Genomic DNA, 57,671 nt, shown 5'->3' on the forward strand with positions numbered 1-57,671 from the left:
GCGTTTGAGGCGCGGGGTCTGGGGCGGAGCCCCAGGGGGTCCGGGCGCAGCCCGGGGAACGGGGGAAGGGCGGGTCGGGGACAGCCCCGCAGGGCCCCGGGCCCCCAGGGGTCGGACCCGCTATCCGGCCCGCTTCGGCACGGGGACCCGTACGAGGTCGGCGGCGATCGTCAGCTCGCCCTCGAAGCCCGCCGCGCGGGCCTGGCGTTCGAATTCGTACGGGTCGGTGTAGCGCTGCGAGAAGTGCGTCAGCACGAGGTGCCGCACGCCGCCGTCCCGGGCCACCCGGGCGGCCTGCCCGGCGGTGAGGTGCCCGTGGTCGGTGGCCAGCTGGACGTCCTCGTCGAGGAAGGTCGACTCGATCACGAGCATGTCGGCGCCCGCCGCGAGCGCCTCGACGCCCTCGCAGAGCCGGGTGTCCATGACGAAGGCGAACCGCTGTCCGGCGCGCGCTTCGCTGACCTCGTCGAGGGTGACCCCGCCGAGGCTGCCCTCGCGCTGGATCCGGCCCACGTCCGGCCCCTTGATCCCGTGGAGCGCGAGGAGTTCGGGCCGTATCCGGCGGCCGTCGGGCTCCGTGACCCGGTAGCCGAAGGACTCCACCGGGTGCGAGAGCCGTACGGCGTCCAGGGTGTAGGCGTCCGCGCGCGCCAGGATCCCGTCCTCGGCCACCGGCTCCTCGGCGAGCCGTACGGTCTCGCGGTAGGCCGTGGCGTACCGCAGCCGGTCGAAGAACTTCTGCCCGGAGGCCGGGTAGTGGGCGGTGACGGGGTGCGGGACCCGGTCGAGGTTGATCCGCTGGATGACCCCGGCGAGTCCGAGGCTGTGGTCCCCGTGGAAGTGGGTGACGCAGATCCGGTTGATGTCGTGCGCGGCCACCCCGGCGCGGAGCATCTGGCGCTGGGTGCCCTCGCCTGGATCGAAGAGGATGCCCTCGCCGTCCCAGCGCAGCAGGTAGCCGTTGTGGTTGCGGTGGCGGGTGGGCACCTGGCTGGCGGTGCCGAGCACCACGAGTTCTCGTACGGACACGGTTTATCCCGGGGGCCATTCGAAGCCGCGGCCGCCGAGGACGTGCGCGTGGGCGTGGAAGACGACCTGGCCGGCGCCCGCGCCGGTGTTGAAGACGAGCCGGTAGCCGCGGTCGGCGAGCCCCTCGTCGGCCGCGACGCGGCCGGCCTCGCTCAGGACGTCGGCGGCGAGCCCGGGTTCCGCGGCCGCGAGGGAGGCGGCGTCGGGGTAGTGCGCCTTCGGGATGACGAGGACGTGGGTGGGCGCCTGCGGGTTGATGTCGCGGAAGGCGACGGTCGTGTCCGTCTCCCGGACGACCGTCGCGGGAATGTTCCCCGCGACGATCTTGCAGAACAGGCAGTCGGCCTGCGGTTCCCCGGCCATGTGCTGAGCCCTTCGTGACGGGTGATCGGTTCCGGCATCGTATCCACCGCCGCCCGCCGGACCGGTCAGGGCCGGCGTCCCGTCAGGACCAGCGGCCCGTCCTCGCCAGCAGGACGGCCGCCGCGGCCGTGCCCGCCGTGGAGGTGCGCAGGACCGAGGGGCCCAGCCGGTACGGGTGGGCCCCGGCCGCGGCGAAGGCGGCGAGTTCGTCCGGGGAGACCCCGCCCTCGGGTCCGACGACCAGGACGATCGAGCCCCGGGCGGGCAGGTCCGCGGTGGCCAGCGCGCCCGAGGGGGCGTCCCGGTCCTCGTGCAGGACCACCGCGAGGTCGGCCCCGGCGAGCAGGGTCGCGACCTGCTTGGTCGACAGCGCCTCCTCGACCTCGGGGAAGCGGACGCGGCGGGACTGCTTGCCCGACTCCCGGGCGGTGGCCCGCCACTTCGCGAGGGATTTGGCGCCCCGGTCGCCGCGCCACTGGGTGATGCAGCGCGAGGCCTGCCAGGGCACGATCGCGTCGACGCCGGTCTCCGTCATGGTCTCGACGGCGACCTCGCCCCGGTCGCCCTTGGGCAGGGCCTGGACGACGGTGATCCGGACGGCCGGCTCCGCCTCCTCGAAGACCCCGGACACGGAGACGACGAGGCGGTCCTTGCCCTCGGCGGCGGTCACGACGGCCTCGGCCCAGCCGCCCCGGCCGTCGGTCAGCACGAGGGCCTCTCCGGGGGCCAGCCGCTTCACGGCGACCGCGTGGCGGCCTTCGGGGCCGTCCAGGACGAACTCCGGCCCCGCGGGAACCTTTTCGACCACGAACACCGGGGCGGTCATGACGCACTCCTCATCTGCATTGTCTTCAACACGTGCTGGGCCGCGCCGAGTTCCGCCGCGAGCACCTCCACCAGCTCGCCGGCCGGCAGGGCCCGCGCCAGCCGGTGCCCCTGGCCCGCCCACAGGGCCATGCCCTGCGGATCGCCGGCCGCGGCGGCGGCCTTGCGCAGCGGCGCGGTCAGGTGGTGGACCTGCGGGTACGCGGCCGGGGCGTACGGGCCGTGCTCGCGCATGAACCGGTTGACCAGCCCGCGGGCCGGCCGCCCCGAGAAGGCCCGGGTGAGCTCGGTCCGGACGAACAGCGGGTCGGTCAGCGCCTTCTTGTGCAGGGGGTGCGCGCCGGACTCCGGGCAGGCCAGGAAGGCCGTGCCGAGCTGCGCGGCCTCCGCGCCCGCGGCGAGCAGCGCGGCGATCTGCGAGCCGCGCATCAGGCCGCCCGCCGCGATGATGGGGAGGACCACGGCCTCGCGTACCTGTGCGACGAGCGCGAGCAGGCCGACCCCGGCCGTGCCGTCGCCCTGCGGGTCGTCGCGGTGGGTGCCCTGGTGGCCGCCCGCCTCCATGCCCTGGACGCAGACGGCGTCGGCGCCGGCCGCCTGTGCGGCGCGGGCCTCCTCGACGGTGGTGACGGTGGCGATCGTGTACGTACCGACCTTGCGCAGGCAGGTGAAGGCCGCGGGCGAGGGCAGTCCGAAGGTGAACGAGACCACGGGTACCGGGTCTTCGATGAGAATGGCCAGTTTGGCGTCGTAGCCGTCGTCGCTGGTGCCGATGATGTCCTCGTCGGCGAGGGAGATCTCGTACCAGGAGGCCTCGCTGGCGAGGTGCCCGCGGTAGGCCTCCACGACCGCCGGGTCCACGTGAGAGGTCTGCGGCAGGAAGAGGTTGACGCCGAAGGGGCGGCGGGTGAGCGCGCGCAGCCGCTTGATCTCCTGGTACATGCCGTCGGCGGTTTTGTAGCCGCCGGCGAGGAAGCCCAGTCCGCCCGCTTCGCACACGGCGGCCGCGAGCGGCGGGCAGGACGCGCCGCCCGCCATGGGCGCCTGCACGATCGGGTACGCGAAGAGACCGTTCGGTGCGGAGGACATGAGCTGCATCGTGCCATGTCCCGCTCATGGGACCGAATCACGGCATTCGCCTGGCATAGTCCCCTTCAGCGGGGTGCCTGAATACCGCCGCCGCCCTGCCGTCCGCCATGCCGCGAGCCCGGTCCGGGGCATCCCCGGACCGGGCTCGCAGGTGTTCTCGTACGCTGCCCGTACGCTGCTCCGCGCGCGGCTCAGCGCCCGTTGAAGGCGTCCTTCAGGCGGCTGAACAGGCCTTGCTGGCCCGGCGCGAACTGGCCGAGCGGCCGCTCCTCGCCGCGCAGCTTCGCCAGCTGGCGCAGCAGGTCCTCCTGCGCCGGGTCCAGCTTGCCGGGGGTGGTGACCTCGACGTGGACGATCAGGTCGCCGCGGCCGCCGCCGCGCAGGTGCGTGACGCCCCGGCCGTGCAGGGGGATCGCCTGGCCGGACTGGGTGCCGGGCCGGATGTCGATCTCCTCCAGGCCGTCCAGGGTCTCCAGCGGGCACTTGGTGCCCAGGGCCGCCGCGGTCATCGGGATGGTGACCGTGCAGTGCAGGTCGTCCCCGCGCCGCTGGAAGGTCGGGTGCGGCAGCTCGTGGATCTCCACGTACAGGTCGCCGGCGGGGCCGCCGCCGGGGCCGACCTCGCCTTCGCCCGCGAGCTGGATCCGGGTGCCGTTCTCGACGCCCGCCGGGATCTTGACGGTGAGGCTGCGGCGGGAGCGGACCCGGCCGTCGCCCGCGCACTCAGGGCACGGGGTCGGGACCACGGTGCCGAAGCCCTGGCACTGCGGGCAGGGCCGCGAGGTCATGACCTGGCCCAGGAAGGACCGGGTGACCTGCGAGACCTCACCGCGGCCGCGGCACATGTCACACGTCTGCGCGGAGGTGCCGGGGGCGGCGCCCTCGCCGGAGCAGGTGGTGCAGACGACGGCCGTGTCGACCTGGATGTCCTTGGTCGTGCCGAAGGCGGCCTCGTCCAGTTCCAGGTCGAGGCGGATCATGGCGTCCTGGCCGCGGCGGGTCCGCGAGCGCGGTCCGCGCTGCGAGGACTGGCCGAAGAAGGCGTCCATGATGTCGGAGAAGTTGCCGAAGCCGCCCGCTCCGAAGCCGCCGGCTCCGCCGCCGCCCGAGGAGGACAGCGGGTCGCCGCCGAGGTCGAAGACCTGCTTCTTCTGCGGGTCCGAGAGGACCTCGTAGGCGGCGTTGATCTCCTTGAAACGCTCTTGCGTCTTGGGATCGGGGTTCACATCCGGGTGCAGCTCGCGTGCGAGCCGCCGGAATGCCTTCTTGATCTCGTCCTGCGATGCGTCGCGGCGCACGCCGAGAACGGCGTAGTAGTCCGTGGCCACTTACGACTCCGCCAGGATCTGTCCGACGTAACGTGCCACTGCGCGTACCGCTCCCATCGTTCCGGGGTAGTCCATGCGGGTCGGTCCGACCACGCCGAGTTTGGCGACTGCTTCGCCGCCCGAACCGTAGCCGACCGAGACGACGGACGTGGAGTTCAGTCCCTCGTAGGCGTTCTCATGCCCGATCTTTACGGCCATTCCCGACTCACTGGCCTCGCCCAGCAGCTTGAGGAGCACGACCTGCTCCTCCAGCGCTTCGAGCACCGGCCTGATCGTCAGGGGAAAATCGTGTCCGAAGCGGGTGAGGTTGGCGGTGCCGCCGATCATCAGCCGCTCCTCCGCCTCCTCCACCAGCGTTTCGAGGAGGGTGTCGAGGACGGCTCGCACCGTCACCCGGTCCTCGTTCTCGAAGGATTCCGGAAGGTCCTGCACCAGCGGCGGCACGTCGGTGAACCGGCGGCCGACGACCCGGCTGTTGAGACGGGCCCGCAGGTCCGCGAGCGAGGCCTCCCCGAAGGGGGCCTGGCAGTCGACGATCCGCTGCTCGACCCGGCCGGTGTCCGTGATGAGGACGAGCATCAGGCGGGCCGGGGCCAGCGAGAGCAGCTCCACGTGCCGGACGGTGGACCGGGTCAGCGACGGGTACTGGACGACGGCGACCTGCCGGGTGAGCTGCGCGAGCAGCCGCACCGTACGGCCGACGACGTCGTCGAGGTCCACGGCCCCGTCGAGGAAGTTCTGGATGGCCCGGCGCTCGGGCGTCGACAGCGGTTTGACCCCCGCCAGCTTGTCGACGAAGAGGCGGTAGCCCTTGTCGGTGGGGATCCGGCCGGCGCTGGTGTGGGGCTGGGCGATGTAGCCCTCGTCCTCCAGCACGGCCATGTCGTTGCGCACGGTGGCGGGCGAGACGCCGAGCCGGTGCCGCTCGGTGAGCGCCTTGGAGCCGACCGGCTCCTCCGTCCCGACGTAGTCCTGGACGATGGCGCGCAGCACTTCGAGTCTGCGTTCGCTGAGCATCGCGCACACCTCCATCGTTTCCGTCGTCCGTTGCTCCGGCCGGCTCCTGCTGCGAAAACCGGCTCGGTCTGTTGGCACTCTGAGCGTTCGAGTGCCAGAGATCCCCCGGTCAGTGTACGGCGGGGTGGTACGCCCGCAGCAAGGGCGGCCCGCCAAGGTAGCGTCGCGGCATGGACGTGCGTTGGGAAGAGGCGGGCTGGGAACAGCTCACAGAACGGGCCGGCCGCAAGCGCCTGCCGGTGTGGGACTGCACCGTGGGCCTGGTGGTGGGCGAGGATTCCGCCCTTCTGATCGACCCGGGGTCCTGCCTGCGGGAAGGTGCGCTGGTGCGGGCCGAGGCGGAGCGGCTGGCGGGCCGGCGCGTGACCCATCTCGCATTCACACACGGACATTTCGACCACGTACTGGGCGGTGCGGCGTTCGCGGGGGCCGAGGTCTACGGTCCGGTCGGGCTGGACTCCCTGCTTTCCGTGAGCCGGGACGAGCTGCGGTCCGACGCGGTCCGGCACGGCCTGGCGGAGGCCGAGGCGGCCGAGGCGGCGGACCTGCTGGTGCTCCCCCGGCACCTGGTGTCGGGCGAGTGGACCCTCGACCTCGGCGGGGTGCAGGTGCTGTTGGCGAACGTGGGCCCGGGGCACACCCGGCACGATCTGGCCGTCTTCGTGCCCGGAGCCCGCGAGGTGGTCTTCTGCGGCGACCTGGTCGAGGAATCGGGCGAGCCGCAGGCGGGTCCGGACGCGGTGCCCCGGCAGTGGCCGGCCGCCCTGGACCGGCTCCTCGCCCTGGGCGGGGACGACGCTCTGTACGTGCCGGGTCACGGAGCGGTGGTCGACGCGGCCTTCGTGCGTGCCCAACGCGACACACTGGCGGCCCGTTTCGGCGTGTCGGACACCTGAGGCGGCCCGCTCTCCTACCCTCGGCCGGATGCGTGAGTACTCCCCCGACCTGACCCCGCAGTGGAAGCGCGCCAAGCCCGTCCCGGAGGTGCCGGCCGATCCCGATCTGGTGGTCGAGGTGGCGGGTACGGACTTCTGCGGCGCGGTGGTGGCCTGCGAGGCGGGCACGGTCACCCTGGAGGACCGCTTCGGCAAGCGCCGCGTCTTCCCCCTCGAACCCCGTGGCTTCCTCCTGGACGGCGCGGTGGTGACCCTGACCCGCCCGGTCCGGGGGCCGGTCGCCCCGGCCCGTACGGCCTCGGGCTCCATCGCCGTCCCCGGGGCCCGCGCGCGGGTGGCCCGGGCGGGCCGGATCTACGTGGAGGGCCGCCACGACGCCGAACTGGTCGAACGGGTCTGGGGCGACGACCTGCGGATCGAGGGCGTCGTGGTGGAGTACCTGGAGGGCATCGACGACCTCCCGTCGGTGGTCGCCGACTTCGCCCCCGCCGCCGACGCCCGGCTGGGCATCCTGGTGGACCACCTGGTCCCGGGCTCCAAGGAGTCCCGCATCGCCGCCTCCGTGACCTCCCCGCACGTCCTGATCGTGGGACACCCGTACGTGGACGTCTGGCAGGCGGTGAAGCCCTCCGCCCTCGGCATCCGCTCCTGGCCGGTCATCCCGCCCGGCCAGGACTGGAAGACGGGCATCTGCCGGGCCCTGGGCTGGCCGGAGAACACCGGAGCCGCCTGGCAGCACATCCTGTCCCGCGTGACCTCGTACAAGGACCTGGAGCCCACCCTCCTGGGCGCGGTGGAGCACTTGATCGACCACGTGACGGCATAGCCGGGCACGACAGCCCTGCGGGGCCGTCCCTACCCGCCCTTCCACCGTTCCCCGGGCTCCGCCCGGACCCCCTGGGGCTCCGCCCCAGACCCCGCGCCTCAAACGCCGGCGAGGCTGGATATGGCCGCCGCAGGCGAAAATCCAGCCCCTCCGGCGTTTGAGGAGCGGGGGTCCGGGGGCTGGCCCCCGGGAACGGCGCCGCACGCGGCAACGGGTCCGGGCGGAGCCCGGGGAACGGTGGAAGGGCGGGTAGGGGACGGCCCCGCAGGGCTGCCCCACCCCGGACGGGGTCAGTCGACCAGGTCCCTGACCACCGCGTCGGCCAAGAGCCGCCCCCGCAGCGTCAGCACGGCACGCCCCGCCTCGTACGGCCCGGCTTCCAGCAGCCCGCCCGCGAGGGCCTTGCGAGCGGCCGCCAGCCCCGCCGCCGCGAGCAGCGACAGCGGCACCCCGTCCACCAGCCGCAGCTCCAGCAGGATCCGCTCCACCCGCCGGTCCTCCTCCGAGAGCAGCTCACGACCCGCCCCCGGCGACCGCCCCTCCGCCAGCGCCGCCGCATACGCGCCCGGGTGCTTCACGTTCCACCACCGCACCCCGCCCACGTGCGAGTGCGCTCCGGGCCCGGCCCCCCACCAGTCGGCCCCGCGCCAGTACAGCTCGTTGTGCAGGCAGCGCCCGGCCTCGGAGGTGGCCCAGTTCGAGACCTCGTACCAGGAGTACCCCGCCTCGGCCATCACCGAGTCGAGGATCAGGTACCGGTCCGCGTGAACGTCGTCGTCCGTCATCGGGACCTCGCCCCGGCGGATCCGCCGCGCGAGCTGGGTGCCCTCCTCCACGATCAGCGCATAGGCACTGATGTGATCGGGCCCGGCGCCGAGCGCCGCCGTCAGCGACGCCCGCCAGTCCTCGTCCGACTCCCCCGGCGTCCCGTAGATCAGGTCCAGGTTCACGTGCTCGAAGCCCGCCGCCCGCGCCTCGGCGACGCAGGCCTCCGGCCGCCCGGGGGTGTGCGTGCGGTCGAGCACCTTCAGGACGTGCTGCTTGGCGCTCTGCATGCCGAAGGAGATCCGGTTGAAGCCGCCCGCGCGCAGCTCCGCCAGGTACTCCGGGTTCACCGACTCCGGATTGGCCTCGGTGGTGACCTCGGCGTCCTCGGCCAGCCCGAATTCGTCCCGGATGGCCGCGAGCATCCGTACGAGGTCGCCGGCGGGCAGCAGCGTGGGCGTGCCGCCGCCCACGAAGACGGTCCGTACGGCCCTGGGGTCGTCCCCGAGGACCTTGCGGGCCAGCCTGACCTCGTCGATCAGGGTGTCGGCGTAGTTCTCCCGGGAGGCGAGCACACCGCCGGTGCCCCGCAGCTCGGTCGCCGTGTAGGTGTTGAAGTCGCAGTACCCGCAGCGCGTGGCGCAGTACGGAACGTGCAGGTAGAACCCGAGCGGCCGCTCCCCGGCTCCCGCCAGGGCGTGGAGCGGCAGCGAGCCGTCTTCGGGCATGGGTTCACCGTCGGGCAGTGCGGAAGGCATGCGCCCATTGTCCCGCACTGCCCCAAGGTCGTTTACGGTCGCGCGCGGCGCCTCGTGCTGCGCACCCGCGCCGCGCCGCGCTACGCCTCCCGGGAGCCCTCGTACATCTCCTCGATGAGGTGCTTGAACTCGCGCTCGACGACCGGCCGCTTCAGCTTGAGGCTCGGGGTGAGGTCCCCGTGCTCCACGTCGAGGTCGCGGGGCAGGAGCCGGAACTTCTTGACCGTCTGCCAGCGCTGGAGGCCCTCGTTGAGGGTCTGGACGTAGGTCTCGATCAGCCGGTTCGTCTCGGGGGCGGCCAGGACCTGGGAGTACGTCTTGCCCTCCAGGCCGTTCTCGGCGGCCCAGACCAGGATCGAGGGCTCGTCGAGGGCGATGAGGGCGGAGCAGAAGTTCCGGTCGGCGCCGTGGACGACGATGCTGGAGACGTACGGGCAGAGCGCCTTGAACTGGCCCTCGATCTCCGCCGGGGCGACGTACTTACCGCCCGAGGTCTTGATCAGGTCCTTCTTGCGGTCGGTGATGCGCAGGTAGCCGTCGGCCGACAGCTCGCCGATGTCGCCGGTGTGCAGCCAGCCGTCGGCCTCCAGCACCTCGGCGGTCTTCTCCGGCTGCTGGTGGTAGCCCTGCATGATGCCGGGGCCGCGCAGGAGGACCTCGCCGTCGTCGGCGATGCGGACCTCGGTGCCGGGGAGCGGCTTGCCGACGGTTCCGGTGCGGTAGGCCTCGCCGGGGTTGACGAAGGAGGCGGCGCTGGACTCGGTGAGCCCGTAGCCCTCCAGGATGTGGATGCCGGCGCCGGAGAAGAAGTAGCCGATGTCGGGGGCGAGGGCGGAGGCGCCGGAGACGGCGGCGCGCAAGTTGCCGCCGAAGGCCTCGCGGAGCTTGGAGTAGACGAGCGCGTCGGCGATCTTGTGCTTGGTGGTGAGGCCGAAGGGGGCGCTCGCACGGCCGGTGCGGCGGAAGTTGTCCTGGGTGACCTTGGCGTACTCGCGGGCGACGTCGACCGACCACCGGAAGATCTTGTACTTGGCACCGCCGGCGGCCCTGGCCTTGGCCGCGACCCCGTTGTAGACCTTCTCGAAGATGCGCGGAACGGCCGCCATGTAGGTCGGCTGGACGATCGGCAGGTTCTCGATGATCTTGTCGATGCGGCCGTCGACCGCGGTGACGTGGCCGACCTCGATCTGGCCGGAGGTCAGCACCTTGCCGAAGACGTGCGCGAGCGGCAGCCAGAGGTACTGGACGTCGTCCTTGGTGATCAGACCGGTGGCCACGGTGGCCTTGGCCATGTACGACCAGTTGTCGTGCGGCAGCCGCACGCCCTTGGGCCGCCCGGTGGTGCCCGAGGTGTAGATGAGGGTGGCGAGCTGGTCGGCGGTGATGGCCGCGATCCGCTCCTTGACCACCTCGGGGTGCTTGGCCAGGTACTCGCGGCCGCGCGCCTCCAGGTCGGCCAGCGAGAGCACCCAGCCCTCGGGGTCGCCCTCGGCGGCTACGGCGTCGGCCGCCTCCACGACCACCACGTGGGCGAGCTCGGGCAGGTCGGCACGGCGCTCACGGGCCTTGGCCAGCTGCCCGGCGTCCTCCGCGATCAGGATCCGGCTCTCGGAGTCGGAGAGGATGAACGCCGACTCCTCGGCGTTCGTGCTCGGGTAGACGGTCGTCACGGCGCCGCCGGCGCACATCACGCCGAGGTCGGCGAGGATCCACTCCACCCGGGTGTTGGAGGACAGCGCCACGCGCTGCTCCGGCTGGATCCCGAGCTCGACGAGTCCGGCCGCGATGGCGAAAACCCGCTCGGCGGCCTGGCCCCAGCTGAGCGACTTCCAGTCGTCCGGGCCGCCCTGCCCATCGGCGGCGGGGACCGGGTACCGGTAGGCCTCGCCGTTCGGCGTGGCGGCGACACGCTCCAGGAAGAGGGTCGCCACGGTGGGCGGGCGGTTCTCGATCAAGGTCTGTGTGTCGCTCACGGACATCCTCCGGACCACGCGGCAGGGGCCTGTTCGCACAGGGGCTGACTGACCGGGTGGTGGGTCAGGGTGGGTGGCTGAGTCAGGGCTTGGCAGCATCCGAACGCCAGAAAAACTGGCGAGTAACCAACGATCAGTGATCAGACTAGGGGCCCTCCGCCTGGCGCGTAAGAGGCCCCGGGGCGCCGATTCATAACGAAACAGACCCCCGCGCCGGAGCACGGGGGCCTGCTTCGCGTCCGAGGACGGTCGCGGCGGCTACTTCTTCTTGCCGCCGGACTCGTCGCTGGAGAGGACGGCGATGAAGGCCTCCTGCGGGACCTCCACGGAGCCGACCATCTTCATGCGCTTCTTGCCTTCCTTCTGCTTCTCCAGCAGCTTCCGCTTACGGGAGATGTCACCGCCGTAGCACTTGGCGAGGACGTCCTTGCGGATGGCGCGGATGGTCTCTCGGGCGATGACGCGGGAGCCGACGGCCGCCTGGATCGGGATCTCGAAGGCCTGCCGCGGGATGAGCTCGCGCAGCTTGGCGACCAGCCGCACGCCGTAGGCGTAGGCCGCGTCCTTGTGGCAGACGGCGGAGAAGGCGTCGACCTTGTCGCCGTGCAGCAGGATGTCGACCTTGACCAGGCTGCCGGACTGCTCGCCGGTGGGCTCGTAGTCGAGGGAGGCGTAGCCGCGCGTCTTGGACTTCAGCTGGTCGAAGAAGTCGAAGACGATCTCCGCGAGCGGGAGGGTGTAGCGGATCTCGACCCGGTCCTCGGAGAGGTAGTCCATCCCGAGAAGGGTGCCGCGGCGCTGCTGGCAGAGCTCCATGATCGCGCCGATGAACTCGGAGGGCGCGAGCAGGGTGGCCCGGACGACCGGCTCGAACACGTCCGAGATCTTGCCCTCGGGGAACTCGCTCGGGTTGGTGACGGAGACTTCCTTGCCGTCCTCCATGACGACGCGGTAGACCACGTTCGGCGCGGTGGCGATCAGGTCGAGCCCGAACTCGCGCTCCAGGCGCTCGCGCACCACGTCCAGGTGGAGCAGGCCGAGGAAGCCGACGCGGAAGCCGAAGCCGAGCGCCGCCGAGGTCTCCGGCTCGTAGACGAGCGCGGCGTCGTTGAGCTGGAGCTTGTCCAGGGCCTCGCGCAGGTCGGGGTAGTCCGAGCCGTCGAGCGGGTACAGGCCCGAGAAGACCATCGGACGCGGGTCCTTGTAGCCGCCGAGGGCCTCGGTCGCGCCGTTGTGCAGGCTGGTGATGGTGTCACCGACCTTGGACTGACGTACGTCCTTCACGCCGGTGATGATGTAGCCCACCTCGCCGACGCCGATGCCGTCGGCCGGGGTCATCTCCGGGGAGGAGACGCCGATCTCCAGCAGCTCGTGTGTGGCGCCGGTGGACATCATCCGGATGCGCTCGCGCTTGTTGAGCTGCCCGTCGACCACACGCACGTACGTGACGACACCGCGGTAGGAGTCGTAGACGGAGTCGAAGATCATCGCGCGGGCCGGGGCGTCCTTGGGACCGACCGGGGCCGGGACCGTGGCGACGATCTTGTCGAGCAGCACGTCCACGCCGAGACCGGTCTTCGCCGATACGCGCAGGACGTCCTCGGGCTGGCAGCCGACCAGGTTCGCCAGCTCCTCGGCGAACTTCTCCGGCTGGGCGGCCGGCAGGTCGATCTTGTTCAGGACCGGGACGATCGCGAGGTCCTTCTCCATCGCCAGGTACAGGTTGGCGAGGGTCTGGGCCTCGATGCCCTGGGCCGCGTCCACCAGGAGGACCGTGCCCTCGCAGGCCGCCAGCGAGCGCGAGACCTCGTAGGTGAAGTCGACGTGCCCCGGAGTGTCGATCATGTTGAGGATGTGGGTCTTGCCCATGTCCTCGCCCGTGTTCGGCGCCCAGGGCAGCCGGACAGCCTGGGACTTGATCGTGATGCCGCGCTCACGCTCGATGTCCATGCGGTCGAGGTACTGGGCGCGCATCTGCCGCGAGTCCACCACACCGGTGAGCTGGAGCATCCGGTCGGCAAGGGTCGACTTGCCGTGGTCGATGTGCGCGATGATGCAGAAATTGCGGATCAGCGCCGGGTCGGTACGGCTCGGCTCGGGCACGTGGCTGGGGATCGCGGGCACGCAGTGTCCTGATTCTCGGGTCGCAGTCGGAACGAAGTGTGGGCGTCGGTCTGCGCGAAACCAGATCTGGTCGGGTCTAGTCGGATCTATACGCAGACTCCCATGGTCCCATGAACCGGGGAGTGCGCTCAGTTTGGGCCGGTCGGAAGGCAGCTGGTAACCTGAGCAGCTGTGTCTCGTGTGCCCTCTAGCTCTACGGGACACAATCCGAAGATCAAATCTCTGAACCTGCAAAGGCTCTTTCGTGGCGAACATCAAGTCCCAGGTCAAGCGCAACAAGACGAACGAGAAGGCTCGCCTTCGCAACAAGGCCGTCAAGTCCTCGCTCAAGACCGCCATCCGCAAGGCCCGTGAGGCCGTCGTCGCCGGTGACGTCGAGAAGGCCACCGTGGCTTCCCGCGCCGCTTCCCGCGCGCTCGACAAGGCCGTCTCGAAGGGTGTCATCCACAAGAACGCCGCCGCCAACAAGAAGTCGGCGCTGGCGATCAAGGTTGCCTCCCTTCAGGGCTGAGCCCCTGATGTGATCGCCGGGCAGGGATCCAGCGGGCCCTCTCTCCCGCTCCCGACCGGCACTCCGCGCCGCACACGAAGCGTTCGCCACGCGGGTGCGGTGCAACCCCAGAAGTAACCGAAGGCCCCGGCCGCCTCCCTTCCCCAGGGCAGCAGCCGGGGCCTTCGGCATGCCCGGCACCTGGTGCGGGCCCCCCAGACATACCCGCGCTGGCGGGGCTCCGGGCCGTACGGGGCTCTGGGCCGTACGGGGCTCCGGGCCGTACGGGCCTTGGGCCGTACGGGCCTTGGGCCGCACGGGCCTTGGGCCGCACGGGGCTCCGGGCCGTACGGGCCTTGGGCCGCCCAGGACTCGGGCCGCACGGGAATCGGCCCGAACAGAACTAACTCCGCCCCACTCACCTCCCGGCCGCACGGCACTCCGCCCGGACAGGGCTCTCGGCGGCCGAGGACTCCTTCCCCTCTGGGACTCCGGACCGCACGGGACGGGACTCCGGACCGCTCAGTGTTCCCGGCGGCACGGGACTCCGGGCCCGGACGGGTTCCCAACCATCCACGAGCCGTACGGGAGTTCCTCAGGCCTCAGGCCTGCCTCGGGGACCCTTCGGGCGCGGCGGGGCGGACCGCGACGGCGGCGAGGACGGTGGCCGTGAGGACCTCCGGGGCCTCGGCGGGGGTCATCCGCCCGGCCTGGACCTCGGCGGCGGCCGCGTGGACCAGGCTGTAGACGACCGTGACCAGCCAGTCCGCGGACAGGTCGGCGCGCAGCTCGCCGCTCTCCCGGCCCCGGGCGATCAGCCGGCGGACGGGAGCGAGGATCCGGTCGTGGCGCTCGCGCAGCCGCTCGGGCGGCAGTGCCGCGGAGACGGCCGCGAACACCGCGGAGTGCCGATCGAGAACCCGCCACGAGCTGCGGATGAGTAGCGCGAGCGACTCTTCCGCCCCGCCCTCTTCGGCCTCACCGTCGAGCGCCTCCAAGGTGGCGGCGGCCTCGTCGACAGCCCGGTCGAGGGCAGCGTCGAGAAGGGCCTCGCGGGTCGGGAAGTGCGAGTAGAGCGTGACGCGGCTGACTCCGGCGGCACGGGCGACGGCGGCCATGCTCGCCTGCGGATCGGCGAGGAAACAGTCCAGTCCGGCATCGACGATCGCGGCGGTGTTGCGCTCGGCGTCTGCGCGGCGGGGGCGGGGTGCGTCGGAGACCATGCCAACAAAGTTAACACCAGTGTTCACATTCCCCGGGCGAAGCCGCATACTCAATCCCTAACACCCCTGTTAAGTTTAGGAGCGGCTCCACCATGCCCTCACACGCCCCGCCCGCCCCCGACCGCGACCACGACCGGAACCAGGACTCACACCCACACCCACGCCGTGGCCTCCTCCTCACCCTCCTCTGCCTGGCCCAGTTCATGCTCATCGCCGACGTCACCGTCGTGAACGTCGCCCTCCCCGCCATCGGCGCCGACCTCTCCCTCTCCGGCGCCGGCCTGGCCTGGGTCGTCACGGCGTACACCCTGTTCTTCGGCGCCCTCCTGATGGCCGGCGGGCGGCTCGCGGACCGGTTCGGCGCGGTGCGGACCTTTCTGACCGGGCTGGCCCTCTTCACCGCCGCCTCGGCGGCCTCCGGGCTCGCGACGGACGCCGCCACGCTGATCGCGGCCCGCTCCGCGCAAGGCGTCGGTGCGGCCCTGCTCTCACCGGCGGCCCTGTCCCTGGTCACGACCCTGTTCCAGGGCCCCGCCCGGCACCGCGCCCTCGGCGCCTGGGCCGCGATCGGCGGCACCGGCGCGGCCCTCGGGGTCCTGCTCGGCGGGATCCTCACCGACGGCCCCGGCTGGCGTTGGATCTTCTACCTCAACCTGCCCGTCGGAGTGCTCGCCCTGCTCGGGGTCCCCCTCCTGCTGGGCCGCCGGCTCCGCCACACCGGCCACGCGGCGGGTCCGGGCCGCCGGACACCGATGAACGTGCCTGCGATCCTCCTGCCGACCCTGGCCGCGGCCGCACTCGTCTACGGGCTGACCGAACGCTCCTGGCTCCCGATCCTCGGCGCCCTGGCCGCGGGAGCCCTCCTGGTGGCGACCGAACGCCGCTCCACCAACCCGCTGATGCCCCCCGCCATGCCGGGCCGGCGCTCCCTGCTGGGCGGCAGCACCGTGATGCTGGGGGCGGCGGGCCTGCTCGTGACGGGGTTCTACCTGAGCTCCCTGCACATCCAGCACTCCCTCGGGCGGAGCCCCCTGGTCACCGGGCTGGCCTTCCTCCCGGCGGCGGTGGCCGCCACCGCGGGCGCCCACCTGGGCTCCCGGCTGCTCCCCCGCTTCGGCTGGCGCCCGGTCGGCGCGGCGGCGTTCACCCTGGCCGCCGCGGGCGCGGCGCTCACCTCCCTGGGCGGCCTCTGGTCGGGCCTGGTCCCCGGCTTCTCCCTGCTGGCCCTCGGACTCGGCGCGGCATTCGTGTGCGCCACGACCTCGGCGCTGTCCGAAGTGGCCCCTGCCCACACCGGCCTGGCGTCGGGTCTGGTCGGCACCTCACACGAACTGGGCGCGGCCCTAGCCATAGCCGCCCTGGCCTCAGCCGACTTCACCACCCTCGCCTACCCGGCCCTGGCCCTTGCCCTGGCCACCCCCCTCCTCCTCCCCCCCGGCCACCCCGACCCCACATCACCCCACGCAATGGCCCACTGACCACCCAGCCCCATACAACTCAGGCCAAGGCCAATCCATCCCGTCCGGCACTTGAGGACCAAACCCGGCCAACGCCAATCCAGCCCGTCCCGCCCTTGAGGACCAGACCCGGGCAACGCCAATCCAGCCCGTCCGGCGTTTGAGGACCAGACCCGGGCAACGCCAATCCAGCCCGTCCGGCGTTTGAGGACCGGGTCCGGGCAGCGCCCGGGGAACGGGCGAAGGGCGGGTAGGGGACAGCCCCGCAGGGCTCACCACCCGCACCCACACACCGGCGTCGGCAGATCGACCCCTGCAATCGCTACCGGGGCTCGGGGCTCGGGGCTCGGCTCCGGAAGCTGGTCCCCACCGGGAACTGGGGCCAGGTTCCGGGGCCCGGGGCTAGCCCCGGCGGGTCCGCGCCGCCCGGGCGACCGCGACGACCGCCTTCTCCAGCGCGTACTCCGGGTCGTCGCCCCCGCCCTTGACCCCCGCATCCGCATCGGCCACCGCACGCAACGCGTCCGCGACACCATCCGCCGACCACCCCCGCATCTGCTGCCGGACCCGGTCGATCTTCCACGGCGGCATGCCGAGGTCACGCGCGAGGTCCCCGGGACGGGCCCCCCTCGGGGCCGAGGCCAGCTTCCCGATCGCCCGTACCGCCTGGGCCAGCGCGCTGGTGATCAGGACCGGAGCCACCCCGGTGGACAGGGACCAGCGCAGGGCCTCCAGGGCTTCCGCGGCGCGCCCCTCGACCGCCCGGTCGGCGACGGTGAAGCTCGACGCCTCGGCCCGGCCGGTGTAGTAGCGGCCCACCACGGCCTCGTCGATCGTGCCCTCGACGTCCGCGCACAGCTGCGCCGCCGCGCTCGCCAGCTCCCGCAGGTCGCTGCCGATCGCGTCGACCAGCGTCTGGCAGGCCTCGGGCGTGGCCGAACGGCCCAGCGTCCGGAACTCTCCCCGCACGAACGCCAGCCGGTCCGCCGGCTTCGTCATCTTCGGACAGGCGACCTCCCGGGCACCCGCCTTGCGCGCGGCGTCCAGCAGGCCCTTGCCCTTGACGCCGCCCGCGTGCAGGAGGACGAGGGCGATCTCCTCGAACGGCGCGTCGAGGTACGCCTTGACCTCCTTGACCGTGTCGGCCGAGAGGTCCTGCGCGTTGCGCACCACCAGCACCTTGCGCTCCGAGAAGAGCGAGGGGCTGGTCAACTCGGCCAGGGTGCCGGGCTGAAGCTGTTCGGAGGCGAGGTCACGCACGTCCGTGTCGGCATCCGCGGCTCGCGCCGCCGTCACGACCTCCCGCACGGCGCGGTCGAGCAGCAGGTCCTCCTGCCCCACCGCGAGGGTGATCGGGGCGAGCGGATCGTCGGTGGAATTCTTCCTGGTGGCCATCGGCTCCAGCATCCCACGCCGCACTGACAGACCCTCGCGCCCCGGCCCCCCTGCACGCCCCCCTTCCGCGGCCCCCTCCCCCGTAGCCGAGAATGTCCGGGTGAACGTGCGACATGTACTGGTCCTGCCCGACCGCGACACCGCCGAGGAGGTGGCGCGGGAGGTGGTCGACCGCTTCGGCCTCCCGGAGGAACCTCAGCTGGTCCGCGACGCCCTCGCCGGGGAGGACGACGCCGAGGACGCCCAGTGGCTCGTGGTCGTCGAGGACCCGCGCGAACGGCTGGACGCCACGGCCCTGGACGAACTCGCCGCCGAGTACGACGGCTGGCTCGAAGCCCCGTAGCCGCTGGACCCCACCCGGTCAGGCCTTGTGCACGACCTGCACGTCCAGGACCACTTCCACGTTCGAACCGATCGCCGCGATCCCGTGCGCCAGGATCGACTGCCAGTTCAGCGTGAAGTCCTCGCGGTTCAGTTCGGCCGTCGCCCGGCAGGCCGCCCTCGGCTCGCCCTCCAGCCCCGTACCCAGACCCAGGTACTGGGTGTCCAGGGTGACGGACCGGCTGACCCCGTGGAGGGTGAGAGCGCCCGCCACGGACCAGCGGCTGCCGCTGCGGTGGATGAACCGCTCGCTGTAGAACTCCACCGTCGGATGGCGGGCCGCGTCCAGGAAGTCCGCGGAGCGCAGGTGGTCGTCCCGCATCCGCAACCCGGTGTTGATGCTCGCCGCGTCGATGATCACGTGCATGGAGGAGTCCTCCATGCGGTCGGCTATGCGCACCGCGCCGGCGAAGGTGTTGAACCGTCCGTTGATCCGGGCGAAGCCGATGTGCCGGGCCGAGAACCCGATCGACGAATGCCCCGGGTCGAGCTCCCAGTGGCCCGGCTGCGGCAGCAGCGGCGGGTCCACCGAATCCAGGACGATCTCCCCGGTGCCGGGCTGCGCCGGGTCCCCCACCAGCGTCGCCCCGTGGAAGGGCGCGTAGCCCTCGGCCGTGACGGACAGCCGGTACTCGCCCGCCGGCACCGCCGCCGTGAACCCGCCGTACGGGTCGGTCTCCCCGCTGACGATCCGTCGGCCTATCGGGTCGGTCACCTCGAACTTGGCCTGCCGGACCGGCTGGTGGACCGTGTCGAGAACCCGGCAGCTGAGCAGCCGCGCCGTATGAGGAAGCGTCAGTGTCGCGGATGTCTGGGAACTGGCGCTTCCCGCCGTCTCCATCCCCCGTCTGCGACTGAACATGGTTTATGCACCCCCGTGCTGTCTGGGCTTGGACCGCTCTGGCGAAAACGCATTCGATCATGCTGTCGGGTTGTGGGCAAACGGAGTGGTCACTCCTGGTATGCCCGTGCCGGGCCCGTCGCCGAATGGCCGGGAACGCCCGCAGCCCCGGACCGCTGCCGGTGACGGCCACCGAGCCGTCCTCGTCCGTGCGCAGTACGGCCGCGCCCAGCCCCCGCAGCCGGGCGAGCGTACCCGCCGCGGGGTGCCCGTACCTGTTCCCGGCGCCCACGGGGACGATCGCGAGGCGTGGCCGGATCCGCTCGTACAGTCCGGGATCCTGATGGGCGCTGCCGTGGTGGGCGACCTTGAGGACGTCGACCGGCCCCAGTTCCGGATGGTTCCTCAGCAAGGCCTGCTGGGAGCCCGGTTCGAGGTCGCCCAGCAGGAGCAGGGTCAGGCCCGCGCCGCGCACCAGCAGGGCCACGCTCGCGTCATTGGGGCCCTCGGGCGGAGCGTCCCCGGCCGGTGGCCACAGCACCTGCCACTCGAGCGGCCCGGCCCGGCGCCGCTCCCCCTCCACCGCGTGGACGACGGGAACCCCGGCGGCCGCCGCCGTCCGCCGCACGAACGCGGCCTGCCCCGGCGGTTCCTCCAGCCCGGTGACTTGCACCACACCGACCGAGCGGCCCCTGAGCACCCCCGTCAACCCGCCCACGTGGTCGGCGTGGAAGTGCGTCAGCAGGATCAGCGGCACCCGGCTCACACCCAGCTCCCTCAGACAGGCATCCACCGGCCCCGGCTCGGGGCCCGCATCCACCACCACGGCCGTACCCGGGCCGACCGCGAGTACCGCGGCGTCCCCCTGGCCCACGGCGCACTGGGCGTAGATCCAGTCGGGCGGCGGCCAGCCCTTGACCGTACGAGTGACCAGTGGCGGCCTCAGTACGGCGAGGAGCAGCACCACGGCCAGGGCGGAGGCGAGCCATCGCCCACGCCGGAACCGCCGGCCGAGCAGCACCGCCGCCAAGGTGGCCGCGGCGAGCAGCAACCCTCCGCCCACCCCGCCGGGCCAGCCCAGCTCCGCCCCGGGCAGCCGCGCCCCGCCCCGGGCCACGGCGGCGATCCACCCGGCGGGCACGCCCGCGCACCAGGCGAGCACCTCGGCCACCGGCCGGCACACCGGGGCCGCCGCCAGCGCGGCGAACCCCAGGACCGTCGCGGGTCCCGCCGCGAGCTGGGCCAGGAGGTTGCAGGGCACCGCCACCAGGCTCACCCGGGCCGACAGCACCGCGACGACCGGTGCGCACACCGCCTGGGCCGCCGCCGCGGCGGCCAGCGCCTCGGCCAGGCGGGGCCGCATCCCGCGCCGCACCAGGGCCTCGCTCCACCGGGGAGCCAGCGTCAGCAGTGCCCCGGTGGCCAGGACGGAGAGGAGGAAGCCGTAGCTCCGGGCAAGCCACGGGTCGTAGAGCACCAGCAGCAGGACGGCGGCGGCCAGCGCCGGGATCAGGGATCTGCGCCGCCCCGTGGCGATGGCCAGCAGGGTGACGGAGCCGCAGGCCGCCGCCCGCAGCACGCTGGGCTCCGGCCGGCACACCACCACGAAGGCCAGGGTCAGCGCCACCCCGCACAGGGCGGTCGCCCGCAACGAGAGCCCCAGGCGCGGCGCCAGCCCGCCCCGCTCGGCCTGCTGCGCGCGGGCCGGGGCCCCGATGAGCAGGAAGAGCACCACGGTCAGGTTGGAGCCGGAGACGGCCAGCAGGTGCAGCAGATCGGTGGCGCGGAACGCATCGTGCAGGTCGGGCTCCACCCGGGAGGTGTCCCCGACCACCAGCCCGGGCAGCAGGGCCCGGGCGTCCGGGGCCAGCCCGTCGGTGACCTCGCGCAGCCCGGCCCGCAACCGCCCGGCGATCCGCTGCGCGGTGTCCGGGCCGCCGGTCACCCGTGGTGGGGCGTCCCCGGCCGGACGGAGCAGGGCGACGTCCCGCTCCCCGCTCCGCGCCGGGGCCAGCCGGGCCGCCACCTCGACCCGGGTCGAGGGCTGCAACCGGGCCCACCCCGGATGCCCCGCCAGTACCCGCACCGGGGTCGACACCCGGGTCTCGGCCCCGTCGGGCCCGGTCACCCGGGTCACCACCGCGTCGAGCACCACCACCGGCGGCCCGCTCCCGGTCCGGGCCGTCCGCGGATCGGAGCCCACGGTGAGATCCGCCAGCACCCGGGCATGGTCCCGGGCCAGCTCCGGAACCGGCCCGGCCCGCGCCTCGGCCCGCTGGAGCCCCGCCACCCCGGCCCCGGCGGCCGCGCACAACAGGACCGCCGCCACGGCCGTCCGGACCGGCGCGGAGCGTCTGCGGCCGACCAGCATCAGCAGCCCGGCCGCACCCGCCCCGAGCCCGGCCGCCACGGCACTCCGGCCCACGGGCGCCCCGAGCGCTACGGCGGCCGCCCCCCACAACGCGAGAGCCGGCCCCACCAGCCGCAAATCCACCGGCCCGACATCCCCGACCCCCCACCCGACCGGACCCTGCCCAGCCGGATCCGGCGCAGCCTGCTCCCGCCCGCTCCGACCCAGATCCGTCGGAACCCGCTCACGTGGACCCGGCCCGGCCGAACCCTGCCCCGTTCCGGCGTCCCGGCTCATGGCCGCACCAGCTCGCGCAGATCCGCGAACCGGCGCTCGCCGATGCCGTTGACCTGCCGGAGCTCCTCCACCGAGCGGAAGCCCCCGCGCGCCGTACGGAAGTCCACGATGTGCTGCGCGAGGACCGGGCCCACCCCCGGCAGGCCGTCCAATTGCTCGGCCGTGGCCGTACCGAGGCTCAGCGGTCCGGAGGCGGGACCTCCCCTGCCCGCCATCGGCGGCGGGGCCGGAGCGCCCACCAGCACCTGCTCGCCGTCCATCAGGACGCGGGCCCGGTTCAGCCCGGTGGTGTCCGCCCCGGGCCGCACGCCCCCGGCGGCGGCCAAGGCGTCCTCCACGCGCGAGCCGGGAGGCAGCTTGCGCACCCCGGGGTCACGGACCTTGCCGCTGACGTCCACCAGGATCGGAGCGGTGCCGGGGCCCGCCCGCGCCACGGTCGGAGCCGGCAGCGCGGCCGCCACCGCGGGTGCCACCACGGCTGGTGCGGTCACCGGCCGGGGCCGGGCCGCCCCGTACTGCTGTGCGGCGAACCCGACCGCGACCACCAGCACCACCGAGACGGCGGCCACCGTGCGCGGCTCAACCCCACAACGGGTTTGCAGCCACAAGGGCAGCCGCTCCCGTACGGCGAGCCACCGTAAGGCCCCGCCCGGCACCTCCCCGCCCTCGGCTGGAGCCGCCCCGCCCCGGGCAGGTGCCTCGGCTCCGGCCTGTACGTCGCCCCGGGCAGGTGCCTCGGCCCAGCCCTCCGGCTCGGGCCTGACCAGCGGATCCGGCCGGGTCGCCGCCTCGGGCTCGGCCACCGCCCCGACGGAGCGGTCCCCCGGCAGTGCGGGCTCGGCCGGGGTGGCACCGCCCGGCGGCGGAGCGCCCGGTGGGCGGCCCGGCCCGAGCAGAGCCTCGGCCCGACGCCGCACCACCTCGGGATCGGGGCGGCCGGGGCGCTGTCCACGGCGATGGCGAAGACGGCTGTCGGAGAGGCGGGGACGGCCGGGGCCACTGGTGGCGCCGGCGGGACCTGACGTGCGCGTACGAAGAGTCATGGCACGACGGTAGGGCCGTGCCGTGACACGCGTTCGGAAGCTTCAATTCCGGTGGATGGCCGGGCCGTTGTGGATATCTCCCTCACACGATCCGGTGATCAGCGCGGAGAGACGACCGCCGCGAGCAACCCCGGCCCGGTGTGTGCGCCGATCACCGCGCCGACCTCGCTGACGTGCAGCTCGACGAGCCCGGGGATCCGCTCTCGGAGCCTCTGCGCCAGCTTCTCCGCGCGTTCCGGGGCCGCGAGGTGGTGCACGGCCACGTCGACGGGGCCGGACCCGGCCCGCTCGACGGCCAGCTCCTCCAGGCGGGCTATGGCCTTCGAGGCCGTACGCACCTTCTCCAGCATCTCGATCCGCCCGCCGTCCAGCGTCAGCAGCGGTTTGACCGCGAGCGCGGAGCCGAGGAGGGCCTGCGCGGCCCCGATGCGGCCGCCGCGGCGGAGGTAGTCGAGGGTGTCCACGTAGAAGTACGCGGACATGCCTGCGGCCCGCTTCTCGGCGGCGGCGACGGCTTCGTCGAGGGAACCCCCGGCCTCGGACACCTCCGCCGCGGCCAGGGCGCAGAAACCCAGGGCCATGGCGACCATGCCGGTGTCGACGACGCGGACGGGCACCGAAGCGGTCTTCGCGGCGAGCACGGCCGCGTCGTAGGTGCCGGAGAACTCGGCAGACAGGTGCAGGCTGACGATTCCGGTCGCGCCGGCCTCCACGGCCGCCCGGTAGGCCCGGACGAAGTCCTCGGGGCTGGGGCGGGACGTGGTGACCGAGCGGCGCTTCTGCAGGGCCAGGGCGAGGCTCCTGGCCGAGATCTCGGTGCCCTCTTCCAGGGCCTCGTCGCCGAGGACCACGGTCAGCGGGACGGAGATGATTCCGTGCCGCGCCATGGCCGGTTGGGGCAGGTAGGCCGTGGAATCCGTGACGATCGCGACATGGCGGGACATGAGGCGGAGGTTACCGGCAGTGGGGGTGTTCCGGCAGCCCGGGTCTGCCGGTGTGCCTCCGGCCGCGGCTCCAGGGTATTCCGTAGCCGGGCTCCGTCTTGGCTCCGGCCGGGCCCCGGTCGGCCTGCAACCCAAGGTGCCGCCCCGGCCCCGCCCGGCCTGTAACCCGGGCTGCCGCCCCGGCCCCGCCCGGCTGCGGCCAGTCCGCGGGCGGGCTGCCGCCCAGGGGTCGGCCGGCTGCGGCGGCGGATGCTCGGCCCTGCGGGGCTGGGTCCCCTACCCGCCCTTCCACCGTTCCCCGGGCTCCGCCCGGACCCGGTCCTCAAACGCCGGACCGGCTGAAAGCTCCTGGGGCTCCGCCCCAGACCCAGGTCCCCAAGCACCGGACCGACGGAAGGCACCCGGACTCCGCCCGGACCCGGCACGGCGAACACCAGACCGCCCGAAGCCCCCGCGCTCCGCGAGGGTGGACTCCGCCCGGCTCAGGTCGTCGTTTCCGGGCGGCGGGTCTTCTGCCAGGGGTACTCGGGGGTCGGGGCGGGTTCCGAGAGGGCGGCGGGCTGGGGGGTGGTCCACGTGGGAGTCGGCTGGGAGAGGTCGTCGGCCGGTGCGCTGGACCAGTCCCGCAGGGCGCCCGACTCGACGTCGATCTGGGCCGACAGGTGCGACAGGTCTTCCTCCGCGAAGCGCCGGGCCCGGTCGCGCGCCGCCCACCGCAGCGAGTCCGCCGCCTGCGTGATCTGCGCCGTGCGCTCCCGCAGGTCCGGCAGGACCGCCGCGATGCGCTGGCGGTCGGGCTCGGCCTCCAGGCGCCTCAGCTCGTCGTCGAGTTCGTGCCCGTGCACGCTCAGCCGCTCGAACAGTCCGATCGATTCCTTCAGCGAGGCGTCCGTCTGGACCCCGTCGTGCAGCGCCTGCTGCGTCGCCCGCATCGAGTTCCGCAGGTCCAGCCGCAGCGTGGCCAGCGCGCCCGCGACACCGACCTGGCCGAAGCTGCGGGCCTTCAGGGTGGTGTCCTCCACGGTGCGGCGGGCCTGGGTGATGGTCCGGTCCACGCCGCGCGCGGCAGCCTTGACCACCTTCGTCGTCACGTAGACACCGAGCCCCAGAAAGGCGAACAGCAGCACCAGGGCCACGATGATAAAAGCCGCCTCCATGAGGGTCCCTTCCCCAGCCGTTTACGTCCCTTCCACCGTAAACGCCACGGGCAGGCCGCGGGTTCCAATCGAACCCCCAACCTGCCCGTACGGGATTACCCCTACTCGCGTCAGACGGAGACGTCAGACGACGATGTTCACCAGCTTCGGCGCGCGCACGATCACCTTGCGGATCTCCGCCCCGCCCAGCGCCGCCACGACCGCCTCGTCGCCCAGCGCCAGCTGCTCCAGCTCGGCGTCGGAGATCGCCGGAGACACCTCCAGACGGGCCTTGACCTTGCCCTTGATCTGGACGACGCACGTGACGCTCTCGTCCACGACGTACGCCGGGTCCGCGACCGGGAAGTCCTGGTGGACGACCGACTCGCCGTGGCCCAGCCGCTGCCACAGCTCCTCCGCGATGTGCGGCGCCAGCGGGGCCACCAGCAGCACCAGCCGCTCCGCGACCGAGCGCTCCAGCGGCCGGCCCGCCTTCGTCAGGGCGTTGTTCAGCTCGGTGATCTTCGCGATGGCGGTGTTGAAGCGCAGGCCGGCCATGTCGCCGCCGACCCCGTCGATCGCCTTGTGCAGCGCGCGCAGGGTGGCCTCGTCCGGCTCCGCGTCGACGACCGTGACGGCGCCCGTCTCCTCGTCCACCACGTTGCGCCACAGGCGCTGCAGCAGCCGGTACTGGCCGACCACGGCCCGGGTGTCCCAGGGGCGCGAGACGTCCAGCGGGCCCATCGCCATCTCGTACAGGCGCAGGGTGTCCGCGCCGTACTCCTCGCAGATCTCGTCCGGCGTGACGGCGTTCTTCAGGGACTTGCCCATCTTGCCGTGCTCACGCTTGACCGGCTCGCCCTGGTAGAAGTAGCCGCCGTCCCGCTCCTCGACCTCGGCCGCCGGGACGTACACACCGCGCGAGTCGGTGTACGCGTACGCCTGGATCATGCCCTGGTTGAACAGCTTGTGGAACGGCTCCACCGAGGAGACGTGCCCCAGGTCGAACAGCACCTTGGACCAGAAGCGCGCGTACAGCAGGTGCAGCACCGCGTGCTCGGCGCCGCCCACGTACAGGTCGACACCGCCGTGCGGCTGGCCCTCGCGCGGCCCCATCCAGTACTGCTCGATCGCCGGGTCGACCAGCGCCTCGGAGTTGTTCGGGTCCAGGTAGCGCAGCTCGTACCAACAGGAGCCGGCCCAGTTCGGCATGGTGTTGGTCTCGCGCCGGAACGGGCGCACCCCGCGCCCGTCGCCCAGGTCCAGCTCGACGTTGACCCACGCCTCGTTGCGGGACAGCGGGGTCTCCGGCTTGGAGGTCGCGTCGTCCGGCTCGAAGGTGCGCGGCGAGTAGTCCTCGACCTCCGGCAGCTCCAGCGGCAGCATCGACTCGGGCAGCGGGTAGGCGACGCCGTCCTCGTCGTAGACGATCGGGAAGGGCTCGCCCCAGTAGCGCTGGCGGCTGAACAGCCAGTCGCGCAGCCGGAAGTTGACAGTCCCCTCGCCGATGCCGCGCTCGGCCAGCCAGTCGGTGATCGCGGCCTTGGCCTCGACCACGCCCAGACCGTCCAGCGAGACGCCCTCGCCCGTCGAGTTGACGATGGTGCCGTCGTACGAGGAGAAGGCGTCCTCCCACTCCAGCGGGTCGGCGTCGCGGTCGTCCGTGGGCCGGACGACGCAGCGCATCGGCAGCTCGAAGGCGCGCGCGAACTCGAAGTCACGGCTGTCGTGCGCCGGGACGGCCATGATCGCGCCGGTCCCGTAGCCCATCAGCACGTAGTCGGCGATGAAGACCGGGACCTGGTCGCCGCTGACGGGGTTGACCGCGAACGCGCCGGTGAAGACACCGGTCTTGTCCTTGGCTTCGGCCTGCCGCTCGACGTCCGACTTCGCGGCGGCCTGCTTGCGGTACGAGTCCACGGCCTCGCCGGGGGTCGCGTTGCCGCCGGTCCACAGCTGGTGGGTGCCCTCGGGCCACTCGGCCGGGACGATCTTCGCGACCAGCTCGTGCTCGGGCGCCAGCACCATGTAGGTGGCGCCGAACAGCGTGTCGGGCCGGGTGGTGAAGACGGTGATGGCGTCGCCGTCGCCGACCGCGAAGTCGACGCGCGCGCCCTCGCTGCGGCCGATCCAGTTGCGCTGCTGCAGCTTGATGGCCTCGGGCCAGTCCAGCGCGTCCAGGTCGTCGATCAGGCGGTCGGCGTAGGCCGTGATCCGCATGTTCCACTGGCTCAGCTTGGACTTGAAGACGGGGAAGTTGCCGCGCTCGGACCGGTTGTCGGCGGTGACCTCCTCGTTGGCCAGTACGGTGCCCAGCCCGGGGCACCAGTTGACGGGCGCGTCCGAGGCGTACGCCAGCCGGTACTCGTTCAGTACGTCGGCCCGCTCGCCCGCGCTCAGCGCGGCCCAGGAGGCTCCGCCCGGCAGCTCACGGGAGCCGTTCTCGAAGGCGGCGACCAGCTCGGCGATGGGGCGGGCCTTCGCGGCGTCCGCGTCGTACCAGGAGTTGTAGATCTGCAGGAAGATCCACTGGGTCCACTTGTAGTAGTCCGGGTCGATCGTCGCGAACGACCGGCGCTTGTCGTGGCCCAGACCCAGCCGGCGCAGCTGGACCTTCATGTTCTCGATGTTCGCCTCGGTCGACACGCGCGGGTGCGTGCCGGTCTGCACGGCGTACTGCTCGGCCGGCAGGCCGAAGGCGTCGAAGCCCAGGGTGTGCAGGACGTTGTGGCCGGTCATCCGCTGGTGGCGGGCGAAGACGTCGGTGGCGATGTACCCGAGCGGGTGGCCGACGTGCAGGCCCGCACCCGAGGGGTACGGGAACATGTCCATGATGAACTTCTTGGGCCGCGCCGCGACCACGGGGTCTCCGGCCAGGTCACCGGTCGGGTTCGGGGCCTCGTACGTGCCCTGCGCGTCCCATACGTCCTGCCAGCGTGCCTCGATGTCGGCGGCCATGGCAGCCGTGTAACGGTGCGCCTCGGCCACCTCGGGGGCCGGGGTGTTCGTCTCGCTCATGATTCCTGAAGCTCCATCGATCGTCTCTGCCGTCTCTGCTGCCCAAACGAAAAAACCCCTCGCACAGGAGGGGGCGCCGCGCCGGGGCCGACCGCTTCGTGGGGTCGGAACTGTTCAGCGCGGCTCGGTAAGCAGAAGGCGTACGGCACGCATGGCGTCAGGGTACCGCAGCGGCCCCCAGGGACGCTCTGCCCTTCCGGCCGGTGGACGCACAACGAGAAGCGGGCCACCCGTGCGGGGTGGCCCGCTTCTTCACTGTGGAGCTATGGAGAATTGAACTCCAGACCTCCTGCATGCCATGCAGGCGCTCTACCAACTGAGCTATAGCCCCTTGTCTTGCCTGCCGCTTCGTGGCCCGTTTCCGGTCCCCCTTGGCGACATCCCAAACATTACACGGTGATGGCCCTGGTCCAAAAATCGGTTTCCGCAGGCCCCGGGCCATGTCCGTTTGGTGGCGATTCGTTACATGTCTCCGCGTCACGCCCGCGCGAACTGGTAGAAGCGCTTCAGCGTGCAGTGCTCGTCGAGCAGCCGCCCGTAGATCGGTTCGCCCTCCAGCTCGCGGTACGTCTCGATCGGGTCGCCTTTTATGATCAGCGCCCGCGCGCATTCCTCGCACCAGTACTGGTAGTCGGGGTTGACCGGCTCCATGTCCCGCACGATCGGCGTGCCGTTGTTGCACCAGTCGCACCGCCGCCGGTGTGCACCCATCCGTCAGCGACTCCCTCCCGCGTCGGGCCGTCGTCGTCCCCCTCCGGCGGTCCGATTCTGCCATGCCGGTGCTCGCTCGGGCAGCTGTGGACAAAAGCAAAGATCCCGCCCCCTGTTGGGGACGGGATCTTGATTGTGGAGCTATGGAGAATTGAACTCCAGACCTCCTGCATGCCATGCAGGCGCTCTACCAACTGAGCTATAGCCCCGCTCTCCGCGACGCTCCCCCCGTTTCCGGTGTTCTGCGCTGCGAACAAGAAGAACTCTAGCCTGTGACCAGCCGGAAAGTGAAATCCGGGTGGGAGCCGCTCCGAGGTGGGCTCAGTCGTCGTCGCCGAGCACCGGTTCGGGCAGCGTGCCGGCGTTGTGTTCCATCAGCCGCCAGCCGCGCGCGCCCTCGCCGAGGACGGACCAGCAGCAGTTGGAGAGCCCGCCCAGGCCCTCCCAGTAGTACGAGTCCAGGCCCAGCAGACGGCCGATCGTCGTACGGATGGTGCCGCCGTGGCTGACCACCACGAGCGTGCCGCCGGGGGGCAGCCGGTCGGCGTGTCCCAGCACCACCGGCGCGGCCCGGTCGGCGACCTCGGTCTCCAGCTCGCCGCCACCGCGGCGGACCGCCTCGCCGCGCTTCCACGCCGCGTACTGGTCGCCGTACTTGCCGAGGATCTCGTCGTGCGTGAGGCCCTGCCATTCGCCGGCGTACGTCTCGCGCAACGCCTCGTCGTGCTTCACCGCCAGACCCGTGACGGCCGCCAGCTCGGCGGCCGTGGCGGCGGCGCGCCGCAGGTCCGAGGCGACGATGGCGTCGGGCTTCAGCGAGGCGAGCAGCCGGGCGGCACGGCGCGCCTGCGCCACACCGGCCTCGGTCAGCGCGATGTCCGTGGAGCCCTGGAAGCGGCGCTCCAGGTTCCACGAGGTCTGGCCGTGCCGCCACAGGACGATCTTGCGGATGGTCCGGTCGTTGCTGGTCGCGGTCGTACCGTCGTTCGCCGTGCTCAGAACAGATCACCGTCCAGTTCGTCGTCACCCTGCGCGGCGCGCAGGGCGGCATGCTCCTCGGCCTTGCCCTTGGTGAGCTTGGCGTCCTCGGGGAGGTCGATCTCGGGGCAGTCCTTCCACAGGCGCTCCAGCGCGTAGAAGACGCGCTCCTCGCTGTGCTGCACGTGGACGACGATGTCGATGTAGTCGAGCAGGATCCAGCGCGCGTCGCGGTCGCCTTCGCGGCGCACCGGCTTGGCGCCCAGCTCCTTCTGGAGCTTCTCCTCGATCTCGTCGACGATCGACTTGACCTGGCGGTCGTTGGGGGCCGAAGCGAGCAGGAAGGCGTCGGTGATCGACAGCACGTCGCTGACGTCGTACGCGATGATGTCGTGCGCGAGCCGGTCGGCCGCGGCCTGGGCGGCGGCGGTGATGAGCTCGATGGAGCGGTCCGTGGCGGTCACTGGCCATGCTTTCGGGTTGGCGGGCAGATCCTTACAAGGGTCTCATGTACCGCCGACACCGCCCGCGCGCAGCGTGCCGCGCGGGCGGAGCCGCGCCCGAAGGGCGCCGCCGGAGCAGGCCGCAGTAGGCCTCGGAAGGGGTCAGGACGGTTTGTAATCCTTGCCCAGCGTCACCACGACGTCCGCGTTCACCGCGTTCTCGGCCTTCTTCACGGCCGTCTCGGGCAGTCCCAGCGTCTTGGCCACCTCGATCGCCTTGTCCCGCTGCGCGTCGTCCTGGTACGTGATCTGCGAGGCGGGCGCGGTCTTGTCGGCCTTGCCGCCGTCCACCAGCGTGTAGCCGCCGTTGAGCAGGGCCGCCTTCGCCGCCGTGTTCGTCTTGTCGTCGCCGGTGGCGTCCTTCAGACCGACCCTCGGCAGCGCCCCGGGCTGGGCCTCCGTGACGGAGCCGCCGAGGACCTCCTTGACCACCTTCTTGTTCGCCTCGTCCGTGAGGCCGCCGTCCGGCTTCACCCCGAGCACGTCGGTGCGGTACGCGCCCACCTTGGCGTGCTCGCCGAGCTTGGCCAGCAGCGCGCCCAGCGTCTGCGCGTTCAGCGCCGGGTCCAGGATCTGCCCGGTGGTCTCCACGGTCATCGCCGCCGACTTCGGATCGCCGGGCACCTTGCGCAGCAGGCCCAGCAGGACCTTGCCGAGCCGGTCGAGCTGCTTGGCCTCCGGCTCGCCCTGCGCCTGGTACGTGGCGTACGCGACGGCCATCGCACCGCTCAGGCTCTGCTTCGGGCCCTGGCCGACGGCGGGCACCTTCGCCGCGTCGTCCGCCGGGACGGCCACGTCGGTGTCGACCTCGATGCCGCCGACCAGCTCCACGAAGTTTTCCAGGAAGGGGGTGTCCAGCCGCCAGGTGCCGCCGATGCGGGTGCCGAAGACCGAGTCGAGGGATTCCCGTACGCCCAGACCGCCGTCCTCGACGGCCTTGCCCAGCGCGGCCGTGGTGCCGTCGTCCTTGGTGACGTTCAGCGTGTTCGGCACCATGACGGTGGCGCCCTGCTTGGTGGTCACGTTGTCGACGAGCAGCGCCGTGGACGTGCCGCCCTTCTTGGTGTTGTGCACGTGCACGACGATCATGTCGCGCTTCTGCGGCCCCGTGGCGGCCGCGCCGTTCGACGCCCCGCCGGGGCCCTCCAGGAACGGCAGCTTGCCCGCGTACCAGAGGTAGCCGAGGCCCGCGACCACGAAGAGGGCCAGGACGACGATCAGCGCCACCACCCGGTTGCGGCCGCGCCGGCGGGCCTCCTCGCGGCGCTCGGTCCGGCTCTCGGTGAAGGCGAGCCAGTCGATGACGTCCTCGGAGTCCTCGTCCGGCTGGTCGATGAAGGCGAACTGCTCGGTCTGGTACGAGGGCCCCTGCCCGCCCGGCCCGTCGGCCCGTCGGGGCTCCGGGACCTGCGCGGCGGCGGGACGGAACTCCGGCTCGGGCGCGGGGGCCCGCACGGGCGCCTGCGCCGGGGCCTCGGGGGCGGCCTGCTGCGGGATCCACTGCTGGGTGGCCTGGGTGTCGTACTGCGGGATGCCCTGGGTGTCGTACCCGTACTGCGGGGCCTGGGAGGCCTGCGGATACTGCTGCGGCGGGAAGTACTGCGGGGGCTGCTGCTGGGACTGCTGCCGGCCGTACCCCTGGTAGTCGTAGCCGTAGCCCTGCTCGTACTGCTGCTGGCCGTAGGGGGGCGCGGGCTCCTGGGCGGGCTGCGCGGGCACCTGGCCGTACACCGGCCGCCCGTACGCGTCGTAGCCGACGAGCTGCTGCTCCTGGCCGGCATACGGGTCGTACGGCTCGTGTCGGTCGTTCACCGCGGGGCCCCTCTCTCCGGAAGCTCAGGCTCCCCGGTACAGCTCACGCTTGTCGATGTAGCGGACCACGCCGTCGGGCACGAGGTACCAGACAGGATCCCCCTTGGCCACGCGGGCACGGCAGTCCGTGGACGAAATCGCCAGCGCCGGAACCTCAACGAGGGAGACGCCCCCCTCGGGCAGGCCGTCGTCGGTGAGCACGTGGCCCGGCCGGGTGACGCCGATGAAGTGCGCGAGGGCGAAGAGCTCCTCGGCGTTCCGCCAGGTCAGGATCTGTGCGAGGGCGTCGGCGCCGGTGATGAAGAAGAGGTCGGCGTCGCCGTTGAGGGCGCTCAGGTCCCTCAGGGTATCGATCGTGTAAGTGGGGCCGCCGCGGTCGATGTCGATGCGGCTCACCGAGAACTGCGGGTTCGAGGCGGTCGCGATGACCGTCATCAGATACCGGTCCTCGGCGGACGACACGGCCCGCTGCGACTTCTGCCACGGCTCGCCGGTCGGTACGAACATCACCTCGTCGAGGTGGAACAGCGCGGCCACCTCACTGGCGGCCACCAGGTGTCCGTGGTGGATCGGGTCGAATGTCCCGCCCATCACGCCGAGCCTGCGCTTGACCGGGCCGGTAGGCATTTCCTGCTCTCCCATGAGCGCAGAGCCTACTGGCCCGGTGGCGCGGCAGGGACCCGCCTACGGGCACGTACGCGACGTACTCGACGGACTGGGCGCTCTGGGGTTCAGCGGTCCCGGTTCAGGCGCGTGGTGACCCACAGCATCAGCATGAGGATGAAGAAGGCGGCGCCACCGGTCAGGTACGGGTTCAGGCTGTCGTGGTTGCCGCCGTGCTTCTCGGCTCCCTCGGAGGCGAGGACGACCAGGTTGTGGGCGGTGGAGGCGAGGCTCATCAGGCAGGTACCTATCGGGTCGGGGAGCGGGTGGAGACTTCGCTCACATCGTATGCGGGGGCCTGGGGCACGCTCACGCCGACTCAGGCGTTGGAGAGGATAGACGGGCGGCCAGCCGCACACATCAACGGGGAGGGCGCTATGACGGGGACAGGATTCGAAAAGGCACCGGCGCGGGACCGCAAGAGGTTCCCCGGTATTTCCTCACGGGCGTACGAGCATCCGGCGGACCGGTCCGCGCTCGTGGCCCTGCGCAAACTGACCGGCTTCGACACGGTCTTCAAAACGCTGAGCGGGCTGCTGCCCGAGCGCAGTCTGCGACTGCTCTTCCTGTCGGACTCCGTCCGGGTGGGCGAGACGCAGTTCCCGCACCTGCACGCGATGCTCCTGGACGCCTGTTACATCCTGGACCTGGAGAAGGTCCCGCAGATGTACGTCCAGCAGGACCCGAAGCCCAATGCCATGTGCATCGGGCTGGACGAGCCGATCATCGTGGTCACCACGGGCCTCGTCGAGCTCCTCGACGAGGAGGAGATGCGGGCGGTGGTGGGCCACGAGGTGGGCCACGCGCTGTCGGGGCACGCCGTGTACCGCACGATCCTGCTGTTCCTGACGACCCTGGCGCTCAAGATCGCGTGGATCCCGCTGGGCAATGTGGCGATCATGGGGCTCGTGACGGCGCTGCGCGAGTGGTTCCGCAAGTCGGAGCTGTCCGCGGACCGGGCGGGCCTGCTGGTGGGGCAGGACGTGCACGCCTCGATGCGCGGGCTGATGAAGCTCGCGGGCGGCAACCACCTCCACGAGATGAATGTCGACGCGTTCCTCGCCCAGGCCGAGGAGTACGAGAAGAGCGGCGATCTGCGCGACTCCGTCCTGAAGATCCTCAACGTGCTGCCCCGGACGCACCCCTTCACCACGGTGCGGGCGTCCGAGCTGAAGAAGTGGTCGCAGAGCCGGGACCACCAGCGGATCATGGACGGCCACTACCCGCGGCGCGAGGACGACAAGGACACCTCGGTGACCGACTCCTTCCGGCAGTCCGCCGCGCACTACGCCGACACGGTGCGCACGAGCAAGGACCCGCTGATGAAGCTGGTCGGCGACATCGCCGGCGGTACGGCGGACCTGGGCGGCAAGCTGCGGGACAGGTTTTCGGGTATGGGTGCCACGGGCGGCGCCACGGGCGCCGGCGGAAGCGGCGAGGACCGGGGCACCGGCAAGGACACCGGCAAGGGCGGGACTACGGAGCAGGGCTGACGCCCTGCTCCGGGGCGGCCGGGGACGCCGGGGACTGCGACCGCGGCGGCTCCGCCGCCTCCGGCGTGGCCGTCGGCGCGAGGACCCCGCACAGCCCGGCCGTACGGCGCGGACTGCCGCTGGCGTACGGGTCGGTCGGGGCCGGGCCGGTGGTGGTCGGCCCGGCCCCGGCCGTCAGCGGGCGGAAGCCTCCGGCCGGGTCGGCGGAGCAGTCCTGCGGGCCCGCCATCACGTAGGCCGAGACGAGCTCCGCCCGCCGGGCCGTGAGGTCGTCGCGGTCGAAGCGCAGCCGCAGCTCCCGGCGGACGGTGAAGAGCGAGGCCCCGTCCGCCGCGGCCGGCTGGCCGGTGGCCGGGCGCACGGCGTAGACGAAGGTGTGGTCGGAGGTCACCTCCAGCGCGTTCGGGGCGGCCTCCGCGGCGGTGAGGACCCCGCTGACCCGGACCCGGGTGTCGGCCACCACGGCGGTCGCCCGGTCGAAGCGGACCAGCCAGCCGGTGATGGCGTGCCGCCCGTTCCCGGCCGGGGCGAGCATGCTCTGGTCGAACTGCGTCAACTGGTCGGGGTCGAGCAGGACGCGCACCGGCCGGGAGGCCTCGCCGGACAGGACGTCGGGGTCCAGCGAGGACTGCACCAGGTAGTCCTTGGCGATGGTCAGCGCGGTTTGGACCTGCTCCTCGCTGAAGTGGCGGGTACGGCGCACGGCGGGAAAGGTGATCCCGGCGGCCCCCACGCGGTACTGGGCCGCCGGACCGTCCGCGTACAGATCCGCGGGCCGGCCGCCCGGCACGGGCTCGGAGGGCGCGAGCGGGACGACGGTGCTGCTCATCGCCTCGGCCGGGTCCCCGGCGGGCGGCACGTAAGGATTGCGCAGCCCCATGTAGACGGCGCCGGCGAGCGCCAGGGCGATGCACAGCACGATGATCCGGCCCTGCCGGGCCGCCCCGCCCCCGGAGCCGCCCCGGGGTCCCGGATGGCCTCCGCCGCTCGACCAGATCGAGCGGCTCCGTACGGCGCGGGCGTGCTCGCCCATGCGCTCCTGCGCGGAGAACTCCTGGAGCCGGGCAGCCCGGACGAAGTCCTCGTCGAACACCACCGACCGGTACTCGTCGGACCGGAACTCGTCATCGGCCCCGCCGGCACCCTCGGGGGTGCCGTTGGGCGGATCTCCTGGCATGGCCATCGCTTCTCCCCGCTGTCCCCGCTCCAGAGAAGCCCCCGCTCCGGCGATGGGGAGCGGGGTCGTACCTTCAGGGTTGGCGGCCGACGCGGTCCATAAACGCTCCGGCACCGGCGACTTCAGCCATTGGGGTGCTGGCGGGGGCCGGAGCCTGTTCCGCGTCGCTCGCCGCGCTGCGGTAGACGGCGCTGAAGGCGAGCGCGATCATGCCGAGGCCCATCACGAAGGCGAGCACCCAGGCGACGGGACGCAGCCACGGCGAGCGGCCCCGGTAGGGGCGCAGACTGCCGCCGTAGGCGCCGTACGGGCCTTCCGCGGAGCCGGCTCCGTGGCCGTGCTCCCAGCCGGAGTCGTCGGAGTGGTACCCGTCGGCGCCGCCGTAGGCGTACGCGTCGTAGTCCTCGTCGCCCGTCCAGCCGCCGGCGAAGGCGGCGCGGGCGGCCTCGGCCGCCTCGGCGCGCGCCCGGTCGCCGGCCCGCTGGCGCTCTGCGGCGCTCGGTTCACGGATCTCGGCGTTCCGGACGAAGTCCTCGTCGAACACCACGGAGGCGAAGTCCTTGTCCGCGCCTCCGCGGTCGTCGTCGGGCTCCCCGTCGTCCGGGAACGGTTTGCCCCCCACGTCGTCCGGCACGAGACCAGCGTAGACCTGAGAGACACCTTTGGGCAGGGTGTAGGCCGAAATCCGGCCACACCGCGTTCAAGGAGTGACTACCGTACGTGACCGTCGCCGGTGACGATGTACTTGGTCGAGGTGAGCTCGGGAAGCCCCATCGGGCCCCGGGCGTGCAGCTTCTGGGTGGAGATGCCGATCTCCGCGCCGAAGCCGAACTGGCCACCGTCCGTGAACCGGGTGGAGGCATTCACGGCAACCGTGGTCGAGTCGACCAGCTGGGTGAAGAGGCGGGCGGCGGCCTGCGAGGTGGTGACGATCGCCTCGGTGTGGCCGGAGGTCCAGCGCCGGATGTGGGCGACGGCCTCGTCGAGGGAGTCCACGACACCGGCGGCGATGTCGTACGAGAGGTACTCGGCGGCCCAGTCCTCGTCGGTGGCGGGCAGGGCGGTGACCTTGGAGCCCTCCGCGTACGCGAGCACGCGCTCGTCGCCGTGGACGGTCACCCCGGCGTCGGCGAGGGCGTCCAGCGCCAGCGGGAGGAAGGCGTCGGCGATGTCCCGGTGGACCAGCAGGGTCTCCGCGGAGTTGCAGACGGAGGGGCGCTGAGCCTTGGAGTTGACGAGGATGTCCACAGCCATGGCGAGGTCGGCCTGGGCGTCCACGTAGACGTGGCAGTTGCCGGTACCGGTCTCGATGACCGGGACGATGGATTCCTCGACGACGGTCTTGATGAGCGAGGCGCCGCCGCGCGGGATGAGGACGTCGACGAGGCCGCGGGCGCGCATCAGCTCGCGGACGGAGTCGCGGGACTCGCCCGGTACGAGCTGGATGGCGTCGGCGGGGAGGCCGGCCGACGCGACGGCGTCGCGCAGGATGCCGACGAGGGCGGTGTTGGAGGCGTAGGCCGAGGAGGAGCCGCGCAGGAGGACGGCGTTGCCCGACTTCAGGCAGAGGGCGGCGGCGTCGACGGTGACGTTGGGGCGGGCCTCGTAGATGATGCCGACGACGCCGAGCGGGACCCGGATCTGGCGGAGGTCGATGCCGTTGGGGAGGGTGGAGCCGCGGACGACCTCGCCGACGGGGTCAGGCAGGGCCGCGACGTCACGGACGTCGGAGGCGATGGCCGCGATGCGGTCGGGGGTGAGGGTGAGGCGGTCGATGACGGTCTCGCTGGTGCCGGCGGCGGCGGCCTTCGCCGTGTCGACGGCGTTGGCCTCGACGATCTCGGCCGTACGGGCTTCCAGCGCGTCCGCGATGGCCAGCAGGGCCTTGTCCTTGGCGGACCGCGGGAGGGGGGCGATGGCCGCGGCGGCGGTCCGGGCCGCTTGCGCGGTGGCGATCACGGGCGAGGTCGTGGCATCGAGCGAGGTCATGCCGCCAGGGTAATCCCCGCCAGGCCCGGCCCCGATGGGGTTCCACCCCCCGAGACGCCCCCGCCTCCTGACGCGTCCCTCGCACCGCTCAGCGCTAGCGCGCTTCCCGGGCCTCGGCCCGCTGCACCGGACTCCGTCCGGCGATGGTCGGGCGGGGTGCTCGCCACCGCCGTCCTGGCGCGAGGCCCGGTGGGCGGGTGCGGGTGAGCCGGCCCTGCGGGGCAAGGTCCCCTACCCGCCCTTCCACCGTTCCCCGGGCTCCGCCCGGACCCCGGTCCTCAAACGCCGGACGGGCTGAGGAGGGGTACCGGGCTGTGCCCGGACCCCCTGGGGCTCCTCCCCAGACCCCGCGCCTCAAACGCCGGCGGGGCTGGATGTATTCAGCCCGTCCGGCGTTTGAGGACCGGGTCCGGGCAGAGCCCGGGGAACGGGCGAAGGGCGGGTAGGGGACTCGGCCCCGCAGGGCAGCCCAGCCGCACCCGCCCACCGACCCCGCGCCGGGACGGCAGTGGCGGCAGCACCGCCCGGCCACCGCCGGACGGAGTCCGGCGCAGCGGCGCGAAGCCCAGGAGGCCCGCCAGGGCCGAGTGGTGCGAGTGCCGCGTTAATAGGGGTGCACGCCCATGGGGTGGGCCGGGGGTGGGCCGTAGCCTTCGGCGACGCGTTGGTGGTAGGTCGCGCGGTCGATGACTTCCAGGCCGACGATCTCCCAGGGCGGGAGCTTCGCCGAGGACCGGTGTTCCCCCCAGAGCCGCAGGGCCACGGCCGCCGCGTCGTGGAGGTCGCGGGCTTCCTCCCAGTAGCGGATCTCCGCGTGGTCGTCGGCGTAGCGGCTGGTCAGCAGGAAGGGGTGGTCATGGGCGAGCTGCTCCAGCCCGCGGCGTACGTCGCACAGCGGCGCGGGCTTCCCGGAGACGCTCAGGGTGATGTGCCACAGACGGGAGGCATCCTGGTCCTCCCCGCTCCCGCCGACGTCACCGTCCCCGGTGCCGACGCTGGTCAGCGCTCGTCTCACCAGCCGCCTCCTTGTCTGCGCTACGCGTGTCCGCCCCTCACAGTTGACCAGTCCTCGGCTCACCGCGCGGCGGTTTTACCGAACCTCAGCCCTGCAGCAGGACCAGATCGTCGCGGTGGACGACCTCCCGCTCGTACTCGGGTCCGAGTTCCCGCGCGAGCTCGCGCGTGGAGCGGCCGAGGAGCTGCGGGAGCTCCTTGGCGTCGAAGTTGACGAGGCCGCGCGCCACCGCCCGGCCGTCGGCCGCGCGCAGTTCCACGGGGTCCCCGGCGACGAAGTCGCCCTCGACCGCGGCGATCCCGGCGGGCAGCAGCGAGCTGCCGCGTTCGGTCACCGCGCGGACGGCTCCCTCGTCCAGGACGAGGTGTCCCTGCGGGGCCGACGCGTGCTGGAGCCAGAGCAGCCGGTCCGTCGAGCGGCGTCCGGTGGAGTGGAAGAAGGTGCCGGTCGCCCGCCCGGCCAGAGCGTCCGCGGCCTGGCTGGCCGAGGTCAGGACCACCGGGATGCCGGCCGCCGCGGCGATGCGCGCCGCCTCGACCTTGGTGGCCATGCCGCCGGTGCCGACGCCCGCCTTGCCGACGCTGCCGATGGTGACGTGGGCGATGTCCGCGGGGCCGCGCACCTCGTCGATGCGGCTGGTGCCGGGCTGGGCCGGGTCCCCGTCGTAGAGGCCGTCCACGTCCGAGAGCAGGACGAGGAGGTCGGCGCGGACCAGGTGGGCCACGAGCGCGGCGAGGCGGTCGTTGTCGCCGAAGCGGATCTCGTCGGTGGCGACGGTGTCGTTCTCGTTGACGACGGGCAGCGCCCCCATGGCCAGGAGCTGGTCCAGGGTCCGGTAGGCGTTGCGGTAGTGCGCGCGCCGACTGGTGTCGTCGGTGGTCAGGAGCACCTGGCCGACGCGTACGCCGTACCGGGCGAAGGAGGCCGTGTAGCGGGCGACGAGCAGGCCCTGGCCGACGCTCGCGGCGGCCTGCTGGCGGGCCAGGTCGGTGGGGCGGCGGCGCAGGCCGAGCGGGGAGAGTCCGGCGGCGATGGCTCCGCTGGAGACCAGGACGATCTCCTTCTCGCCGCCGCTGCGCGCCTTGGCCAGTACGTCGACCAGCGCGTCCACCCGGTCGGCGTCGAGTCCGCCGGCCGCCGTGGTCAGGGAGGAGGAGCCGACCTTGACCACGATCCTGCGCGCGTCGAGCACACCCTGCCTAGCCGCTGACACTTCTGTCCCCTGACCCTTGACCCTCGCCGAACACGAACCTGCGAACCTGCCCGCCCAATCTACGGGGTGCCCGGGCGCGGCCGCCCTCCGGTTTCAGACCGTGGACGCGCTGTGGGTCTGCTCCGGTTCCCCGGCCGCGCCGGCCGTCCCGGGAATGAGGATCTTGCGGGAGAGGACGAAGGTGAACGGGATGGCCACGACGGCCGCAACCAGCGGCGCGATCTTGGTGTTCATGCCCGCCCAGCTCACCAGGGCGTACAGGCCTGCGGACTGGATCACGTAGTTCGTGATGTTGGTCAGCGGGAAGAGCAGGAACTTCTTCCAGGTCGGCCGGGTCCGGTAGGTGAAGTAGGTGTTCATGAAGAACGAGCCGACCATCGCCAGCACGAAGGCGAGGGAGTAGGCGGCGAAGTACGGCATCCACGGGTGCAGGAGCAGGTAGAGGACGTAGAAGGTTCCGGTGTTGACCCCGCCCACCAGGCCGAACCGGATGATCTGGCCGAGCTGTGCCTTCCGGTCGGTGGCCGGCTGCTCGCTCTTCGTGCGTGACATCAGTTGCTGCGCTCCGCGATCACGGCCTGGGCCTCGGGCACCAGGGCGTCCCGGACGTCCGTGGACGTGGCCGTCCGGTCGGCGCCGTGGGCCTCCTTCACCAGGAAGTGGGGCCGGCGCTTGGTCTCGTAGTAGATGCGGCCGATGTACTCGCCGATCAGGCCCAGCATGATCATCTGTACGCCGCCCAGGCCCGCGATGATCGCGACGAGGGTGACGTACCCCGGGGAGTCCACCCCGTTGGTCATCGCCATGACGGCGATCCACAGGGCGTAGAGCCCCGTCAGGGCCACCAGCGACACGCCCACCCAGATGCCGATGCGCAGCGGCCGGTTGTTGAAGGAGATGAGCCCGTCCATGCCGTAGTTCAGCAGGGCGCCGAACTTCCACTTCGTCTCGCCGGCCTCGCGCTGCGCGTTGCGGTAGTCGAAGTGGACCGTGTCGAAGCCGATCCAGGAGAAGAGGCCCTTGGAGAAGCGGTTGTACTCGGGCAGCGACAGCAGCGCGTCCACGGCCGGTCGGGACAGCAGCCGGAAGTCACCGACGCCGTCGGTGAGCTCCACGTCCACCCAGCGGTTGATGCCCCGGTAGTAGAGGCGGCTCAGCGCCGTGCGGAGCTTCTTGTCCCCTTCGCGGGTGCGGCGGGCGATGATCTGGTCGTGGCCCTGCCGGTAGTAGTCGAGCATGGTGGCGATGAGCTCGGGCGGGTGCTGGAGGTCCGCGTCCATGATGACCACGGCGTCGCCGGTCGCCTCGCGCAGGCCCGCGAGCATGCCGGCCTCCTTGCCGAAGTTCCGGCTGAAGGAGACGTAGCGGGTCTGGTCGGCGTACTGCGCGGCGATCTTGCGGAGCTTGTCGAGGGTTCCGTCGCGGCTGCCGTCGTCGACGTAGCAGACCTCGTACGCGACGGGGAGGGCGTCCAGGACCTTGCGGATCTCCGTGTCGAAGCTGTCGATGACAGCTTCCTCGTTGTAGCAAGGGACTACTACAGACAGCTTCATGAACACTTCCTGCGGTCCGAACGGGTGATTTACGGCGACCGGACCTGCCACTCACCTCTTCCTTAGAAGTATGCACGCCGGTGGTTGCCCTGCCGGGGGTGAGTGCGGCACACGGTAGCTTTGACGGGATAAGCGGAATGAAACAGAGGGATCGAGGTGCACGTGCCTGACGTCTCCGTGGTCGTCATCGTCTACAACGACGCAGAGCGTCTCCCGGCAGCCGTCCAGTCGGTTTTGGACCAGACCCTGCACGGGGTCGAAGTCGTGATCGTCGACGACTGCAGCAAGGACGGGTCCTACGCCGTCGCCCAGGAGCTCGAAACCGCGCATCCGGGGAGGGTGCGCGCCTTCCGGCTGCCGGAGAACAGCGGGGGCTGCGGCGCCCCGCGCAATCACGGCATCCAGCAGGCCGCCGGCACCTACGTCATGTTCCTGGACAGCGATGACGTGCTGGAACGCAATGCCTGCCGCAACATGCTGGACGCCGCCGAGCGGACCGGGTCCGACCTGGTCTCGGGCATGTGCGTCCGGGTCCACCTCGACAGCCGCTGGGGCAAGACCACCGAGTGGTACCCGTGGATCTACGCGCGCACCCGCACGCTGGAGTCCATCACCCAGTTCCCGGACCTGCTGGTCTACGACACCCTCTCCACGAACAAGTGCTACCGGCGCGCGTTCCTCCTGGAGCAGGGCCTGGAGTTCCCGGTCGGCATCCACTACGAGGACCTGCTGTTCTCCGCGCAGGCCTACGTAGCCGCCCGCCGCATCACGCTCATCCCGAACCACGTCTACTACTGGAACGTGATCGAGAAGGCCTCGGCGAAGTCGATCAGCAACCGGCGCCACGAGATCGAGAACTTCGTCCACCGGATGGAGATCCACCGCCGCGTCGACGAACTGCTGGCGGCCGAGGGGCACGCGGAGATCAAGTCCGCGAAGGACGCCAAGTTCCTCAAGCACGACCTGGTGCTCCACCTGCGGGACCTACCCCTGCTCGGTGACGCCTACCGCCAGGAGTTCGCCCGGCTCGCCAACGGCTACCTGGCCGGCATCGACCCGGCCGCGTACGACAACGTCACCAACCTCCAGGCCATCTGCGCCTACCTGCTCGGCAAGGAGGACTGGGACAACCTCCTGCCCGCCGCCGACGCCATGACCAACCAGGGCCGGCTCACCTCCCCCCTCGCCGAGCGCGACGGCCGCGTCTACTGGTGCGACCGGCACATCGACGGCCCCGACGCGGACGAGGCCCGCCGGATACTGGACGTCACCGACCAGGGCTACGCCGGGGTGCCGCTCACCTCCCTCACGCTGGGCAACCGCCTCACCGCGTACGAGGACGACGGCCGCGGCACGGTCACCCTTTCGGGCGCCGTCGTGAACCCGCTGGGCCGGATCCGCCCCGAAGCGGAGCTGAAGGCCTCGCTGGAGTTCCGGGCCCGACGGCAGATCGGCGTCCGTTCCTTCAGCTTCCCGGTGGCAACCGTGCGCCACGCCGGTGACACGATCGAGTGGAAGGCCACGGCCGACATCGGCAGCACCGTCCGCCCGCTCGGCATCATCGACGCGGTCTGGGACGTACGCCTGAAGTTGACGGCGGGCGGCGACCGGCTCACCACCCGCGTCTCCGTCGGCGGCGTCGACCTGGAGAAGGCGGCACGGCTGCGCGTGCGTCCGAGGCTGACCCGGCTGGTCTCCGACCGCTTCGAGCCGGAGATGACCAAGAAGGGCAACCTCTCCTACGTCCTGACCGCCGAGGGCGCCGCCGCCGTGCGCACCCAGACGCTGATCAACAGCGCGATGCACGGCAAGGCCGCCGGCGTGGTCAAGCGGGGCCTGCGCAGGGCCCTCCGGGCCCGCCGCAACATCGGCTCGGGCGAGCAGAAGGTGAAGGTCTACCACGAGGTCTTCTCGAAGCTGCCCGTCAAGAAGGGCACGGTCGTCTTCGAGAGCCACATGGGCAAGCAGTACAGCGACAGCCCGAAGGCGATCTACGAGGAGCTGGTGCGCTCCGGCGTGCAGTTCGAGGCGATCTGGTCGTACGCGGGCGGCAAGCCCACCGGCTTCCCCAAGGAGGCCACCCTGGTGCGGCGCTGGAGCTGGGCCTACCTGCGGGCGCTGGCGCAGGCCGAGTACTGGATCGACAACCAGGGCTTCCCGCTGGCGCTGGCCAAGCGCCCCGGGACCACGTACATCCAGACCTGGCACGGCTCGGCGCTCAAGCGGATGGGCTTCCACGAGCCCCGCACCAAGGCGCAGGACCGTGCGGGCCAGGCCCGCTTCCAGGCGGCCGTCGACCGCTTCGACCACTTCCTGATCCGCTCCGAGCACGACGCCCGCACCCTCGCCAAGGGCTTCCGGCTGCGTGACGAGGTGCTGCTGCGCACCGGCTACCCGCGCAACGACGCCCTGGTCGCGGCCCACCGCTCCGAGGCGAACAGCGGTGAGCGGGTCCGCGGGCCGCTGGCCGGGGAATTCGGGATCGACCCGGAGAAGAAGGTGCTGCTGTACGCGCCGACCTTCCGGGCGAACGCGGACGGCGCGGTCGAGGGCTTCGAGTTCCCCTTCGACGTGGAGGAGTTCGCCGACCGGCTCGGCGACCGCTTCACGCTGCTGGTGCGCACCCACTACCTCAACAGCGTCACGCTGCCGTCGTCGGTGGCGGGCCGGGTCATCGACGTGTCCAGGCACCACGACATCACGCCGCTGCTGGCGCTCGCCGACGGGCTGATCACCGACTACTCGTCCGTGATGTTCGACTACGCGGTCCTGGACCGGCCGATGCTGTTCTTCGCGTACGACTACGAGAAGTACGCGAACGACATCCGCGGCACGTACTTCGACCTCAAGGAGAAGGCCCCGGGCCCGGTCGTCGCCACCGCGGACGAACTGCTCCAGGCCCTCGCCGCCTTCGACGAGGCGGATGCCAAGTACGCCGAGGCGCGTCAGCGTTTCCTCGCCGAGTTCGGCGAGTACGACCGCGGGGACGCGGCCCGGCAGATCGTCGAGAAGTTCTTCACCAGGAGCGGCAAGTGAGCCAGCAGCCTTCCACCGCCCCGGAAGCACCGGAAGCCCGGGATGAAGCCGTCGGCGGCCGTGACGTCTTCCTCGTCTCCAACAGCGTGGACGAGCTCGGCGGCGTGACCACCTGGTCGCACCAGATGGCCCGGCTGTTCACCGACCGCGGGCACCGGGTCCACGTCATCGGCATCGCCCCCGTCGCCGAGGAGATCCGCCAGCGGCTCCCGGCGGACCTCCCCTACGCCGTGACCACGCTGTACGAAGCCCACCCGCCGGCGGCCCGCAGGCTGCACGGCATCAAGGGCCGGCTCAACGCGCCCGAACGCCGCCGCCAGGCGGCCCGCCGGGCGAAGATGCGGGCCAAGGCGGACCGGCTGGGCGAGCTGCTGCGCGCGGCGCGCCCCGGAGCCGTGGTGATCGTCACCCAGGTCTGGGCGATGGAGTGGGTGGCCCTCGCCGACACCAAGGGCTGCACGGTCATCGGCATGAGCCACGAGTCCTTCGAGGCCAGCAACAAGTCCACCCGGGGCCAGCGGGTCCGCCGGTACTACCGGGACGTCGACCGCATGCTCGTGCTGACCCCCGAGGACGCGGACCTCTGGATCCGCTCGGGCATGGAGAACGTCTCCAGCATGCCGAACCCGCTGCCGTTCATGCCCGCCGTCCCCTCCCCGCGCACCGAGAAGGTCGTGGCGAGCGTCGGCCGCCTCGCCTTCGAGAAGGGCATGGACCTGCTGCTCGACGCGTGGGCGGACGCCTCCCCGCACCACCCCGACTGGGTCCTGCGGATCTACGGGGCCGGCCTGGAGGAGGCGACCCTGCGGGCGCACGCCGCCGGGCTCGGCCTGGAGGACTCCGTGCAGTGGATGGGCAGCACCAGCGATGTGCTGGGCGCGCTGAACGGAGCCTCCGTCTTCGCCCAGGCCTCGCGCGCCGAAGGGTTCCCGATCACCCTGCTGGAGGCCATGGCGGCGGGTGTGCCGGTGGCCGCCTTCGACTGCGCGCCGGGCGTCCGGGAGATCGTGACGCACGGAGAGGACGGGCTGCTGGCCCGGCTCGGCAACACCATGGAGCTGGCCGCGCAGTTGGACCGGCTGATGGCCGGCCGCGAACTGCGCGACCGGCTCGGCGACGCCGCCTTCCGCAATGTGCAGCGGTACTCGAGCGTCGAGATCACCGACCGGTGGGAGGAGCTGTTCTCCTTCCTGGAGCGCTGACCCCGACGCGTACGACGAAGCCGCCCGCCCCGGTCGATTCCGGGGCGGGCGGCTTCGTCGTACGCTCTACGCGTTTCCGGCCTTGCGGTGGGCCTCCCAGCCCTCCCAGGCCGAGGCGATCATCTCGCGCACGTCGTGGCGGGCCTTCCAGCCCAGCTCCGCCGAGATCCGGTCGGCGGAGGCGACGACCTTCGCCGGGTCGCCGGCGCGGCGCGGGGAGACCGCGGGCGCGTAGGCGGGATCGGTGTGCCCGGTGGCCTCGTTCACCAGCTCGACCATCTCGCGGACGGATACGCCCTCGCCCCGGCCGATGTTGACGGTGAGGTCCTTGTACTCGCCCTGCGCGCCCCACTCGACGAGCTTGCGGGCAGCCACCACGTGGGCCTCCGCGAGGTCGGCGACGTGGATGTAGTCGCGGATGCAGGTGCCGTCCGGGGTCGCGTAGTCGTCACCGAAGATCCGGGCGCCCTCACCCTTGTCGAACCGCTCGAAGATCATCGGGACCAGGTTGAAGACCCCGGTGTCGGCGAGCTCGGGGGTCGCGGCGCCCGCCACGTTGAAGTAGCGCAGGCACGCGGTGGAGATGCCGTGGGCCTTGCCCGCGGCGCGCACCAGCCACTCTCCCGCCAGCTTCGTCTCGCCGTACGGGCTCAGCGGCAGGCAGGGGGTCTCCTCGGTGACGAGGTCCACGTCCGGCATCCCGTACACGGAGGCGGAGGAGGAGAAGAGGAAGTTGCGCACGCCCGCCGCGGCCACGGCCTGGAGCAGGACGGTGAGGCCGCCCACGTTCTCCTCGTAGTAGTGCAGCGGCTTCTCGACGGACTCGCCGACCTGCTTCTTGCCCGCCAGGTGGACCACGCCGGTGATGCGGTGCCGGGCGAAGGTCTCGTCCAGGAACTGCCGGTCCAGCACGGAACCGACCACCAGCGGAACACCCTCCGGGACACGGGCGGCGTTGCCGGTCGAGAGGTCGTCCAGCACCACCACCTCCTCACCCGCAAGCAGCATCGCGCGGACGACGTGCGCCCCGATGTAACCGGCTCCACCAGTGATCAGAAACGTCATGCGTGTCTCCCCAAATCTCTTTCGTACGTCTCGTCCGGCGCCGCACCGTCCGGCCGGGTTCCGCTCCCGCCGGGCTCCGCCCTAGCCGCGCACTATGCGGGCCCGGTGGAACCGGTGGCGGGCCAGGCTCATGACACCCGCGGCACCCGGCGCGAGCCTCAGCGCCAGGGATCCCCCGGTCGTGCGGTACGGCTGCGCCAACAGCACACCGTACCGGCTGCTGGGCAGCACCCGCCGGTGGAGCAGGCGGCGGAGGGGGCGCGGGGAGGTGAGTACGGAGCTCCCGTCGGCGCACTCCACGGTCAGCTTCACGTCCCACGCCTGTAGGCCCCGCCGGCCCTCGCCCCGCCCGAGGCTCGCCAGCGTGGTCAGCCGGAAGGGCAGCTCCGCGGTCCACCGGTGGCCGTCGCCGGCGGGGACGAGCTCCACCGCTTCGGCGACCAGCGGCTTCCCCACGTCGCCCCGGGGCTGGAAGCGCAACTGGACGGTGCGCGGGCCGGCCGCGGCGAGGCGCCCGTACAGGTCGTGCACCTGGACCCGGAGCCCGGCGCAGCCGCTCGGTTCGGCGTCGATGGTGACGGGCAGCTCCGCCGTCTCCAGCTCGGCCAGCCCGTCCAGCTCCACCGGCAGCGTGTCGCTCCAGACCGGCACTCCGGCCGGGCCGGTCGCGTACGGGGGCAGCAGCCGGGGCGGGTCGGCGGCGAAGCGCGTCAGCCGCAGCAGGTCGGCGGGGGCGGGCGGCACCTCGGTGGCGAGCAGCACCCGGACGATCCAGCGGGCGTGCGCCCCGGCGGCCTCGATGTCGGCGTCGGCGAACCCGGCGACGTAGTCACGGGTCAGCGTCCACCAGGCGGCCTGGTAGCCGGGGTCCTGGCCGAGCTCGCGCAGGTACATGCGCAGGTCGTACTCCAGGAACTTGACCTGGCAGGCCCGGCCCAGCTCGGGCGAGGACGCGGTCATGAGCCGGGAGGCCACGCGGTGGGCCTCCACGCGCGCGCTCCAGTTGCCGACGTCCTTGCGGTCCAGGGAGATCGAGACCTGGGCGGCATTGCGGCGCACGTGCCATACGTAGACGAGGTCGCCGATCACCGCGATGCGGGGGCGGGCCGCCAGTACGCGGGCGGTGAACACGAAGTCCTCGTAGATGAACCGGCCGTCCGGGAAGCGGATCCCGTACATGTCCAGGAACGCCCGCTCGTACAGCTTGTTGACGCAGAGGGTGTCGCGGACCAGCTCCGGCCGGTCCGCCGGGCGGTCGATGACCTCGCCCGGCGTGTACAGGCCGGGCACCCAGGGCACGTCGCGGCTCTCGGGCAGTTCACGGCGGACGCAGGAGCCGACCGTGACCGGCGACCGGTGCTCCCCGGCCGCGCGCACCAGGGCGTCCACCGCCCCGCGGGGCAGGACGTCGTCGCTGTCCAGGAACATGACGTACGGGGCGGTCGCGGCCGCGATCCCGTCGTTGCGGGGGGTTCCGCAACCACCGCTGTTCTCCGTGCGGTGCACGACCTTCACGCGGGCGTGGCGGGCCGCCAGCTCGTCCAGCACCTCGCCTGTGCCGTCGGAGGACGCGTCGTTGACCGCGATGACCTCCGCGACAACCGGACCTTGGGCGAGAGCCGAGGCAACGGCCTGGCTCACGAGTTCGGCATCGTTGTACGCGATCACGACGACGGCAACTGTGGGGGTATGGGTGCTCGTCACCCGTGGATCCTAGGCCACAGTGGTAAAGGTGGCCTTAAGGCGGGTCACTCGAACGTGTGATAAACGGAATCTTGTGACGAGCCCGTGACGACGGCCGGGTAACCGGCCGTCGCCCTCAGCCACGGCCCGATCAGAAGGGACGGAACTCGTCGTACTCCTTCTGCGCGGAATCCCGCTCGGCTTCCTTCTCCTTGCGGCGCGTGGTCGCCGGACGCGGCGCCTCCAGACGGTGGTCCTCACCGCGGCGGCCCAGCATCTCGGCGCCGGCCATCATGGTCGGCTCCCAGTCGAAGACGACCGCGTCGTCGTCGGAACCGATGGCGACGCCGTCACCCGCACGGGCACCGGCCTTCTTCAGCGCCGCCTCGACGCCGAGGCGGTTGAGGCGGTCGGCGAGGTAGCCGACGGCCTCGTCGATGTTGAAGTCGGTCTGGCGGACCCAGCGCTCCGGCTTCTCGCCGCGCACGCGGTACACGTCCTCGGCCTCGTCGTAGGTGATGGTGAAGCCCGAGTCGTCCACGGCCTTCGGCCGGATGACGATGCGGGTCGCCTCCTGCTTCGGCGCACGGGCGCGGAACTTCGCGATGACCTCGGCGAGGAAGTAGGACAGCTCCTTCAGGCCCGTACGGTCGACCGCGGAGACCTCGAAGACCTTGTAGCCGCGGGCCTCCAGGTCCGGGCGGACGATGTCGGCGAGGTCCTTGCCGTCGGGGATGTCGACCTTGTTGAGGACGACGAGGCGCGGACGCTTCTCCAGGCCGCCGCCGTAGAGCTTCAGCTCCTCCTCGATGGCGTCGAGGTCGGCGAGCGGGTCGCGGTCGGACTCCAGGGTGGCGGTGTCCAGGACGTGCACGAGGATCGAGCAGCGCTCGACGTGGCGCAGGAACTCCAGGCCGAGGCCCTTGCCCTGGCTGGCGCCCGGGATGAGGCCCGGGACGTCGGCGATCGTGTAGACCGTCGAGCCGGCGGTGACGACGCCCAGGTTCGGGACGAGGGTGGTGAAGGGGTAGTCGGCGATCTTCGGCTTGGCCGCGGAGAGCACCGAGATCAGCGAGGACTTGCCGGCGCTCGGGAAGCCGACCAGCGCCACGTCGGCGACGGTCTTGAGCTCCAGGATGACGTCGCCGCCGGTGCCGGGTACGCCGAGGAGCGCGAAACCGGGCGCCTTGCGGCGGGCGGAGGAGAGCGCCGCGTTGCCGAGGCCGCCGCGGCCGCCCTCGGCGGCCACGTAGGTGGTGCCCTGGCCGACGAGGTCGGCGAGGACGTTGCCCTCCTTGTCGAGGACGACGGTGCCGTCCGGCACCGGCAGGATCATGTCCTCGCCGTCCTTGCCGGAACGATTGTCGCCCGCGCCGGGCTTGCCGTTGGTGGCCTTGCGGTGGGGGCTGTGGTGGTACTCCAGCAGGGTGGTGATCGACTGCTCCACCACCAGGATGACGTCGCCGCCACGGCCGCCGTTTCCGCCGTCGGGGCCGCCGAGCGGCTTGAACTTCTCCCGGTGAACGGAGGCGCAGCCGTGGCCCCCGTTACCCGCGGCGACGTGCAGCTCGACGCGGTCCACGAAGGTGGTCATGGTTGTTCCTCCAGATACAGCGGGAATAACCCGGAAAGCCCGGGCGGGTAGGCCTTGCTACCCATTAAACGTGTCTATGTGACAACGCGCCGAGGGCGGACCTCTCTTCCCGGCTCGCGCCGGGAAGAGTTGAGATCCGCCCTCGGGATGCTTCGGACTACCGATTCAGCAGGAGCTGAAATCAGGCAGCCGGAACGATGTTGACGACCTTGCGGCCACGGTGCGTGCCGAACTCGACCGAACCGGCCTGCAGCGCGAACAGCGTGTCGTCGCCACCACGACCGACACCCGAACCCGGGTGGAAGTGGGTGCCGCGCTGGCGGACGAGGATCTCACCAGCGGAAACGACCTGACCGCCGAAGCGCTTCACGCCGAGCCGCTGAGCGTTGGAATCGCGCCCGTTCCGGGTGGACGATGCGCCCTTCTTGTGTGCCATGTCTCAGTCCCTCTTACTTCGCAGCCGCGGGGATACCGGTGACCTTGATCGCCGTGTACTGCTGGCGGTGACCCTGGCGACGGCGGTAGCCGGTCTTGTTCTTGTACCGAAGGATGTCGATCTTGGCACCCTTGTGGTGGTCCACGATCTCGGCCTGGACCTTGATGCCGGCCAGGACCCACGGGTCGCTGGTCACGGCTTCGCCGTCGACAACGAGCAGGGTCGAGAGCTCGACCGTGTCGCCAACCTTGGCAGTGGGAATCTTGTCAACTTCAACGATGTCGCCGACAGCAACCTTGTGCTGGCGACCACCGCTGCGCACGATGGCGTACACGCGGATCTCTCTCTCACTCGAGTTCGGGAACCCCTGAAGCCAGCCGGCCCCGCGGAACCGCAGGCCGGCCTCCCCCGAGCCGCGAGGCGGTTCGGGAGGTGAGGTGCTCAGTGGATTGGCGTGCGCATAGACACGCCAGCGACCTAGGTTACGGGGCCCGGTCGGAGGGGTCAAACCGAGGTCCGGAGCGGGGCCCGGCAGGGCCGGCCCGCCTTCGCGCGGCGCCCCCCGTGGGCTCTGTGCCGGGGCCGACCGCACGGTGCCCGCCCGGTCGGTGACCCGTTGGAGGCCGCCCGCGGGCCGTGTACGGGTACGTCGCCCTGGCGTGGCCCCGGCGGCCGCCCCGTTCCGTACCGGGGACGCGCAGCGCCCTTGTGGCGGCGCGCAGCCGCCGTGGGCGTACATCCTGCGGAAAAAGCCCCGCCCGGCACCGAATGCGGTGCCGGGCGGGGCCGGGTGGAGCGGGATCCGCGGATCAGGCCTCGGTCGGAGCCGAGACGGAGGGCAGCGTCTGCTGCTCGGCCGCCGCGGTCTTCTTCGTCGCCCGCTTCGTCACGGTCTTCTTCGCGGCGGCCGTCTTGGCCGTCGTCGTCTTCTTGGCGGCGGTCTTCTTCACGGCCGCCGCCTTCTTGGCCGGGGCCTTCTTCGCCGCGGTCGTGGTCGCCTTCTTGGCGGCCGTCTTGCGGACCGCCTTCTTGGCGGGAGCCGCCGGGGCGGCCTCCTCGGTCTCGGCCGGGGCCTCGGCCGGGGTCTCCACCGGAGTCTCGACCGGCGCCTCGACGACCAGTACGGCCGCCTCCGCGCCCGCCGGGGAACCGGCCGGAGCGGTGGCCTTGCGGGTGGCACGGCGACGCGGACGGGCCGGCGCGGCCTCGGCGGGCTCGGCCGGGGTCTCCACGACGACCGGCTCGGCCTCGACGACGACCTCGGGCTCCGGCTCGGCCACGGGGGCCACAGGGGCCTCGGCGACCGGCTCCGGGGCCTGGACGGCCTCGGCCGGGGCGCCCGCCGGAGCGGTCGCCTTACGGGTGGCGCGACGGCGGGTGCGGCCCTTGGGGGCCTCCTCCGCGACCGGCTCCGCGACGACCGCCTCGGCGATCTCGACCGTCTCGACGACGACCTCGGGCTCCACGGCCTCGACGAGCTCCACCTCGGCCACGGGGGCCGCGGGAGCCGCGGCCGCCGGGGCACGGTCCGTCGCCGCACCGCGCGGGGCGCCCGCCGGAGCGGTCGCCTTGCGGGTGGCGCGGCGGCGGTTGCGGCGCCCGCTCACTCCGGCAGCGGCCTCGGCCTCGGCCGGGCTGCTGTAGAGCTCCTCGTCGGCGACGAAGGCGGGCTCGGGCAGCGCCACGGGAGCGGCGACCTCGGCAGCCAGCTCCGCCTCGGACTCGATCTCGTAGTCATCGCCCTCGGCGGTGTCCACGGCCTCGATCTCGTGGTCGTGCTCGTGTCCGGCCTGGCCACCGCGGCGCTTGGAGCGCTTGCCGTTGCCACCGCCGCCGACCACGGTCGGGGTCTCCATGTGCACGATGACGCCGCGGCCGTTGCAGTGGACGCAGGTCTCGGAGAAGGACTCCAGCAGACCCTGGCCCACCCGCTTGCGGGTCATCTGGACCAGGCCCAGCGAGGTCACCTCGGCGACCTGGTGCTTGGTGCGGTCACGGCCCAGGCACTCCAGCATGCGCCGCAGGACCAGGTCGCGGTTGGACTCCAGGACCATGTCGATGAAGTCGATGACCACGATGCCGCCGAGGTCGCGCAGCCGCAGCTGACGCACGATCTCCTCGGCCGCCTCCAGGTTGTTCCTGGTGACGGTCTCCTCGAGGTTGCCGCCCTGACCGGTGAACTTGCCGGTGTTGACGTCGATGACGATCATCGCTTCGGTCTTGTCGATCACCAGGGAACCGCCCGAGGGCAGCCACACCTTGCGGTCGAGCGCCTTGGCGAGCTGCTCGTCGATCCGGTACGTCGCGAAGACGTCCACCTCGGAGGTCCAGCGCTTCAGCCGGTCGGCCAGGTCCGGGGCCACGTGGTTCACGTAGCCGTGGATGGTCTCCCAGGCGCTGTCACCGCTGACGATGACCTTCGTGAAGTCCTCGTTGAAGATGTCGCGCACGACGCGGACGGTCATGTCCGGCTCGCCGTACAGGAGGCTCGGCGAAGAGGTCGAGATCTGCTTCGACTTCTTCTGGATGTCCTCCCACTGGGCCTGCAGGCGCTCGACGTCGCGGCGCAGCTCGTCCTCGCTCGCACCCTCGGCGGCGGTGCGCACGATGACGCCCGCGTCCTCGGGGACGATCTTCTTGAGGATGGTCTTCAGGCGCGCGCGCTCGGTGTCGGGCAGCTTGCGGCTGATGCCGGTCATCGAGCCCTCGGGCACGTAGACCAGGTAGCGGCCGGGCAGCGAGACCTGGCTGGTCAGGCGGGCGCCCTTGTGGCCGATCGGGTCCTTGGTGACCTGCACCAGGACCGACTGGCCGGACTTGAGGGCGGCCTCGATGCGGCGCGGCCCGTTGGCCATGCCGAGCGCTTCGAAGTTGACCTCGCCGGCGTACAGGACCGCGTTGCGGCCCTTGCCGATGTCGATGAAGGCGGCCTCCATGGACGGCAGCACGTTCTGGACCTTGCCCAGGTAGACGTTGCCGACGTACGAGGTGGCTTCTTCCTTGTTGACGTAGTGCTCGACGAGCACGTTGTCCTCGAGGACGCCGATCTGGGTGCGCTCGCCCGACTGGCGGACGACCATCACGCGCTCGACGGCCTCGCGGCGGGCCAGGAACTCGGCCTCGGTGATGATCGGGACGCGGCGGCGGCCCTGCTCGCGGCCCTCGCGGCGACGCTGCTTCTTGGCCTCCAGGCGGGTCGAGCCCTTGATGGACTGGACCTCGTCGGAGGAGGTGGAGCCGGAGCCGGCGACGAACTCCGAGCGCTCGCGCGCCGGGCGCGGCTCGCGGACCTTGACGACCGTGCGCACACCGTCGTCCTCGGCCGCGTCGGCGTCCGTACCACCGTCACCGCTGCGACGGCGGCGGCGCCGGCGACGACGGCTGGAGCTGGAGCCGAGGGCCCCGTTCTCCTCGTCGTCTTCCTCGTCGGCCTCGTCGGCCTCCTCGGCGGACTCGGCCTCGGCCTCTTCCTCGGCAGACTCGTCGAGGTCCGCGGCCTCACCGCGACGGCGGCGACGGCCACCGCGACGGCGACGGCGCGACGGGCGGTCGCCCGACTCGTCGGTCTCGTCCTCGTAGGCCTCGGTCTCGGCCTCTTCCTCGACCAGCTCTACGTCGGCCAGCGTGACCGGGCCGGACGGCGCGGCGGCGGCCGGAGCCGGGGCCACGGGCGCGGCGGTCTCGGCGGCGGCGCCGCGACCACGGCGGCGGCGACGGCCGGCGGGCTGCGGGGCCGGGGCGGCCTCGACCTCGAGCTCGGTCTCGACGAGGTCGAGCTCCTCCTCCTCGGCCTCCTCGACCGGGGCGGCGGCGGCAGCGGCCGCGGCCATCATGGCCGCGGTCTCCGGGGTCTGGAACATCGGCTCGGCGAACACCGGGGCCTGGAACACGGCGACGGCGGGACGCCCGGCGCGGCGGCCGCGGGCGGGAGCCTCGGCGGCGGGGGCCTCGGCGGCCGGAGCCACGGGCTGCGCGGCGGCGGCGGCCGGAGCGGTGGTGGAACGGGTGGCGCGGCGGCGGCCGCCGCGCTTCGGGGAGTCCACGGCGTCGGCCACGGTGACGGTGGCCTTGGCGGCGGCGACCGGGGCCTCGGCCACGACGGCCTCGGCGGCGGGCGCCTCGGGGGCGGTCACGGCGCGGGTGGCACGGCGACGGGCACGCGGCGCCGGAGCAGCCGACTCCTCGACGGCCTCGACGACCGGAGCGGCCACCGGAGCCTCGACGACCGGCGCCTCAGCGGCGGGCGCCTCCGGGGCGGTCACGGCGCGGGTCGCACGACGACGGGCACGCGGCGCCGGAGCAGCCGACTCCTCGACGACCGGAGCGGCCACCGGAGCCTCGACGACCGGCGCCTCAGCGGCGGGCGCCTCCGGGGCGGGCGCCTCCGGGGCGGTCACGGCGCGGGTCGCACGACGACGGGCACGCGGCGCCGGAGCAGCCGACTCCTCGACGACCGGAGCGGCCACCGGAGCCTCGACGACGGGCGCCTCAGGCGCGGCGACGGCGCGGGTCGCACGACGACGGGCACGCGGCGCCGGAGCAGCCGACTCCTCGACGGCCTCGACGACCGGAGCTGCCACCGGAGCCTCGACGACCGGGACCTCGGCGGCGGGTGCCTCCGGGGCGGTCACGGCGCGGGTCGCACGACGACGGGTGCGGGCCGGGGCGGCGGCCGGGGCGGACTCCTCGGCGGGAACTGCGGCCACCACGGGTGCGGGGGCGGCCTCGGCGGCGGCTACGGCGCCGCCGGGCGGGCCGGCCGGCCGGGACGCGGCACGCCGGCGTCGGCGCGGCGGCAGGTTGTCGCTCGGGCTGCCCTGGTCGGCGGCGGTGGTGTTGTTGTCGTTTTCGTTGTTGAGCATGCGGGGTTTCTCCCGTCACGCTCCCGGGCGCCGCGGCTGACTTCCGGTCCGGCACGACTCCGCGTAATGAGCGCGGAACCGGCCTCCGGGGCGCGTTCGCCACACGGGAGCTCAGTTCAATGGCCGCCGGTTCCGTACGTGGTAGTCCGTACGGCCTGGCGGAAGTCTTCAGGTCTGTGCGCGGCCCGACCCAGGTGGCTCCCGAGTCCCAGGGCTGCGCGACGACGACGATCCTTACGCGGCGGGACCTTCCGGCGCCTTCGCGTCGGCCGTTGCGGCCGCCGTGGATGGGGCGGTCGTGACAGCCTCGCGGTCGGGCGCGAGCGGGTCGGTCACCGTGCCGGACTCCTCGTCGAAGAGCCCCTGCGCCAGCCTGGTCACCGCAGCGGGGACCGGCGGCGTTAGGTCGGCCACAGCTCGGAGACCGGACAGGACGTCGTCGGGTCGAACGGCAGGTGTCAGATGCCGAACAACCAGCCGCAGTATCGCACAAGCATTGTCCAGCGGCCTATCAGCCTCTGCGGCAGCCGCAACGGGAACCACTTCGAGGCTGACCACGGCGCCGCGCGTGTCGAAGGTCCGCATGCCGTTCTTGGTGCGGCGCTGGACCTCCACGCTCTCCGCCGCGAGGAAGGCCTCGACGGCCCGCTCGACGGCCGCCGGCTCCACGCCGTCCAGGCGCAGCTCCCACACGGAGGCCGTCAGCCGGTCGGCGAGACCGGAGGTGTGTGCCTCCACGGCGTCGATGATGTCGAGGCCGACGGGCATCGACTCGTCGAGCAGCTCGCGCAGGACCGCGGGGTCGCGGGGCTCCGCGAGGGCGATCTCCAGGTACTCGGCCTCGCTGCCGGTCCCGGTCGGGGCGGCGTTCGCGTACGAGACGCGGGGGTGCGGGGTGAAGCCCGCCGAGTACGCCATGGGCACCTCGGAGCGGCGCAGGGCCCGCTCGAAGGCGCGCTGGAAGTCCCGGTGGCTGGTGAACCGGAGGCGGCCGCGCTTGGTGTAGCGCAGGCGGATGCGCTGCACTACCGGTGCGGGAGGCGGGCCTTCGGGCTGTCGCTTGCCCAGTGGTTCATCTCCTTGTGCGGGGCTCCGCGGCTCGCGCGTCGCCCTGAGGTCTGTGGGGCCGGCCGGCCACGCCTGCCCTCCGGCTCACACTGCCTCTTTCTGCAGGGAGATCTCGGGGGCGGGTGTGTCGCCTGCGGCTCTGTTACTACCCAGAGTACGCGCCTGTGACCTCGCCGGTTCCCGGGGCGGCTCCCCGAACAGCGCCCGCCGTACGTCGGCCCGCGCCTCGCGCACCGCGAGGCGGGAGGTCCGCCACACCTCGCCGACCGCACGGCCGACGGGAGCGATCGCCTGCCGGTGCACCGACCGGGCGGCCCGGCGGCCGACGTCCCACCCGGCGCGCAGCACGTTCCCGACCGGGGTGACCACGTGCCGGCGCAGCCATCCGGCCGGCCGCACGACGGCCCACCGCCACAGCCACACCAGCCCGCGCCCCAGCGCCCGGCTCACCCGCCCCGCCATATGCCAGGCCCCGACGAGCAGCTGCCAGAGCGGCACGAGCAGGTACGCCCACACCCCCCGCCCGACCGGAGCCAGCAGGTACCGCCACGCCCCGACCACCACGGGCCGTACGAGATACCGCCACAGCGCGACCCACGGCCAGACGAACAGCGCCTTGGCCAGCCAGCCCACACCCGCCGCGAACCCCCGGGCCAGCCACCGCAGTCCGTGCCCGACGGGGGCGAGGAGGTACCGGTACAGCGCGCCGCCCGGCAGCACGAGCAGGTACCGGACCGCGCCCACGAGCAGCCAGGCGATGCCCCGCCCGGCGGGCAGCAGCCCGTACTCCCAGACCGGGACCAGCAGGTACCGCCAGAGCCCGAGGCCCGCCGGCCGCAGCAGATACGCGTAAACGGCCTGCCCCACCGGGCGCATGACGTACCGCCAGAGGCCCACCCAGGGCCAGTAGAAGACCACCTTGAACAGGGCCCCGATCAGCCACCCGGTCCCCCGCAGCACCGGCAGCAGGGCCCGCTCGCAGAACCACCGCAACCCTTGCCCCAGCGGCCCGAGAACGGTCCGGTTCAGCATCCGTGCGCAGGCGACGAGCAGATCCCAGACCACCCGCAGGGGCAGCACGATCAGCACCGCCACGATCTTCACGGGAATCCTCACGGCCCCCACCAGGCAGCCGTCCCCCTGCGGCGCCGGCAGCGCCTTCTCCAGTTCCATACCGCTAAGGACACACCACGGCCCGGGACCGTTGCGCCAAAGGGCCGGCCGTCAGTCGATGGAGCCCGGTTCGGCGAGCCAACGGGTGCGCAGCTCGATGTGCTTGGCGAGCGTCTCGAAGTCCCGGTCGTAGTGCAGCACCGTCAGGCGGTGCCGCACGGCGGTGACCGCCACGACCAGGTCGACGACTCCCGCGGAGCGCACGCACCCGGCTTCGGCCAGGGCGCTCTGCGCGGCGCCGACCCTCGCCCAGACGTCGTCCGGAATCTCGTGCCACACGTACAGGTCCGTGAACGCTTGCCGCATCTGCGTGTACTGGGCCGCCGAGCGGGCGGAGTACAGGGCCTCGACCTCGGTCACCGCGCACATGCCGATGCGTCCGGCGGCCAGTGCCGGACGCCATGTGGAGAACGGCCCCGGGAGGGTGATCCGGTGCGCGGCAGAGGTGTCGATCAGGAAGTCGCCCTCGGTCAGCTCCCCCACGGCCCACGCACCTCCGCCTTGAATCCGGGCTCCCGCCCCTTGTCGAAGGCGCCCTCTTCGTCGAGCTTGATGAGGGCTTCCAGAGCTCGCTGCCTGCGGAGCCGTGCTCCTATTTCCTCCAGCGCCGCGTTGACCGTGTCCTTCTTCGTGGTGGTTCCGAGGGCTTCCATCGCGAGCGCGAGGGCTTCCTCGTTGATGTCGATCACGGTCTTGGCCATAGGGGCCACCTCCTGGCAGCAGGCGCGGAGTATTCCCCCGAGCACCCCACCAGGATATCCATTGACGTCAACCGCAGGAACGGTAATCCGGCGGTCGAATGAATATGCCCCCCACCGTTCCCGGTGGAGGGCATATACAGGGGGCGGGCGGCCGGCCGGCCTCAGCCGCAGGTCAC

Annotated in this window: 48 protein-coding genes, 2 tRNA genes and 1 pseudogene (1 of these 51 running past the window's edge); 8 read left to right on the top strand and 43 right to left on the bottom strand. The window is 72.2% G+C overall.

Annotated elements, in window-relative coordinates:
- Positions 1 to 120: 120 nt before the first annotated feature.
- From AC061S_RS20390 to hrcA, 6 genes are all read right to left on the bottom strand, one after another.
- Positions 121 to 1,029, bottom strand: coding sequence for a ribonuclease Z (locus AC061S_RS20390; protein WP_478687391.1), 909 nt, complete (start codon positions 1,027 to 1,029; stop codon positions 121 to 123).
- Between the two features lie 3 nt (positions 1,030 to 1,032).
- Complete coding sequence (locus AC061S_RS20395; protein ID WP_478687392.1) at positions 1,033 to 1,392, bottom strand: histidine triad nucleotide-binding protein; 360 nt, start codon at positions 1,390 to 1,392, stop codon at positions 1,033 to 1,035.
- Between the two features lie 82 nt (positions 1,393 to 1,474).
- Positions 1,475 to 2,218: a 16S rRNA (uracil(1498)-N(3))-methyltransferase gene (locus tag AC061S_RS20400; protein WP_478687393.1), complete on the bottom strand. Its 744-nt coding sequence runs from the start codon at positions 2,216 to 2,218 to the stop codon at positions 1,475 to 1,477.
- Positions 2,215 to 3,306 (bottom strand): nitronate monooxygenase, encoded by a 1,092-nt coding sequence (locus tag AC061S_RS20405; protein ID WP_478687394.1) that lies wholly within the window; start codon positions 3,304 to 3,306, stop codon positions 2,215 to 2,217. Before AC061S_RS20405 ends, AC061S_RS20400 begins: the two co-directional genes overlap by 4 nt.
- 191 nt (positions 3,307 to 3,497) lie before the next feature.
- Complete coding sequence (gene dnaJ, locus AC061S_RS20410; RefSeq protein WP_356514917.1) at positions 3,498 to 4,634, bottom strand: molecular chaperone DnaJ; 1,137 nt, start codon at positions 4,632 to 4,634, stop codon at positions 3,498 to 3,500.
- The gene (hrcA, locus tag AC061S_RS20415) at positions 4,635 to 5,651 is read right to left on the bottom strand and encodes a heat-inducible transcriptional repressor HrcA (protein WP_478687395.1); all 1,017 of its coding nucleotides are present in this window, start codon (positions 5,649 to 5,651) and stop codon (positions 4,635 to 4,637) included.
- 170 nt (positions 5,652 to 5,821) lie between these two features.
- On the opposite strand from hrcA, the gene AC061S_RS20420 reads away from it, so the two are divergent.
- Together AC061S_RS20420 and AC061S_RS20425 are read left to right on the top strand one after the other, a co-directional pair.
- Positions 5,822 to 6,547, top strand: a complete 726-nt coding sequence (locus tag AC061S_RS20420) for an MBL fold metallo-hydrolase (RefSeq protein WP_478687396.1) — start codon at positions 5,822 to 5,824, stop codon at positions 6,545 to 6,547.
- A 28-nt stretch (positions 6,548 to 6,575) separates the two neighbouring features.
- Entirely contained in the window at positions 6,576 to 7,373 is a 798-nt protein-coding gene (locus tag AC061S_RS20425; protein ID WP_478687397.1) for a DUF3097 domain-containing protein, read from the top strand.
- Between the two features lie 290 nt (positions 7,374 to 7,663).
- On the opposite strand, the gene hemW is transcribed toward AC061S_RS20425, so the two are convergent.
- The 3 genes from hemW to lepA form a co-directional block, all read right to left on the bottom strand.
- A complete protein-coding gene (hemW, locus tag AC061S_RS20430) occupies positions 7,664 to 8,896 on the bottom strand; it encodes a radical SAM family heme chaperone HemW (protein ID WP_478687398.1) in 1,233 nt (410 codons plus the stop codon).
- 80 nt (positions 8,897 to 8,976) lie between these two features.
- The gene (locus AC061S_RS20435) at positions 8,977 to 10,869 is read right to left on the bottom strand and encodes an AMP-dependent synthetase/ligase (RefSeq protein ID WP_478687399.1); all 1,893 of its coding nucleotides are present in this window, start codon (positions 10,867 to 10,869) and stop codon (positions 8,977 to 8,979) included.
- A gap of 258 nt (positions 10,870 to 11,127) precedes the next feature.
- A complete protein-coding gene (lepA, locus tag AC061S_RS20440; protein WP_478687400.1) occupies positions 11,128 to 12,993 on the bottom strand; it encodes a translation elongation factor 4 in 1,866 nt (621 codons plus the stop codon).
- A 244-nt stretch (positions 12,994 to 13,237) separates the two neighbouring features.
- On the opposite strand from lepA, the gene rpsT reads away from it, so the two are divergent.
- Complete coding sequence (rpsT, locus tag AC061S_RS20445; protein ID WP_243334768.1) at positions 13,238 to 13,504, top strand: 30S ribosomal protein S20; 267 nt, start codon at positions 13,238 to 13,240, stop codon at positions 13,502 to 13,504.
- Positions 13,505 to 14,085: 581 nt separating this feature from the next.
- Here rpsT and AC061S_RS20450 read toward each other — a convergent pair.
- Positions 14,086 to 14,706, bottom strand: coding sequence for a TetR/AcrR family transcriptional regulator (locus AC061S_RS20450; RefSeq protein ID WP_478687401.1), 621 nt, complete (start codon positions 14,704 to 14,706; stop codon positions 14,086 to 14,088).
- A 92-nt stretch (positions 14,707 to 14,798) separates the two neighbouring features.
- On the opposite strand from AC061S_RS20450, the gene AC061S_RS20455 reads away from it, so the two are divergent.
- A complete protein-coding gene (locus AC061S_RS20455; RefSeq protein WP_478687402.1) occupies positions 14,799 to 16,184 on the top strand; it encodes an MFS transporter in 1,386 nt (461 codons plus the stop codon).
- Positions 16,185 to 16,565: 381 nt separating this feature from the next.
- Here the strand turns inward: AC061S_RS20455 and holA are convergent, their stop codons facing one another.
- Positions 16,566 to 17,558, bottom strand: a complete 993-nt coding sequence (gene holA, locus AC061S_RS20460) for a DNA polymerase III subunit delta (protein ID WP_478687403.1) — start codon at positions 17,556 to 17,558, stop codon at positions 16,566 to 16,568.
- Between the two features lie 100 nt (positions 17,559 to 17,658).
- Between holA and AC061S_RS20465 the strand changes: the two genes are divergently transcribed.
- Entirely contained in the window at positions 17,659 to 17,901 is a 243-nt protein-coding gene (locus AC061S_RS20465; protein ID WP_243334774.1) for a hypothetical protein, read from the top strand.
- Between the two features lie 18 nt (positions 17,902 to 17,919).
- Here AC061S_RS20465 and AC061S_RS20470 read toward each other — a convergent pair whose 3' ends face one another.
- The 14 genes and pseudogenes from AC061S_RS20470 to AC061S_RS20535 form a co-directional block, all read right to left on the bottom strand.
- A complete protein-coding gene (locus AC061S_RS20470) occupies positions 17,920 to 18,801 on the bottom strand; it encodes a YceI family protein (RefSeq protein WP_478687404.1) in 882 nt (293 codons plus the stop codon).
- Between the two features lie 136 nt (positions 18,802 to 18,937).
- Positions 18,938 to 21,151: pseudogene (locus tag AC061S_RS20475) on the bottom strand (ComEC/Rec2 family competence protein); the annotation flags it as partial.
- A 272-nt stretch (positions 21,152 to 21,423) separates the two neighbouring features.
- Positions 21,424 to 22,470 (bottom strand): ComEA family DNA-binding protein, encoded by a 1,047-nt coding sequence (locus AC061S_RS20480; RefSeq protein WP_478687405.1) that lies wholly within the window; start codon positions 22,468 to 22,470, stop codon positions 21,424 to 21,426.
- A gap of 98 nt (positions 22,471 to 22,568) precedes the next feature.
- Entirely contained in the window at positions 22,569 to 23,414 is an 846-nt protein-coding gene (locus AC061S_RS20485; protein WP_478687406.1) for a DegV family protein, read from the bottom strand.
- Between the two features lie 482 nt (positions 23,415 to 23,896).
- Positions 23,897 to 24,571: a hypothetical protein gene (locus AC061S_RS20490; protein WP_478687407.1), complete on the bottom strand. Its 675-nt coding sequence runs from the start codon at positions 24,569 to 24,571 to the stop codon at positions 23,897 to 23,899.
- Between the two features lie 123 nt (positions 24,572 to 24,694).
- Complete coding sequence (gene leuS, locus AC061S_RS20495) at positions 24,695 to 27,568, bottom strand: leucine--tRNA ligase (protein ID WP_478687408.1); 2,874 nt, start codon at positions 27,566 to 27,568, stop codon at positions 24,695 to 24,697.
- A gap of 258 nt (positions 27,569 to 27,826) precedes the next feature.
- Positions 27,827 to 27,899, bottom strand: a tRNA-Ala gene (locus tag AC061S_RS20500).
- Between the two features lie 146 nt (positions 27,900 to 28,045).
- Complete coding sequence (locus tag AC061S_RS20505) at positions 28,046 to 28,279, bottom strand: hypothetical protein (RefSeq protein WP_007264019.1); 234 nt, start codon at positions 28,277 to 28,279, stop codon at positions 28,046 to 28,048.
- A gap of 136 nt (positions 28,280 to 28,415) precedes the next feature.
- Positions 28,416 to 28,488, bottom strand: a tRNA-Ala gene (locus AC061S_RS20510).
- Between the two features lie 112 nt (positions 28,489 to 28,600).
- Positions 28,601 to 29,278 (bottom strand): histidine phosphatase family protein, encoded by a 678-nt coding sequence (locus tag AC061S_RS20515; protein WP_478687449.1) that lies wholly within the window; start codon positions 29,276 to 29,278, stop codon positions 28,601 to 28,603.
- A complete protein-coding gene (gene rsfS, locus AC061S_RS20520) occupies positions 29,275 to 29,721 on the bottom strand; it encodes a ribosome silencing factor (protein ID WP_384657615.1) in 447 nt (148 codons plus the stop codon). Before rsfS ends, AC061S_RS20515 begins: the two co-directional genes overlap by 4 nt.
- A gap of 141 nt (positions 29,722 to 29,862) precedes the next feature.
- Complete coding sequence (locus AC061S_RS20525; RefSeq protein ID WP_478687409.1) at positions 29,863 to 31,572, bottom strand: LCP family protein; 1,710 nt, start codon at positions 31,570 to 31,572, stop codon at positions 29,863 to 29,865.
- A 24-nt stretch (positions 31,573 to 31,596) separates the two neighbouring features.
- Positions 31,597 to 32,214, bottom strand: a complete 618-nt coding sequence (nadD, locus tag AC061S_RS20530) for a nicotinate-nucleotide adenylyltransferase (protein ID WP_478687410.1) — start codon at positions 32,212 to 32,214, stop codon at positions 31,597 to 31,599.
- An 89-nt stretch (positions 32,215 to 32,303) separates the two neighbouring features.
- Positions 32,304 to 32,471 (bottom strand): hypothetical protein, encoded by a 168-nt coding sequence (locus AC061S_RS20535; RefSeq protein ID WP_385379292.1) that lies wholly within the window; start codon positions 32,469 to 32,471, stop codon positions 32,304 to 32,306.
- 141 nt (positions 32,472 to 32,612) lie between these two features.
- Between AC061S_RS20535 and AC061S_RS20540 the strand changes: the two genes are divergently transcribed.
- A complete protein-coding gene (locus AC061S_RS20540; protein ID WP_478687411.1) occupies positions 32,613 to 33,728 on the top strand; it encodes a M48 family metallopeptidase in 1,116 nt (371 codons plus the stop codon).
- On the opposite strand, the gene AC061S_RS20545 is transcribed toward AC061S_RS20540, so the two are convergent.
- The 7 genes from AC061S_RS20545 to AC061S_RS20575 all read right to left on the bottom strand — a co-directional run bounded on the left by AC061S_RS20545 (position 33,712) and on the right by AC061S_RS20575 (position 40,675).
- Positions 33,712 to 34,911 carry an SCO2583 family membrane protein gene (locus tag AC061S_RS20545; RefSeq protein WP_478687412.1) on the bottom strand — a complete coding sequence of 400 codons (1,200 nt, stop codon included), beginning with the start codon at positions 34,909 to 34,911 and terminating at the stop codon, positions 33,712 to 33,714. The two genes, AC061S_RS20540 and AC061S_RS20545, sit on opposite strands and share 17 nt — an antisense overlap.
- A gap of 67 nt (positions 34,912 to 34,978) precedes the next feature.
- Positions 34,979 to 35,539: an SCO2584 family spore wall biosynthesis protein gene (locus AC061S_RS20550; protein WP_478687413.1), complete on the bottom strand. Its 561-nt coding sequence runs from the start codon at positions 35,537 to 35,539 to the stop codon at positions 34,979 to 34,981.
- 77 nt (positions 35,540 to 35,616) lie between these two features.
- Complete coding sequence (locus tag AC061S_RS20555) at positions 35,617 to 36,894, bottom strand: glutamate-5-semialdehyde dehydrogenase (RefSeq protein ID WP_478687414.1); 1,278 nt, start codon at positions 36,892 to 36,894, stop codon at positions 35,617 to 35,619.
- A 604-nt stretch (positions 36,895 to 37,498) separates the two neighbouring features.
- Positions 37,499 to 37,897 carry a hypothetical protein gene (locus tag AC061S_RS20560; protein ID WP_478687450.1) on the bottom strand — a complete coding sequence of 133 codons (399 nt, stop codon included), beginning with the start codon at positions 37,895 to 37,897 and terminating at the stop codon, positions 37,499 to 37,501.
- A gap of 97 nt (positions 37,898 to 37,994) precedes the next feature.
- Positions 37,995 to 39,122, bottom strand: a complete 1,128-nt coding sequence (gene proB, locus AC061S_RS20565; protein ID WP_478687415.1) for a glutamate 5-kinase — start codon at positions 39,120 to 39,122, stop codon at positions 37,995 to 37,997.
- 93 nt (positions 39,123 to 39,215) lie between these two features.
- A complete protein-coding gene (locus tag AC061S_RS20570; protein ID WP_478687416.1) occupies positions 39,216 to 39,674 on the bottom strand; it encodes a GtrA family protein in 459 nt (152 codons plus the stop codon).
- Positions 39,674 to 40,675, bottom strand: coding sequence for a glycosyltransferase family 2 protein (locus tag AC061S_RS20575; RefSeq protein ID WP_478687417.1), 1,002 nt, complete (start codon positions 40,673 to 40,675; stop codon positions 39,674 to 39,676). Before AC061S_RS20575 ends, AC061S_RS20570 begins: the two co-directional genes overlap by 1 nt.
- Positions 40,676 to 40,831: 156 nt before the next feature.
- On the opposite strand from AC061S_RS20575, the gene AC061S_RS20580 reads away from it, so the two are divergent.
- Together AC061S_RS20580 and AC061S_RS20585 are read left to right on the top strand one after the other, a co-directional pair.
- The gene (locus AC061S_RS20580; RefSeq protein ID WP_478687418.1) at positions 40,832 to 43,711 is read left to right on the top strand and encodes a bifunctional glycosyltransferase/CDP-glycerol:glycerophosphate glycerophosphotransferase; all 2,880 of its coding nucleotides are present in this window, start codon (positions 40,832 to 40,834) and stop codon (positions 43,709 to 43,711) included.
- Positions 43,708 to 44,913 carry a glycosyltransferase gene (locus AC061S_RS20585; RefSeq protein ID WP_478687419.1) on the top strand — a complete coding sequence of 402 codons (1,206 nt, stop codon included), beginning with the start codon at positions 43,708 to 43,710 and terminating at the stop codon, positions 44,911 to 44,913. Before AC061S_RS20580 ends, AC061S_RS20585 begins: the two co-directional genes overlap by 4 nt.
- A 66-nt stretch (positions 44,914 to 44,979) precedes the next feature.
- Here the strand turns inward: AC061S_RS20585 and galE are convergent, their stop codons facing one another.
- From galE to AC061S_RS20640, 11 genes are all read right to left on the bottom strand, one after another.
- Complete coding sequence (gene galE, locus AC061S_RS20590) at positions 44,980 to 45,978, bottom strand: UDP-glucose 4-epimerase GalE (protein WP_478687420.1); 999 nt, start codon at positions 45,976 to 45,978, stop codon at positions 44,980 to 44,982.
- 81 nt (positions 45,979 to 46,059) lie between these two features.
- A complete protein-coding gene (locus AC061S_RS20595) occupies positions 46,060 to 47,682 on the bottom strand; it encodes a glycosyltransferase family 2 protein (RefSeq protein WP_478687421.1) in 1,623 nt (540 codons plus the stop codon).
- A 130-nt stretch (positions 47,683 to 47,812) separates the two neighbouring features.
- Entirely contained in the window at positions 47,813 to 49,255 is a 1,443-nt protein-coding gene (gene obgE, locus AC061S_RS20600; RefSeq protein WP_478687422.1) for a GTPase ObgE, read from the bottom strand.
- Positions 49,256 to 49,436: 181 nt separating this feature from the next.
- Positions 49,437 to 49,691 (bottom strand): 50S ribosomal protein L27, encoded by a 255-nt coding sequence (rpmA, locus tag AC061S_RS20605; RefSeq protein WP_030013081.1) that lies wholly within the window; start codon positions 49,689 to 49,691, stop codon positions 49,437 to 49,439.
- Between the two features lie 13 nt (positions 49,692 to 49,704).
- On the bottom strand, positions 49,705 to 50,025 hold the full coding sequence (gene rplU / locus AC061S_RS20610) for a 50S ribosomal protein L21 (protein WP_214950890.1): 321 nt from the start codon (positions 50,023 to 50,025) through the stop codon (positions 49,705 to 49,707).
- 475 nt (positions 50,026 to 50,500) lie between these two features.
- Positions 50,501 to 54,553, bottom strand: a complete 4,053-nt coding sequence (locus AC061S_RS20615; RefSeq protein ID WP_478687423.1) for an Rne/Rng family ribonuclease — start codon at positions 54,551 to 54,553, stop codon at positions 50,501 to 50,503.
- A gap of 234 nt (positions 54,554 to 54,787) precedes the next feature.
- Positions 54,788 to 55,579 (bottom strand): TIGR03936 family radical SAM-associated protein, encoded by a 792-nt coding sequence (locus AC061S_RS20620; RefSeq protein ID WP_478687424.1) that lies wholly within the window; start codon positions 55,577 to 55,579, stop codon positions 54,788 to 54,790.
- Between the two features lie 126 nt (positions 55,580 to 55,705).
- Positions 55,706 to 56,794, bottom strand: coding sequence for a hypothetical protein (locus tag AC061S_RS20625; RefSeq protein WP_478687425.1), 1,089 nt, complete (start codon positions 56,792 to 56,794; stop codon positions 55,706 to 55,708).
- 51 nt (positions 56,795 to 56,845) lie between these two features.
- On the bottom strand, positions 56,846 to 57,277 hold the full coding sequence (locus tag AC061S_RS20630; RefSeq protein ID WP_478687426.1) for a PIN domain-containing protein: 432 nt from the start codon (positions 57,275 to 57,277) through the stop codon (positions 56,846 to 56,848).
- Positions 57,265 to 57,495, bottom strand: a complete 231-nt coding sequence (locus tag AC061S_RS20635) for a type II toxin-antitoxin system VapB family antitoxin (RefSeq protein WP_243334822.1) — start codon at positions 57,493 to 57,495, stop codon at positions 57,265 to 57,267. The genes AC061S_RS20630 and AC061S_RS20635 overlap by 13 nt, the downstream gene beginning before the upstream one ends.
- Before the next feature lie 172 nt (positions 57,496 to 57,667).
- A protein-coding gene (locus AC061S_RS20640; protein WP_478687427.1) for a TIGR03960 family B12-binding radical SAM protein crosses the window boundary here: on the bottom strand, positions 57,668 to 57,671 show its end. The gene runs 1,922 nt beyond the window's last position; 4 of the gene's 1,926 nt are visible here — the last part of the coding sequence; its start codon lies off the right edge, out of view; it ends in the stop codon at positions 57,668 to 57,670.

Source organism: Streptomyces sp. CA189, from assembly GCF_056428985.1.

What these genes read in the sequence shown, in the direction of transcription:
- AC061S_RS20395 (WP_478687392.1), bottom strand. Translation starts at nt 1,392, where the DNA reads ATGGCCGGGGAACCGCAGGCCGACTGCCTGTTCTGCAAGATCGTCGCG.
- AC061S_RS20400 (WP_478687393.1), bottom strand. Translation starts at nt 2,218, where the DNA reads ATGACCGCCCCGGTGTTCGTGGTCGAAAAGGTTCCCGCGGGGCCGGAG.
- AC061S_RS20405 (WP_478687394.1), bottom strand. Translation starts at nt 3,306, where the DNA reads ATGTCCTCCGCACCGAACGGTCTCTTCGCGTACCCGATCGTGCAGGCG.
- hrcA (WP_478687395.1), bottom strand. Translation starts at nt 5,651, where the DNA reads ATGCTCAGCGAACGCAGACTCGAAGTGCTGCGCGCCATCGTCCAGGAC.
- AC061S_RS20420 (WP_478687396.1), top strand. Translation starts at nt 5,822, where the DNA reads ATGGACGTGCGTTGGGAAGAGGCGGGCTGGGAACAGCTCACAGAACGG.
- AC061S_RS20425 (WP_478687397.1), top strand. Translation starts at nt 6,576, where the DNA reads ATGCGTGAGTACTCCCCCGACCTGACCCCGCAGTGGAAGCGCGCCAAG.
- hemW (WP_478687398.1), bottom strand. Translation starts at nt 8,896, where the DNA reads ATGCCTTCCGCACTGCCCGACGGTGAACCCATGCCCGAAGACGGCTCG.
- AC061S_RS20450 (WP_478687401.1), bottom strand. Translation starts at nt 14,706, where the DNA reads ATGGTCTCCGACGCACCCCGCCCCCGCCGCGCAGACGCCGAGCGCAAC.
- AC061S_RS20455 (WP_478687402.1), top strand. Translation starts at nt 14,799, where the DNA reads ATGCCCTCACACGCCCCGCCCGCCCCCGACCGCGACCACGACCGGAAC.
- holA (WP_478687403.1), bottom strand. Translation starts at nt 17,558, where the DNA reads ATGGCCACCAGGAAGAATTCCACCGACGATCCGCTCGCCCCGATCACC.
- AC061S_RS20470 (WP_478687404.1), bottom strand. Translation starts at nt 18,801, where the DNA reads ATGTTCAGTCGCAGACGGGGGATGGAGACGGCGGGAAGCGCCAGTTCC.
- AC061S_RS20480 (WP_478687405.1), bottom strand. Translation starts at nt 22,470, where the DNA reads ATGACTCTTCGTACGCGCACGTCAGGTCCCGCCGGCGCCACCAGTGGC.
- AC061S_RS20485 (WP_478687406.1), bottom strand. Translation starts at nt 23,414, where the DNA reads ATGTCCCGCCATGTCGCGATCGTCACGGATTCCACGGCCTACCTGCCC.
- AC061S_RS20490 (WP_478687407.1), bottom strand. Translation starts at nt 24,571, where the DNA reads ATGGAGGCGGCTTTTATCATCGTGGCCCTGGTGCTGCTGTTCGCCTTT.
- leuS (WP_478687408.1), bottom strand. Translation starts at nt 27,568, where the DNA reads ATGAGCGAGACGAACACCCCGGCCCCCGAGGTGGCCGAGGCGCACCGT.
- AC061S_RS20505 (WP_007264019.1), bottom strand. Translation starts at nt 28,279, where the DNA reads ATGGGTGCACACCGGCGGCGGTGCGACTGGTGCAACAACGGCACGCCG.
- nadD (WP_478687410.1), bottom strand. Translation starts at nt 32,214, where the DNA reads ATGGGAGAGCAGGAAATGCCTACCGGCCCGGTCAAGCGCAGGCTCGGC.
- AC061S_RS20535 (WP_385379292.1), bottom strand. Translation starts at nt 32,471, where the DNA reads ATGAGCCTCGCCTCCACCGCCCACAACCTGGTCGTCCTCGCCTCCGAG.
- AC061S_RS20540 (WP_478687411.1), top strand. Translation starts at nt 32,613, where the DNA reads ATGACGGGGACAGGATTCGAAAAGGCACCGGCGCGGGACCGCAAGAGG.
- AC061S_RS20545 (WP_478687412.1), bottom strand. Translation starts at nt 34,911, where the DNA reads ATGGCCATGCCAGGAGATCCGCCCAACGGCACCCCCGAGGGTGCCGGC.
- AC061S_RS20555 (WP_478687414.1), bottom strand. Translation starts at nt 36,894, where the DNA reads ATGACCTCGCTCGATGCCACGACCTCGCCCGTGATCGCCACCGCGCAA.
- AC061S_RS20570 (WP_478687416.1), bottom strand. Translation starts at nt 39,674, where the DNA reads ATGTCACGCACGAAGAGCGAGCAGCCGGCCACCGACCGGAAGGCACAG.
- AC061S_RS20575 (WP_478687417.1), bottom strand. Translation starts at nt 40,675, where the DNA reads ATGAAGCTGTCTGTAGTAGTCCCTTGCTACAACGAGGAAGCTGTCATC.
- galE (WP_478687420.1), bottom strand. Translation starts at nt 45,978, where the DNA reads ATGACGTTTCTGATCACTGGTGGAGCCGGTTACATCGGGGCGCACGTC.
- obgE (WP_478687422.1), bottom strand. Translation starts at nt 49,255, where the DNA reads ATGACCACCTTCGTGGACCGCGTCGAGCTGCACGTCGCCGCGGGTAAC.
- rpmA (WP_030013081.1), bottom strand. Translation starts at nt 49,691, where the DNA reads ATGGCACACAAGAAGGGCGCATCGTCCACCCGGAACGGGCGCGATTCC.
- AC061S_RS20615 (WP_478687423.1), bottom strand. Translation starts at nt 54,553, where the DNA reads ATGCTCAACAACGAAAACGACAACAACACCACCGCCGCCGACCAGGGC.
- AC061S_RS20625 (WP_478687425.1), bottom strand. Translation starts at nt 56,794, where the DNA reads ATGGAACTGGAGAAGGCGCTGCCGGCGCCGCAGGGGGACGGCTGCCTG.
- AC061S_RS20635 (WP_243334822.1), bottom strand. Translation starts at nt 57,495, where the DNA reads ATGGCCAAGACCGTGATCGACATCAACGAGGAAGCCCTCGCGCTCGCG.